The following is a 57,671-nucleotide window of genomic DNA, read 5'->3' as shown; positions in this document are numbered from 1 at the left end:
ATGCCTCGGCCCCGATAGTCGTAGTCCGTAATTGCGAGGCGCACCTTATCGAAAACCTCCATTACTTCCTTCTCGTTTCCGTGGGTCCGGGAACGGCCTTGCCTTCTTTATAAAGCTTGCCCACGGCCCGCTTAAAAGCTTTTTTCGTGAGACCCGTGAGCCGCTTGATCTCCTCGGGATCCGATTTGTCGCCGACGGGGAGTTTTCCCCCCATTTCATCCATAAGGCCCAAAAGCACGTCGGAATCCTGAAGCATTTGCACATGGGCGAAATCACGCAAAGACAAAGTGAGCTTGCCGTCGTCGAGGACATTGGCCACCCGCACCTCTACCGTGTCTCCGGCGTGGTAGATGCCCTTCATCTCTTGCTTGGGGATGCGGCCGTCGTAGGTGTCGTCTACGGCGACGAGAATGCCGCTTTTCCCCACGTGGTAGACCGTGCCCGTAACCCGATCCCCTTTTTTGTAGGGGCTGTTGGATTTCAATGCGTCTTTAATTTCCATGGACACGGCCAAGCGCTCGGACTTGTCCACGTACATGGTAAAGAGGTATTTTTCTCCCTCTGCGATGCGCTCCGTGGCTTCGGAGAAGGGCAGGAGGATATCTTTCGGCGCGTTAATGCCGACGAAATAGCCGATTTTCGATTTGGCCACCACTTTCAGCTTGGCCACTTCCCCCACCTGAATAAAGGGCGCCTCCAACATGCCGGCGATCTGTCCGTTGTTTTCACGGTACAAAAACACGTCCCGCATCTCTCCGTCTTTTCCCCGCATCTCGCCGTGAATGGGCACTTCCTTTTCGCCGTCGGTGGCCCAAAGGTATTTTCCCTTTTCCACGAGTTTTAACTGTTGTACTTTTCCTAATTTCATTTTTTCCCTTTCTCCAAGAGCTCCTTGGCCATGTGATCGTAAATGTCGTGAGCCCTGCCCTCTAAGGTGAAGCCCAATTCGTAAAAGGCGTAGCTGCCGCCTTCGCTCTTTAAGAGGGCGTCCAAGGCGTAGTAGCTGAAGGCGTCGTGGCGGCCCAAATTTTCCACGATGGCCCGCGCCTGGGTCTTGTGGGAGAGATCCGTGTAGCGGGTCAGGTAGATGCCGAATTTCTTCGCCTCGATCACTTCGCTGTCACGCATAAGCAAAATGGCGAGACCCAAAAAGGGCCGCTCCATTTGATCCAGGGCAAAGAGCCACTGCTCGAAATGACCCACGGCCTCCAGGGCCCGGTTCTTTTCAAAAAAACGGTCGATGTGTTCCAGAGCAAAGGCCTCCCGGCCGAAGTATTCCATGATGCCCACGTCCAAGGCGTCGGTATTCACCGGCGTCGGTGTAATTTCTTTATTCAGTACGGCCCATTCGTAGCTGCCGTCGTCGCCGATGTCCACCCGGGGATCTTCGACGATTTTTCCGTATAAGGTCTTCGGTTTTTTCTTAAATCCAAACATAATGCCTCCTGATTTTATTTTCCCACAGGCGCCCCTTAAAAGCAAACGGCGGACATGGAAAAAGCTCCGGCCGAAGCCGAAGCCTTACATAAACTGTGCGATGTAATTTAATTTGTCTGCGATCCACAGGCGAATGCCCGGGAGATGATCCACGATGGTGCTGCCCAAAGACGCGATGCGGCCCATGGCTTCTTGCAACTGACCTTGGGGATCGTAGATAAAGCCGTCGAGAAAGCCGAACTTGGCGAGCACAGCCAAGACAAGGGCGAGAAAAATCAAACGACGCACCCGCCGGCGCCGGCGCTTTCTGCGCTTCTTCTCTTTTTTTCGATCCGCGACATCCTGAACCATGCTTGTCATTTCCATGGACTCCCCTCCTTTTTCACCAGTATAGCAGACAATATCCAAGCCATGGCAAAGAGGCGGGAAAGCCTAAGCTATTTCGACACGTCGACGAAGCCTTCCCCTTCCACGGCGTGGATCAATTCGTCCACGGAAAATTTTGCCACGGCGTATTCGGAGCCGCAGGCGGGATAGACCACATCGTAGGCCTTTAAGCTTTCGTCCAGGTAGATTTTCACGCCGGGATTCACGCCGAAGGGCGTGACGCCGCCGACTTCGTGGCCGATTTCTTCGGCAACTTCTTCGGCGGAGAGCATTTTCGCCTTGGTTTGGAAGGCGGCCTTAAACTTTTTGTTGTCCACCCGCTTGTCCCCGGCCATGACGATTAAAATCGGTTCTTTTTCCGCGTTTCTGAAGGTGAGGGACTTGGCGATTTCCCCCGGTGTGACACCTAAAACGGCGGCAGCCATTTCAACGGTGGCGGTGGATTCTTCCGTTTCAATAAAGTGTTCCGTGAGGCCCTTTTTTTCTAAATCGGCGTACGCTTTTTCCTTGGACATGATTTCCCTCCTGTTACTTGTTTTTGTTCGCTTTGTAACGCTTGTTGGAATCCAAAATCGTCTTTCTGATTCTGAAGGACTGGGGTGTAATTTCAATGAGTTCGTCTTCTTCGATAAACTCGATGGCTTCTTCCAGACTCAAATCGCGAATCGGCGAGAGGCGCAGGGCTTCGTCGCTGCCCGAGGCCCGCACATTGGTCTGCTTCTTCGTCTTGGTGACGCTGACTTCCAGATCCAGCCCCTTGGGCGAGGAACCCACCACCATGCCGGCGTACACTTCTTCCCCCGGTTCCACGAAGAGATCCCCGCGGTCTTGGGCGTTGTGCAGGCCGTAGGCCGACGCGGTGCCCGTGTCGAAGGAGATAATAGAGCCGGTTTTGCGGCGGGGAATGTCGCCCTTGTAGGGAGCGTAGTCCTCGAACTGGGAGTTCATAATGCCGTTGCCCTTGGTGTCCGTAATAAATTCCTGACGATAGCCGATGAGGCCACGGGCGGGAATGCGGAAGACGAGGCGGGAATAGCCGCCGACCGGCTCTTGCATGGTTAAGAGCTCGCCTTTTCTGCGGCCCAGCTTTTCGATAATGGAGCCGATGAATTCCTGATTCACGTCGATGGTGACTTTTTCCATGGGCTCATAGCGCTTGCCGTCCACGGTTTTGTAGAGCACTTCCGGCTTGGAGACTTGGAATTCATAGCCTTCCCGGCGCAGGTTTTCGATTAAGACGGAAAGGTGCAATTCGCCGCGGCCGCTGACCTTAAAGGCATCGGTGCTGTCCGTGTCTTCCACCTTTAAGCTCACGTCCGTTTCAAGTTCACGGTACAGGCGGGTTCTGAGTTGCCGAGAGGTGACGAATTCCCCTTCTCTGCCCGCAAAGGGCGAGTCGTTGACGGAGAAAGTCATGGACAGGGTGGGCTCGGAGATCTTCACGAATTCCAGGGCTTCGCCCTTTTCCGGATCCGCAATGGTGTCGCCGATATTAATGTCTTCGATCCCCGTCACGGCCACGATGTTGCCGACGGAAGAGCCGTCTTTTTCTACGCGATCCAGGCCTTCGAATTCGTAGATCTTGTTAATCTTTACCGATTCACGTTTGTTCGGATCAGCGGCATTTAAAAGCACCATGCTGTCGCCTTTTTTGATGGTGCCGTTTTCGATTCGGCCGATGCCGATGCGGCCCACGTATTCGTTGTAGTCGATGGTGGAGATTAAAAGCTGCGCGGGCTTATCCACGTCCATCATCGGCGGCTCGATGTGTTTAATAATGGCTTCGAACAGGGGTTTCATGTTTTCACCTGTCCCATCGGCGGATTCCGAAGCCCAACCTTCCTTCGCCGACGCGTAGATAAAGGGCGAATCCAACACATCTTCGTCGGCGCCCAATTCGATAAACAGATCCAACACTTCGTTTTCCACTTCTTCCGGACGGGCGCCGGGGCGGTCCACTTTGTTAATGCAGACGATGACGTCCAGGCCAAGTTCGAAGGCTTTTTTCAAAACGAATTTCGTTTGGGGCATGGGGCCTTCGAAGGCGTCCACCAACAAGACCACGCCGGAGACCATTTTCAACACCCGTTCCACTTCGCCGCCGAAATCCGCGTGGCCCGGCGTGTCGATAATATTGATCTTCGTGTCCCCGTATTGAATCGCCGTGTTTTTCGACAGAATCGTAATGCCCCGTTCCTTTTCGATGTCTCCGGAGTCCATAACCCGCTCCGCTACCACTTGATTGTCACGGAACACGCCGGATTGCCTGAGTAGCACGTCGACTAAGGTGGTCTTTCCGTGGTCGACGTGGGCAATGATGGCTATATTTCGAATATCTCTCTGTTCCATAAACTTCCTTTCTCGGCAAAAGCCGCCATAAAAATAGGATCGGTTGCCCAATCCTTCAACTTATCTATTATACAGCATTTTTCCCTTTCACGAAAGGCGCTTACCCATGTTTTAAACCAAATCCATTAAACAGTGAATGGAATTGCCCTTGTATTCCACAGAGCGACAAATGGATTCCACGATGAAAAGGCCTCGGCCGCAGCAGCTGTCGGTGGTGCACTCAAAATCTTCCGCGGAATAGTAAAAGCCTTCCCCTTCGTCCCGCACGGCGATGCGCATCCGATCGGGCTCCATGTCGATGCGCAAAAAGACCTGCTTGTCCCGGTTCCATGCGTTCCCGTGATCGGCGCCGTTTACCATGAGCTCGTCGATGATCAGGCGAATATTATATTGTAGATCCCGATTGGGAATATATGCCGCGATGGCCTCCATGGTCTCGGCGATAAATCCGCGCAGAGCCTCCATGTCGCTGGCCACGGCCCCTTCATAGGTACGCACTTCTCTCATTTCTTTCACCCCTATGGTTTCTTTTTACCCAAGAAGGTTCCGAAAAAAACCGGGGCGAAGGGGATTTTCTCAGCTTTCCCTTATGCTTTTCTTTTCTTTTTTGAATTTTTCATTTCCTCTGTTACTTTTTCCATTCCCCGGGTATAATATAAGCAGTTGACAAGTTAACAATTGAAAGGAGTTCAACACATGGACAAATATGAATGCCAAGTATGTGGTTACATTTACGACCCCGCCGAAGGCGACCCGGACAACGGTGTAAAGCCCGGTACCGCTTTTGCTGATCTCCCCGCTGATTGGGAATGCCCCCTCTGCGGCGCCAGCAAAGACGACTTCGAAAAGGCTGAATAATCGCATATAAAGAGCGCGGCTTATGCCGCGCCTTTTTTATTGGCCATATACACAGAAAATCCATTGAGCCCGCGCCCAATGGATTTTTTTCAGTCTTTTTTTCTGTAATAGGCCGCCATGTCGTCGAGGATCTCCCACAGCACGTCCACGTTTTCTTTGGTGACGGCGCTGTATGGGACGATGAGGTCGTCGTAGGGCACGTTCAATGCTTTTTTAATGGTGGCAAAGGCTTTGTGCCGCTGATTTTTCGATAATTTGTCGGCCTTTGTGGCCACGACGAGGCCGGCAAAGTCGTTTTCCAATATCCAAGCGTACATTTCCTTGTCCTTGGCCGTGGGCTCGTGGCGCATGTCCACGAGGAGTATCAGCTCCGCCAAATTGTCGCGACTTTCCAGGTATTCATTAATGGTCTTGGCCCAGGCGTCCTGTTCTTTTTTCGACGCCACGGCGTAGCCGTAGCCCGGCAGATCCACGAGGCGCAGGGCGTCGTTGATGCGGTAGAAATTTATGGTGCGGGTCTTTCCCGGCTTGCCGCTGGTGCGGGCCAGGTTTTTTCTTCCCAACATGGCGTTGGTGAAGCTGCTCTTACCCACATTGGAGCGGCCGCAAAAAGCAAACTCCGGCAGATCCGCCGCCGGGTACTGCTCTTTTTTTACGGCGACTTTTTCAAGTTCACACTGACGTATCTTCACGTACCATCGCCTCTTTCAATACTTCATCCATGTGCTCCACGCCGATGACGTTGAGCTTTTTAATGGAGGGAGAATCCATGTCCTTTAAGTCCCTGAGATTGGCCTTGGGCACGAGGACGGTTTTCACGCCGGCCCGTTGCGCGGCGAGAAGCTTCTCCTTGAGCCCGCCGATGGGGAGCACGCGGCCGCGAAGGGTGACTTCGCCGGTCATGGCCACGAAGCGATTCACGGGAATTTTCGCCATGGCGGAGTACAGGGCCGTGGTCATGGCGATGCCCGCCGAGGGGCCGTCTTTCGGCGTGGCGCCGTCGGGGACGTGAATGTGGATGTCGTGTTTGTCCTTAAAGTCTTCAGGAAGGCCTAATTTTTCTTCCACGCTCCAAATATAGGTAAGGGCCGCCTGCGCCGATTCCCTCATGACATTGCCCAGCTGGCCGGTGAGTTGAATCTTGCCCTTGCCCGGCACGATGTTCACTTCGATGCCCAAAAGCACGCCGCCCACCGCCGTCCAGGCCAGGCCGTTGACGTAGCCGATGAGGTCTTCCTCTTCGATGTCCTTTTCCAGGGCCTTTTTCTCGCCCAGATATTTGTTCAGATTGCGATTGGTAATGTGGGCCTTTTTCTTGCCCGTTTCCAAAAATTCCAAATTCACCTTGCGCACGATTTTCGCCAGCTCCTTGTCCAACATGCGGACACCGGCTTCTTTCGTGTAGTTTTCGATCATGGTGTCGATGGCATTGTCGGAAATGGTCATGTCCTCGGCGCTGTATCCTACATCTTTTAAATGCTTGGGCCACAGATGGCGCTTGGCGATTTCCTTTTTCTCCTCGGGGGTGTAGCCGCCGATGGTGATGATTTCCATGCGGTCCAAAAGGGGCGCCGGAATGGTCTTGGTGGTGTTGGCCGTGGTGATGAAAAAGACTTTCGACAGGTCGAAGGGAATTTCCAAAAACCGATCGGTGAAGCTGTTGTTTTGCGCCGGATCCAGGACTTCCAAGAGACCCGAGGCCGGATCGCCCCGATAGTCGTTGCCCACTTTGTCGATTTCGTCGAGAAGGAAGAGGGGGTTGTTTTTCTTCGCCTCTTTCATCAGACTGATGACGCGGCCGGGCATGGCGCCCACATAGGTTCTGCGGTGGCCGCGAATTTCGTTTTCGTCGGTCATGCCGCCCAAGCTCATGCGCACATAGGGCTTGTTCAGCGCTTCCGCAACGGAGGCGGCGATGCTGGTTTTGCCCACGCCCGGCGGGCCGACGAGGCAAAGGATCGGCGACTTGGCATCCGGGGATTTCTTCCTCAGGGCGATAAATTCCAATATCCGCTCTTTAATGTCCTTTAAGCCGTAGTGGGCCTCGTCTAAAATCTTGCGGGCTTCTTTTAAACTGTGTTCCTCTTCCGCTTCGTCGCACCAGGGCAGGTCCAAAATCCAGTCCAGGTAATTGGTCTGGCCCGCGTACTCCGGCGAGGCGGCGTTCATGCGCTCCAGCTTCTTCAGCTCTTTCTCCGCTTTCTCCCGCACTTCCTCGGGAAGGGCCTTCTCTTCCAGGCGACGGCGGTATTCCGCCACTTCCTCTTCTTCTTCCCCGGTGAGTTCCTTCTGGATGACGCGCATCTGCTCTTTCAGGAAGTATTCCTTTTGATTTTCGTTAATGGAATGTTTCACCTTGTCGTCGATGGCGTTGGAAATGCGCAAGAGTTCGTTCTCCCGCATTAAAATGCTGTGCAGGCGGGTGAGCCGCTCCTTCACGTCCATGGCATCGAGGATGCTTTGGGCGTCTTCCGCCTTCATATTGACGTAGCCCGCCACGGTGTCGGCGAAGGCCTGGGGCGAGTCGTAGTTAATCACCGAATCCAAAAGGCCCGGGTAGATCTTGTTGTTTTTTTCGATGTACTCGTCCAAGTCGTCTTCCGTGAGGCGCAAAAGGGCCTCGAGCTCCGGCTCCATAGCCTCCTCGGCGTCGTCGTAGCGCACCACGTCGGCTTCCATCCACTTGCCGGAGGTATCCACCGACTGAATCACGCCCCGGGCCACGCCTTTCACGAGCACCCGCACGATGCCGCCGGGCAGGCGCAGGATCTGGTTGATTTTACAAATGGTGCCCGTCTCGTAAAGGTCTTCGGCTTCGGGCTCTTCCACTTCGGGATCTCTCTGTGTCACCACAAAGATATAGCCGTCGGATCCGTCCGCCCGCTCGATGGCCGCCACCGACGGCTTTCTCGCCGCGTCAAAATGGGTGATGACGTGGGGCAAAATGACCATATCCCTTAGGGCCAAAAGGGGAAAAGTTCCGTTTTCCGTTTTTATTGCCATAGTTTCTCCTTATATAAAAAGGCCCACCTGGGTGAGCCTTTCGCTTATTGATCCGACGAGATCTTTTTCAAGGGCTCGTCTCTTTCCATGATCGGGTCCTCGTCGCCTTCGACGCTGGCCTTGGTGACGACGACGCGTTTCACGTCGTCCATGGAAGGAATTTCGAACATGGTGTCCATCATGATCTCTTCGATGGTGCCTCTCAGGCCGCGGGCGCCGGATTTCTTCTTGATGGCTTTTTCCGCAATGGCGTCTAAAGCGTCGTCTTCGAATTCCAGTTCCACGCCGTCCATGGCGAAGAGGGCCTTGTACTGTTTCACGATGGCGTTTTTCGGTTGGGTCAAAATGTGAACCAACGCGTCTTTATCCAGCTCCTCCAAGGTGACGGTGACGGGCAAACGGCCGATAAATTCCGGGATCAAGCCGTACTTTAAGAGATCTTCCCCTTCCAGTTCTTCAAGAAGGTTGACCTCGTCGTGCTTGCTCCGTTTGATTTCCGTGCCGAAGCCGATGCCGCCTTTTCCTAAGCGGGCTTCGATGATTTTATCCAACGAATCGAAGGCACCGCCTAAGATAAAGAGGATATTGGACGTATCCACTTGAATAAATTCCTGATTCGGATGTTTTCTGCCTCCTTGGGGCGGAACATTGGCCTCCGTGCCTTCGATGAGTTTTAAAAGGGCCTGTTGCACCCCTTCGCCGCTCACGTCGCGGGTAATGGAGACATTTTCCGATTTGCGGGCGATCTTGTCGATTTCGTCCACATAGATGATGCCCCGCTCCGCCGCTTCGATGTCGTAATCCGCCGCCTGAATCAGCTTCAGAATAATATTTTCCACATCTTCGCCGACGTAGCCCGCCTCGGTAAGAGAGGTGGCATCGGCGATGGCAAAGGGCACATCCAGGATGCGGGCCATGGTTTGCGCCAAAAGGGTTTTGCCGCTGCCCGTGGGGCCCACCATTAAAATATTGCTCTTCTGAATTTCAACACTGTCGTCGCCTCCGCCGGCTTCTTGGGTGCGAATGCGCTTGTAGTGATTGTAAACAGCCACGGCCAGGGCGCGCTTGGCGCTTTCCTGGCGAATGACGTAGTCGTCTAAGGTCGCCTTAATTTCCGCCGGCGTGGGCAGATGGTCGGAAGCAACCGCCTCTTTCGGCGCCATTTCCTGTCTTAAAATATCTTCGCACAAGTGAATGCATTCGTCGCAAATATAGGCGTCGGGTCCTTGGACCAGTTTTTGTACCTGATCTTTGGACTTGCCGCAAAACGAGCAGCGCTGATCTTTTTTTTCTTCTGTCATGATGCTCCTAACTATTTACGTTTGACGATCACATCGTCGATGATACCGTAAGCTTTCGCCTCTTCCGCCGACATAAAGAAGTCGCGATCCGTATCTTTTTCCACCTTTTTCAGGGTTTGACCGGTTCGCTCGGCGATAATGGCGTTTAATTGCTTGCGGGTCTTTAAGATTTTTTCCGCGTGAATTTGAATGTCCGATGCCTGGCCTTGGGCGCCGCCCAGGGGTTGGTGGATCATAATGTCCGCATTGGGCAAGGCGTAGCGCTTGCCCTTTTCGCCGGCCAGGAGCAGAAACGCGCCCATGGATGCGGCGAGGCCCACGCAAATGGTGGAGACGTCTGGCTTAATGTATTGCATCGTGTCGTAGATGGCAAAGCCCGCGCTCACGGAACCGCCGGGGGAGTTAATATAGATTTGAATGTCCTTGTCCGGATCTTCCGATTCCAAAAACAAAAGTTGGGCGACGATTAAATCCGCCATTTGATCGTTTACTTCGCCGGTTAAAAAGATAATCCGGTCTTTTAAAAGTCGGGAATAAATATCGTAGCTTCTTTCGCCGCGATTGGTTTGTTCCACGACCATGGGTACCAGTGCCATACTTATGCCTCCTTTTCGAGGCTCGTGCAGCCTCTTATGCTTCTTCGCTTTCGTCTTTATTTAAGCCTTCCACTTCTTTCGCATTGTCTACGAGAAGTTCGACGGCTTTTTTGCGTTCTAAGTCAGACTTCATGAGGTCCTTGTTGGATTCCATCATGGTCTTGATCATTTCTTCCTGTTTGTCTTCGTCGCCTTTAAAGTAGCGTTCGGACATTTCTCTGGCGTAAGCTTCCACTTCGTCGTCGGAAATTTCGAATTTTTCCGCTTCAACGATGGCTTCCAGAACCAAGGATTTCAACACTTCTTTTTCCGCGTCGGGACGCATGGAGTCTTTGAAGTCATCTAAGCTTTGGCCCAGCATTTGCAGGTATTGTTCCAGTTGCAGGCCTTGGCTGCGCATGTTGTTGTCCATGCTGCGGATTTGTTCGTCGATGGCGTTGTTCACCATGACTTCCGGCACGTCCACTTTGGCATTTGCCGCAGCGGCTTCCAATGCGCGGTCCATGCGAATGTTTTTCGCATTGGCTTCAACTTCTTCGGTCTTTTGCTTCTTCAGATCCGCCTTGTATTCGTCCACGGTGTCGAATTCGGAAATGTCTTTAATGAATTCATCGTCCACTTCCGGTAATTCTTCCACGGCGATGGAATTTAAGGTAATGGTAAAGACAGCGTCTTTGCCCTTTAAGTCTTCGTTGAAGTAGTCTTCCGGGAATTTTACGTCGATGTCGAAGGTTTCGCCGATTTCATGGCCGACGATGCCTTCTTCAAAGCCCGGGATAAAGCTGCCGCTGCCCAATTCCAGTTCTTGGTCTTCGGCACTTCCGCCTTCAAAAGCGACGCCGTCGACTTTTCCTTCAAAGTCGATGTTGACTTTGTCGCCGTCTTCCGCGGCGCGGTCGTCGATATTAATGTGGCGCGCGTTTAAGTGGCGTTGCTTGTCGATTTCGTTGTCGATCATTTCATCGGAAACTTCGTCGGGTACGGCTTCGATTTCCAGGCCTTTGTAGTCGCCTAAAACCACTTCCGGCTTAATTTCAACGCTGACTTCGACGATTAAATCCTTGCTGCGATCGAAGTTTTCTTCGTCGATGTCGATTTCCGGTTGGTCGATGACCTCGAGTTCCAATTCTTCCAGGGCGTCTTGGTAGATCTTGGGAAGCACTTCGTTCAGCGCATCTTCAAAGAAAATACCGCTACCGTAGAATTGTTCGATGATTTTCTTCGGCGCGTGGCCCTTGCGGAATCCCGGCACGTTGAAGTAATTTTTGTTGCGTTTATAAACTTTCGACTCCGCTTCTTTGATTTCCTCGTGGGGAACCGTCAGGTCGAAATAAACTTTATTCTTTTCTTGCTTTTTGATCTCTGTCATCCTTATCCCTCCATAATTTATATCTAAAGCATTATACCATAAGGGCATTAAAATCAACAGTTTCGGGCAAAAAATCGCGACGAGCCGCCGAATTTCCCGCCCTTTGGCCCCTAGACTCTGCGTTCATAGACAAAATGGCAGTAGGGACAGGTGACTTTTACTTTGCCCGCGCCTCGAGGCAGGCGGGCGGTTTTATTACAGGACGGGCAGTGGATGTAGCGATAATGTCGCACATCCTTGAGCCGCCTCATAAGACGCCTCACCGGGCGAATGGCGTTTAAAAAGGCCCCGTTTTCTTTTCGGCGCTTGCCCCGCTCTCTGGAGTAGGCGCGAAAGAGCACCATGAAAAGGAGGACGAGGGCGCCTCGGGACCAATAACCATTGCCGTAGTGGCTCCCCGCCAGGCGCAAAAGAAAGGACGCCGCGAACAAAAGGGTGTTCAGCTCGTCCCAGCCGTAGCGATTGGCCATAAAGCGGCGAAAGGCGTTTTTCAATTCCCTCATACCAGATAGCTGCGGATCATTTCGGCGCTGTCGGTGTATTTCTTCCGCTCTTCATCGGTTAAATCCAGCTCGACGATTTCTTCGATGCCGTTCTTGCCGATGACGCAAGGCGTGGAGACGTACACGTCTTCGACGCCGTATTCGCTCTTGTGAAGGGCGGAGACTTGCAGGATCTTCTTTTCGTCGTAGAGCACGGCGTCTAAAATGGTGTTGACCGTGTTGGCGATGCCGTATTGGGTGGAGCCTTTGCCGAAGAAGGCGCGGTGGCCGCGATAGACCACGGATTTTTCAATTTCCGCCCGGTCCAATGTAATGTCATGTTCTTCAAGATACCGCTTCAGGGGAATGTCGTTGACCGTCACTTGGGAATAGGGCAAAAATTGGCTGTCCCCGTGTTCGCCCAGCATCATGCTGTGCACGTTGTTCGGGCTCACGTTAAATTCTCGTGCCAAAATGGTGCGGCTTCGTTCCGAATCCAGTGCCGTGCCGCTTCCGATGACGCGGGTGGAATCCAGGCCGGAAAGTTCCCACACGCGATAGGCGATGGCGTCGCAGGGATTGGTGACCACGACAAAAATGCCTTTAAAGCCCGCCGCCATGACCTTCGGAATGTAGTCCTTGACATCGGCGTAGTTGCCTGTGTATTCGTTTCGCCGTTGGCCGTCTTCGGGAATGCGCCCGGCGCAGACGACGATCATGTCGCTTGCCGCCACATCCTCGATGGTGCCGGCGATGAAGCGGGTGTTGTGGGGATAAAATCCCTGTGCGTCTTCCAAATCACTGACCACGCCGTCAAGGCGCTTGTCGTCAATGTCGTGTAATGTTATATGCGTAAATCCGCCGCGCAGAGCCCGCGTGTAGGCGACGATTTCGCCTACGTGGCCTGCGCCGATAATTCCCAGTTTAGCCATGGTCCACTTCCTTACTTAATCAATTCTCTCAATGCTTCAAATTCGTCCACGGACAAGGTAATGCCCTTGCTCATTTTCGAGTGATCCTCGTTCCAGGAGCGCAGATCGAATTTCGGATCAGCGCCGTTGTAGGATACGCGATTTAATTCTTTTTTCCAACCGTTGGGCGCTTCGGACAAGACGCCGAGGTGCTCCACGATTTCAAATCTAAATTCTGCCACAATTCCTCCTAACAGAAAAAAGCGCCGTGGGCGCTTTCATCTACTCAACCGCTGTGACTGTATAGCCTGCATCTTCCACTGCTTTTTTTAATAAGGCGCTGTCCAGCTTTTCGCCTTCCACGACGGCTTCTTGGGGATCCAAGGTTACCGACGCCTTCACGCCGTCAAGTTCGTTTAACGCTTTGTCGACACGTCCGACGCAATGATTGCAGCTCATGCCATCGATTTTTAAAATTTTCTTATCCATTTTTTGTGCCTCCTTGTCTCTATTATACCCATGTGCTTTTGTTTTTACAGAGGGAATTTCCACAAAGTCGATTGCCTCGGAGAATTCCTCTTTATTTTCGCTTTCCGCCTTATCTAATGAAAGGAAATTTAATCTCAGGGCGTTGGTCACGACAAAAACGGAGCTGAAGCTCATGGCCAGTGCCGCGATCATGGGGCTCAGCGTGAGGCCGAAGGGCTTGTAGAAAAGCCCCGCCGCCACGGGAATGCAGATCACATTGTAGAAAAAGGCCCAGAATAAATTTTCCTTGATGTTTCGGATCGTGGCCTTGGAAAGATCCATGGCGCTTACCACATCCATTAAATCGCTGTGCATTAAGACTACGTCGGCGCTTTCCATGGCGATGTCCGTGCCGGCGCCGATGGCGATGCCCACGTCGCTTCTCGCGAGAGCCGGAGCGTCGTTGATGCCGTCGCCGACCATGGCCACTTTCCCCGCTTCCTGATATTGACGCACATAGGCTTCTTTTTCATCGGGGAGCACGCCGGCGTGGACGCGGTCGACGGCCAAGTCCTTCGCGATAACTTTCGCTGTCTTTTCGTTGTCGCCGGTAAGCATGACCAGCTTTTTCCCGGCGGCGTGGAGTTTTTCAAGGGCCGTTTTCGAATTGGCCTTCACCAAATCCTTCGCCGCGATAAGGCCGATAAATTCATCGTCTTTCGCGAAAAACAGTGGCGTCTTCCCTTCAGCGAGAAGGGCGTCCAGTTGCGCGCGGATCACGGAAAGATCCGCGCCGACGGAGTCCATTAAGGCTTCGTTGCCGCCGTAATAGGTCTCGCCGTTTAAGGTGGCCTTTAAGCCTCTACCGGGAATGGCTTCGAAATGCTCGAGGCTTAATTTATTTTCCGTTCCGTATGTTTCTTCGTAGGCCCGAATCACGCCTTCCGCCAAGGGATGCTCCGAAGGCTTTTCCAAGGCGTAGGCCGTAGCGAATAGTTCTTCCGCCGAAATGCCGGCGGCCACCACGTCGGTGACGTAGGGCTTGCCCCGCGTAATGGTACCGGTCTTGTCGAAGATCACCGTTTCCACGTGGTGCAATACTTCCAGGCCTTCGGCGCTTTTGTAGAGCACACCGGCCTTGGCGCCTTTGCCCGTGCCTACCATAATGGCCACCGGCGTCGCGAGACCCAGTGCACAGGGGCAGCTGATGACCAGTACGGAGATGGCGAGTTTCAAGGCGAAGGCGGGTTCCGCTCCGAGAGCCAGCCAAATGCCGCCGGTAGCCAAGGCGATGGCGATGACAATGGGGACGAAGATCCCTGCCACTTTGTCGGCAATTTTCGAGATCGGCGCCTTCGTAGCGTTTGCGTCGTCCACGAGGGCGATGATTTTTGCGATGGTGGTGTCTTCGCCCACCCGCTTCGCCTCCATAATCAAGCGGCCCTGACCGTTTGTCGTAGCGGCCATGACGTCGCTGCCCGCGGTTTTTTCCACGGGAATGGGCTCGCCGCTAAGGGCGGATTCGTCCACGGAGGAAATGCCTTCCACCACGACGCCGTCCACGGGCACATTTTCCCCGGGCTTCAGCAAAATCCTGTCGCCGATTTCAATAGCTTCCACGGGAATCACTTTCTCTTCGCCGTCTTTTATGACCGTCGCCACTTCCGGTGTGAGATCCATAAGGGAGCGAATGGCGCCGGAGGTCTTGTGTTTCGCCTTGGCTTCTAAATATTTCCCCAAGTCGATTAAGACCACGATGGTGGCCGCCGATTCGAAGTAGAGTTCGTGGCCGTAGGCGGCGATGCGGGCCATGTCCCCGTGACCGAAGCCGTAGGCCAATTGGAAGATGACGTAGATCCCGTAGATGTAGGCCGCGCCGGAGCCCATGGCGATTAAAGCGTCCATGTTGGGATGTCTTCGCCACATGGATTTTCCGCCGTTTACATAGTAGTGACGATTCAAAAACAGAATCACCGTGGTGAACATAAATTGCACCAGAGCAAAGGTGAGTAGGTTTTCGCGACCTTCCAAAATAGAAGGCACCGGCGCACCCATCATGGAGCCCATGGAGATATAAAAGAGGGGGATTAAAAAGATCGCCGAGACGATGAGGCGGCGACGCTTTAATTCCAATTCTTCGGAAAAAGGATCCGCCTCAATGGTTTCGCTCTTTTTTTCCTCGCCTTCTAAAAAGCCTTTATAACCCGCTCGATCCACGGCTTCCAGCACCGCCGATTCGATGCCTTCCTCGCCCTCCACTTTCATGGAATTGGTGAGAAGATTCACGGCCACGTTTTTTACGCCGTCGACTTTTCCTACCTCTCGTTCCACGGCAGCGGAACAGGCGGAACAGGTCATGCCTTCCACGCGATATTTTCGTTCCATAGGGCCTCCTCTCTAGTAGTCGTTATTACTTACTGCTTATATCCTACCAATTGAGTGGGAATGTGTCAACCGACGGCGGGATGAAGCAGGGCGTCGATGGCTTTTTTCTCTTGCTCCGTGAGTTCCACCCGAGTCCAAATACCATCCGCCGTGGTAAAAAGATAGAGCTTCGGGAAGGTGCCCATAATTTTTTCGTAGGCTATCCCGTAAAGGCCCAGCTGCAAGCGGTAGGTGGCCATGGCGCCGGTGCGGACGCCTCGCGCCCCCGTCTTGTAATCCACGATGGCGATTCCCTCCGGCATCCTGCGCAATTGATCGTAAAAGCCTTCCAGGATCACGCCGTCGAATTCCGCGCGAAAGGGCACTTCCGTGCCGAGGATTTCGCCGCGGTCGAAAGTGGCATCGTAATTTTTAATGGCCACATCCAGTTCATCGGCCACGCCGTAGGCCTTCGCGCGGGCCAAAAGTTTTTTCCGAAGCGGCCCATGGGGATTGCGGGCCCGCTGGGCATAGTGGTGAAACAAAATCCCCAGCTGCAGGTAATCCTTCTCGCTTTTCGAACCCTCTTTGCCGCCGTCGAAAACGGCCCGCCCCTTTAAGAGGCGACTCGCGGAAACCACGGGCTTCGCCTGCGCCATAGCGATGGCTTGCGCCGTTGTTTTTTTCGGCGCCTCTTCTTTATGCACAGATGCGGCCATGGGCGCAGGCATTTCTTCTGCAAAGTCGATCTCAGGTAAATCGCTCTGGAGCCCCTCCCCTTCTTTCGATTTCAGAAGATAGACGTGGCTCTTGGCCCGAGTCATGGCCACGTAGAGGAGGCGCAGATTTTCCTCCCGCGCCTTTTCCGCCGAAGCGGCGCGGTTCATTTCGTAAATCGCCGGCGCCGCGGGATTTTTTATGCCCACGCCTCTTTCCTCGCTGTAATTCCACAAGCCGCCTTCGGGGCGGGGCTTGGCGAAGAGATGGCCCAAGTACACCGTATCGTATTCCAAACCTTTGGCCTTGTGCATGGTGAGGATCTCCACGGCACAGTCGCCGCTGAATGTTGCCGCTCCCACCTCTTCCGTGGCTTCCATTTCGCGGAGGCTGTGGAGAAATCCTTCCAAGTGCTCGCCCTCCTCGTCATATTCCTTTGCCATGGCGAGGAGCTGATCCACATTGGCCGCGGCCTGCTCTCCGCCTTCCTTGTAGGCGTAGGCGCGAAAGCCGCTTTCTTCCACAAGGGCCAGGAGAAATTCATAGGCGGAAGATACGGGGCCCATCTCGTCGAAAAACTTTTCCATGCGCGCCATACGCTCGCGAACACTTTCTCTACATGGCGATCCGTTCATTACGTGAAAGACATCTTCCTGATTCGTCCCGATAAAGGGCGTGCGCAAAAAGGCCGGGGAAAAATCGCCGGTGATCTTCGCTTCCACGGCCAGCATTAAATCCCGCACTTCACGGGCGCGGAAAAAGCCCTCGGCACAGCGGTTTACATAGGAAATGCCGTAGTCCCGAAACACGGATTCGTAAATCCCCATAAATTTCTTCCGCCACAAGAGCAGGGCGCGGGATTCCGACGGATGTTTTTGAATGTCTTCCGCGATCCACAGGGCTTCTTTTTTAATGGCCTCTTCCGCCGATTCCTCGCCGGTGAGATCCACGCCCTTCAGGGCCCATTCCCCTTCACCGTGACCCGTAATGGGCTCGTAATCGGGAATTTTTTCCGCAAAGAGATCCCCCACGGCGGCCACGAGATCCTTGTGGGATCGGTAATTGTTCAAAAGGGCCATGGCTTCCGTGCCCTCTTTTAAGGCCTCGCCGCGAAAATCGTCGCCCACAGCCACATCGGCGCCGCGAAAGCCGTAGATGGATTGCTTTCTGTCCCCGACGACGAAAAGTTTCCCTTCGCCCTTTAAGGCGCGCAGCATGCGAATCTGCAGAGGATTCGTGTCCTGAAATTCATCGACGAGAATGTGATCGTATCCGCAGGTAATCTTCCCCGATTCCAAAAGGGCCGTGGCCATTTCCAAGAGATCGCTGAAATCCACGACGCCCATGGCCCGCTTTTCTTCTCGGTAGACTTCGTCCAGCAAGTGAAGGGCGCGGCGAATCGCTTCGATAGAAGGGTGATTTTTCTCCTCTTCACGTAATAGGAGGCGATTTTTTAATGCTTCGTTCTGTTCTTTTATGTCTTCGTCCATTTTCAGCGAGGATCCGTCGGGCATGGCCAGAAGAAAGGCCCGCTGTTCTTCTTCACTTCTGTTTTTTAATGCCTCGAGATCTTCATCGTCCAAATACTTGGCCAGTTTCGACGCTTTGGTCTTCAATGCGCTGCGAAGGGCGGGCAGAAAGTCTACATACTCCTTCAGGGGGTCGACGCCCGTTACTTTTCGAGGGCGAAAATCCCCAAGGGCGCCGCGGGTGCGAAGGGCGTCGTAGCTTTTTAAGAGCTCGCTTTTAAAATTGTTCGCCGTGGTTCCCGATGTTTCGAGAAAGGAAATAAAATCCTCGTCGGAAAAAATTCCCTTCGCCACCTTTTCGTAGCTCTTCTCCAAAAGGGCGCCGGCCTCGCCTTCCGCCAGCTGAACCATGCCGCCGAAGGTGTCCGCTTCCACGGCGTAAATGGAGAGCAGGTAGCGGCAAAAGCCGTCGATGGTCTTGACAACCAAGCGGTCCGTCTCCTCTTCCGTGAGGCTCGCCGCCATGCGGGCGGCCATTTCCTCGGCGGCGCGATTGGTGAAGGTAATGGCCAAAACATTTTCGTCGGTATTAGACAAAATCTTCTTCACTCGCTCGGTGAGCACCTTGGTCTTCCCCGCGCCGGCGCCGGCGGTGAGAAAGACGGAGCGGTCGTAGGACATTACGGCTTCCTGTTGTTCTTTATCCAATAACATCCGCCGCCTCCTTTCTGCACAGATCCCCGTGGGGACAGTAGGTACACACATTTTCGTCCATAGGCGCCTCGTTGAAATCGCCGCTTTTAATGGCGGCGAGAACGTGACCCAAGGCGTCTTCCGCCTCGTTTAGAAACTCGTCGAAAGCCTCGCCGTCGTACTTTCTTTCGTTTCTCAGGCGACTGTACTTGCCGGCACGGGTCGTGTCCCGCGCCATAATGGACACATTCCCCTTTTCCACGGACACATACTCCAACGATGCCGGCCGATTGCCCATGTGCCGGCGAGCCAGGGCATAAAGGGCGAGCTGCATCACTTTGTAGGCCGCCACGTTTTCGTATGCGGGAAGCCCCCCGGACTTGTAATCGATTAAGATTTCGTCGCCGGCTTCATTTCTGTCCACCCGGTCGATGATGCCGTGAATCTCCACATCCTCAAAGGGATAGGTGAAGGATGTCTCAAAGGCCACGGGATGGAAGGCGCCGTTTTTCTTTTCATCGGCCAGGCGCTCTTCCTCCGCTTCAATGGCGGCGAGAAGGGCGCGGGCCATGGTCTTCTTCTCCCAAGCCCACAGGTAGTCGGGCTTGAGGGGGGCCAATTTTTCATCGTAGGCCGCCTCCACGAAATTTTCCAGGTCGTCTTTCGAAAGCTTCCCGGAAAAATAAAGCGCCAGCGCCTCGTGGTAAATGCTTCCCTTGGCCATGGCCGGGCGGCCGTCTTCTTCCTCCGGCGCGCTTTTTAAGACCCGATCGGCAAAGTAGCTGAAAGGGCAGCGCAAATAGCCGTCGATGGTCGAAGGCGAAAGACCCTTTTTCCTCAGTTCATCGGCTAAAACCTCCGCCGCTTCCTCGGAAAACACGCCCTCTTCCGCAATGAGGTCCCAATTTTTTTCGTAGACTTCCCCGGTTTTATCCAAATCTTCCACGGGAAAGTTCTTTTTTATTTCCGTAAATATCCGGGCCTCTTCCCCGTCCCCCACTTTGTAGAGCAGGGATTTTTTCGACGAGGCCAATAAGTACTTCAGCCGATCGGTCATCTCTTCGCCCTGAAAAAAATTCACGTAGAGCCCGACTTCCATGACGGATTTCGCGATGGCCCGATTCATTAAGCTGTCCTCTTTCTTGGCGGGAATAAATCCCCCATCGAGTGAGGACACGAAGAGAAGGTCGTAATCGCCGCCGTAGGCCTCGTCCAAAGACAAAATATCCACGCCGGGGGCGGCTTCTTTTTCCAAAAAACCGCAAAGGATGGATTCAAACTCGCGGCCGGTAATTCTGCCGTAATCGCCTTCTGCCTCGGCCAGGGCGTCGGCGATCATTTTTGCCAACCCCTCGCCGAACGCTTCCGCCGCTTCTTCCGTACGACGGGCGAAATCGCCCCAACTGCCTTCGTTATCATGCTTCCATGTCCTTAAAAGGGCTTTGTGTCGAATCAACAGCTCCTTTGTCTCGGGAAATAAGTAATAGGGCAGGGGGCTTTCGTCCATTTCAGAAAGATCCTTCACGCCCAAGGTCTCTATGGCCGCCGCCAACCCATGGGCATCTTCCACTTCCGCCAAATCTCCCCGCAAAAAGGCGCAGGCGGAAGGCCCGTCTTCTCCCCGCCGCCACAAGAGGCGCAATTGGTGAAGAGTGTCCTCGCCGAGGACGTAGGCGGAGCCCGCCGCCGGAATGTTCGCCAAGGCAAAATGCGCCTTCATCGCCGCCCGGTCCTCTTCTTTATTCATGGCCACGCCGATCTTCGCTCCGGGATTTTCCGCGAGAGCCGCCGCGGTTTTTTTCACTATGTGGCGAAATGCCCGCTCCCCGTTTACCGTTTGATACAGGGCCACAGCTTCCGGTTCTTTTTTCTCCCCGAAGGGGCTGACCACCACCACGTGAGCAGCGGCGTCTAATTTTTCCAAGAGCAGGCGATGGCGTTCCTTGTAATGAGTGAATCCCACAAAAATATACTTACGCTCGGAATCCACCTCCGCCGCCATGGCCTCTTTAAAAACTTCGCCTTCCGTCACGCAGTCCGCCGACTCCACGGCGGATTCGTAGGCGGAAAGGAGACCACGCACATCCCCCCGCCAGCTGTAAGGCAGGTCCTTTTCCTCGAGGCCCAAATACTTCACATCGTCGCACCACTGAAAGAGGCGGCGAATTTTTTCCATGTCCCTGAGCGGTGCGAATGCCCCATTTCCTTCTTCCAGGCACTTTCGAAAAACATAGGCCGCCCGCCACAGATTGCGGGGACGGGCCATGGCCAGCTCCTCCGTGAGGTCGTCGAAGGTGAAAAAGTTGACGCCTAAAAAGCCCACGCTCCGCGATAAAACTTCTTTGCTCCGCGCGATCCATTTCCGATTAGGCATAATAAAGGTGGCGCCCTTGAAATCTACTTCATCCGCCAAAGATTCCACGCCGCTTCCCATGGGCTTATAAATGATTTCCATGGCCTCTCCTTTCTTTTTTCGCAAGAAGCATGGCCCCCACCATGCCGCCGTCGTTTCCCAAGCGGGCGGGCCCCAAGGGGGCGCGAACATTGCCGTTGCCCCGGCGGAGCATGGCCGCCTTCAGGCGCGCCACAATGCTCGGGGCGTAGGTAATCATGCCGCCGCCGATTAAAATGACCGAAGGGTTCAACACATTTTCAAGGCCGATGAGGTAATCCGCCGCGCCGTCGATAAAAGCCTGCGCCGAGGCTTCATCTGATGCCAGAAAATCGTCGCCCCGTTCGTAGCCCGCCGCCTTCATGAGGGCGTGAAAAGCCCTTGCGCTGAAATAACTCTCGGCGCAGCCCCGCTGGCCGCAGGTGCAAAGAACGCCGCCTTTCTCTACGATGATGTGTCCGATCTCCATGGCGGATCCCCGGCTCCCTAGATACAATTCGCCGCCGGCATAAAAAGCGCCGCCGATGCCCGTGCCCATGCCCACGTAGAGGACGTGATCGTCCCGGCGATTTTCCATCTCTCCCACGAGGGCACAGTTAATGTCGTTTTCCAAAACGTCCAGGCGAATGTCTTTATCCGCCAGAGCCTCGCCCAGGGGATAGCCCTGCCAACCCGAAATATTTCCGCCTAAATCGGAAAGGGCCTTCTTCTCCCTGTCTACGGTCCCCGCCGTGGCGATGCCGAAAGCTTCGTAATCAATGGGCGCTACCATGCGGGCGATTTCATCTACTACTTTGTCGGGATCCTTCGGCGTCGGGGCGCGGTCTGTGCGAATCAGTTTTCCGCCGCGAAAAATCCCGAGCTTCATGGTAGTGCCGCCGATGTCCAAGCCTAAATCATACATGGAGGCTCTCCCTGATCCGCTGAAATTTTCCCTTGGGCTCGGAGGTAAACACCTTGCCGGACACTTCGGGGAAGTCCTCGGTTTCGGGAAAGACCAATTTGTAGGCGTGAAGCAATTGGTGGTGCAATTCGCCGAAGCGGCGGGAGGCGCGGCCGTACTTTCTGTCCCCGAGGACGGGATGACCGATGGATGCCAGCTGCTGGCGAATCTGATGGGTGCGCCCGGTAATGAGCTCCGCCTCAACCAGGGTGTAGTCCCCCGTGCTCTTCAAGGGCCGGTAGATGCCCACGGCGTCCTTCCCGTCGTCGCCTTCCACGACGCGGTTTTTCTCTCCGTCCTTTGTCAGACGATTTTCCACCTTCCGTTCTTCCTTCAACTCTCCTTCCACAATGGTCATGTAATACTTCTCCACTTCCCGGTTACGAAGCCATGCGTTGGCCGCACGAAGGCCCGCCGCCGTCTTCGCCCCCAAAATTAAACCGCTGGTGTTTCGGTCCAGTCGATTGCAAATGGAGGGGACGAAGGTCTTTTCCGCCCGGGGATTGTAGCTCTTCGTGTGGATCAAATAGGCCAACATATCGTCCACCATGTTCCGCTCGTAGGCCTTGCCCGTGCCGTGGCTCAACACGCCCACGGGCTTGTCCATAATAATGAAATCTTCCGATTCGAAGACGATGGCGGGAAACTTTCCCTTCACGGACTTCGGCGCCTTGGAAAACTTCGCCAGCGTCTCGTCGGAAAAATAAATTTCCACCGTATCTCCGAGGGCCAAGACATCTTCCTCCTTGGCCTTTTTACCGTTGACCGTAATGTTTTTCTTTCGAATGGATTTATAAATCAGCGACGCCTTGGCATTGGGAAGCAATTTTTTTAAATAGCGATCCAAGCGCATGCCTGCGTCGTTTGTGTCAATTTTATTAGAGATCACGAGAGCCTCTCTTTCTTTCACGTTCCTGTGATATAATAACCTTATTATAATTATATCGAAATCGACAGGAAAGGGAAAACAGCATGAAATCTAACGGAAGAGTTTCGAAAGTATTCGTAAACTTTTTGCGCTTTGTCGTCGTCATACTGGTGGTTCTCGTCCTACTGTTCATCATTAAGTGGCGCATGAACCACTTGTTTTCCATGATGACGCCGGAAGAGAGAAAAGACACCACCATTACCGAGGAAATTCGCTCCTCAAAGGAACAAATCGGCCAGATCTCCAGCGCCGCCAAAGATGCATCGGAAAAAACCACCTTACTTAAAATAGAAACGACGGATCCGGATTCCGTGGCCAAGCGCTTAAAGGAAGTGGGCCTCATTAACGACGCCACGGCCTTCAGCAATAAGGCCAAGCGCTCCGGCATGGCCCGCTACATTACGGCGGGAAGCTACGAAATTCCCGAAGGCGCCAGCCCCGAAACCATTTTGAAAATACTCACGGAAAACGGCTTGCAAAAAGCCACCCGCACCATCACCATCGAAATTCCCGAAGGCGCCAACGACGAAATGATCGCCGATGTGATCATGAAAGAAGATTTAGTGGCGGACAGAGCCACCTTCCTTCAAATGATTCGCGACGCCGGCGCCGTGCCCAAGATTAAACCGGGGGGCTACCAAATTCACGCGCCCCTTACGGCCACGGAACTTTTGAACATCTTAATGAGCCAAAGCGAACAGGAAAATCCTGCGCCCCAAGGGGAGCAACCGGCACAACCGGCCCAACAATAAACGTGAAAAAGCCGCCCGATGAGATCATCGAGCGGCTTTTTCGTGCAGTTATCATACTATTCGGAGATGACAATGAAATTGAATGGCTTCCGCTTTTCGGATGCTTTCTTCATTTAAGACAAATTTCCAACGGCTGTTACAAAGTAATCGACGCCTTTGATTAAAATGTCTTCGTCGACCATAAATTTGGGGTTATGATTCGGATAGATGACGCCGTCACATTCTTTTGAGGTGTTTAAGAAAGTAAAGCAGGCCGGCGCTTCTTGAGCGAAATAGGCGAAGTCTTCGCTTCCCATACTCGCTTTTTCCATACGCTTGACGCTATCTTCGCCAAAGGCTTCCTGACTGAGGTCGATTAGTTTTTGGGTAAGTTCCGTGTCGTTGATTAAGGCAGGGTAGCCGAACTTGTAATCAATTTCCGCTTTGCCGCCATAACTTTCCGCTGTGCTCTTGCAAATTTTTTCACAGCCCTCAGCGATTAATTTTCGTACCGATTCGTTTAAGCAGCGAACCGTCCCGTTAATGCTCACCTTATTCGGAACAATATTGTATTGGCTGCCTCCGTGAATTTGGCCGATGGTGAATACGGCAGAATCCAAAGCATTTACTCGACGAGCCATGAAGGCTTGCAGCGCGAGAACCGCCGATGCTGCCATAGGGATCGGATCGATGGTGTCGTGAGGGTAGGCGCCGTGTCCGCCTTGTCCGATAAAATCGATGGTAAATTCGTCGAGAGATGCCATCATCGGGCCCGGGACAAATCCCATTTGACCGATTTCAATTTCGCCGGAGAGAACGCCGACGTGTTGTCCAAGAATATAATCGACCTTCGGTTCATTTAAGCAACCCACGTCGATCATCGGTTTGGCGCCGCCGTCCTTTTCTTCGGAGGGTTGGAAAAGTAGCTTCACCTTGCCGGACCATTTATCCTTGTTTTCGTTTAAAACAATGCCCGTTGTCAACAAAATGGCCGTATGGCAATCGTGTCCGCAGGCGTGCATGTTGCCGTTTTCAGATTTAAAGGGCAGGTCTGTTTCCTCTTTAATCGGCAGTGCGTCCATATCCGCTCTCAAACCGACGGTTTTGCCGGGACTGCCACTATCGATGAGGGCGACGACGGCGGATCCGTCGACGATTTTTTCGTAGGAAATGCCATATTCGTCAAGTACAGAACAGACATACTTCACCGTTTTCTCTAAATCGAAGCCGATTTCGGGAATCTGATGGAGGTCTCTTCTGAATTTAATCAGATTTTCTTCTGCTTTTTTTCGATCGAATTCTAATTTTTTCATTACTTTTCCTCCTTTTTCCTCGTTTTAATTCCGAAGAAGATCGTCGCAAAGACTGCCGACGGAACAATGACGAAAGTCGGCAAACCGGCTTTGATCATGATGACCGTTAAGACAAGAGCAAAGATCCCGCTCTTTAAATCCTTAATCGCAAACATGGCATACATCGAACCGAAAATGGAAGGTGCGATAAAGTCAAAGGCTGCTAAAACCGAATCCGGCAAGACGGAGATAATATAACTTCCCGCGACTGCAGCCAGAACTGTGACGATTAAGTTCGTAATAATCGAACCTGCAATCCCCAATGTCGAGACTAATTCCGCCTTCTTCGTGCCGGGCTCAACCTTTACTGCCGCTTGAGCTAAGGCAGAACATGGTACACGCATGTTCCCTAAGTTCCCGGAAATGAAGCCCATAAAGGTTCCGGGAAGCCCCAAGACGGGGAAGTAGGAGATTGGTTCAATTATGTAGTATGAACCGAAAATTGCCGCGATAAGTGCCCAGCCTTTTAAAATGTTTGCCATTCCCGGAAAAGCACTATATCGAATGGAAATGTATAGAGCCGGCAAAAAGGAAAATAATACGCCAAGTAAGTTTAAAATTCGACCTAATTTAATAACCGGTTGTGTATACTGCGCGTCATATTCTTGATCGATGTTTAATTTATCAGTCATGTGAAACCTCCCTATGAGTGAGCGGAAAATGCTTCCTGCGATCATGCCGATGATCAAAGCGAAGCCCAGGTTAAATTCCATCAATGCAGGAACTTTTTCTCCCAGCTTGTTCAAAAGAATCATGGAAATCCCCGCAACTACTGCGGCGACCATATTTTCATTTGAGGTGATCGCGTTGCTGACAGCCAAGAAACCCATGGCACCGCACATGCCGGAAATCGAAATAATACTCGTGATTTTTGTGTCCCCTTTGGTTAGCTTAAAGGAGATGCTGTCCAATTTGTCCGTCAATAAACTTACTACTAACAACCAGCCGCAGCCATTTAATGCCATGACCCAGCAAGCGTTTGCGTAATTGACCAAATTATAATCGGGAGAATCCAAGGTCGTGCCCATGGCTTGTGCCGCCATTTCAGCCGCCGTGAGTTCAGTATGGGCCGCGCCGATGACAGAGAGTCTTTGCCATGCCAGAGGGCCGCCTATTTTAGATATAAGTCCAAGCATGACGACAAACACGCCTAATGCCGGTCCGATGGCGGAAATTGCGCCTGTTCGGAATGCTTTCTTTTGATCTTCGGGTGTTAAATTCACTAAGGGACTTACTTTTTTTACCTTGGTGCTATAGCTAATAGCTAATGCACCTACAATTGCCACCAACGGTAAAGATAATAGCCAGAGTACAGGATCATTTGCGTACGTTAAGTAAGAGTTCATAAAGCCCTCCTTTTCTTGTATTTGGTATCTCTTACACACTGACTGTATCACCCCCCCGATCTTGTCAACCCGAATTCCGAATTATTTATTGTTAATCGCACTTTTTTCGAGAATCTTTATTTTTAAATTGCTTATGGTGGATGAAATTTGTGTTTATTTATTTGGTTTGTTTAAAAATATTTAATTCCACAATCAGAACCACCGGCTTAGCCGGTGGTTTGTTTTGCCCCTATAAGGGGCTGTTACCGGCAGCACTTTCGTGCTCTGAATTTCTTCCTCTTGCAACAATTCCCCAGTTGGCGCTAAAGCGCCTGTTCTCATACTTTATTTGACCTGCTGACCCGTAAACGGATCGATGAATTCCTTCATGCTTATCTGATCCGCCATATAATCTTCTTCCAATTGGTTTTTGATGTATTCTTGGATTTTTTTCGCATTTTTTCCCGCAGTATCGACGTAGTACCCTCTACACCAGAAATGCCTATTTCCGTATTTGTACTTTAGGTTTGCGTGTCTATCAAATATGATTAAGCTACTTTTTCCTTTTAAGTATCCCATGATTTGAGATACGCTATATTTCGGTGGAATTTCCAGCAGCATATGTATATGATCCGGACAACATTCCGCTTCGATTATGTTTATTCCTTTTCTCTCGCATAGGTCTCTTAATGTTTTTCCTATGTCTTGTTTCAATTTCCCGTATATAACCTGCCGCCTATATTTTGGCGCAAACACAATGTGATACTTACAATTCCAACTTGTATGTGCTAAGCTGTTCTTATCCATATGGATACCTCCTTGATATTTTATTGCCGATAACACAATAATTTTATCATAGGAGGTTCTTTTTTTACTTGAAGCTAAAGCTTTTTATGCCTACCACCAGCATAGCTGGTGGTTTATTCATGCTAAAGCGCACAAAAAAACAGCTATGCGCGGTATTGCATAGCTGTTTCAAAAATTGAATTGATTTAATCGTATTGGACGATGCGCTTAGCCACGGCCATGGCGGCGACGCAGCCTTCCCCGCAGGCGTTAATGACCTGGCGGAAATTTTTGTCCACAATGTCGCCGGCGGCGTAGATGCCGTCCACGGCGGACATTTGATTTTCGTCCACTTTCACATAGCCCCTGTTTAATTCCAGAAGCCCTTCGAGAAATTCCGTTTGGGGTTTCACGCCCACGTAGATGAAAATTCCCATGGGGCGGTCGCCTTTTTTCACCGTGAAAGTTTCGTCGGTTTTATTGTTGTAGAGGGCGAGGCCGTCGGCCATGGCATCTCCCAAGACCTCCTTCAGCTCCGTGTTCCACATGACGGAAATATTTTCGTGGGCCAGGGCCTTCTCCGCCAAGAAGCGCTCGGCGCGGAAGCTGTCTCTGCGGTGAACGATAGTGACCTTCGCCCCTAAATTCGCCAGGTACAGGGCCTCTTCCACGGCGGAATTGCCGCCGCCGATGACGTAGACGTCGCCGTCTTGGTAGAAGGCGCCGTCGCAGGTGGCGCAGTAGCTGATGCCGCGGGAGACGAATTTGTCTTCCCCGGGAACGCCCAGGCGATTGGGCTTAGAGCCCGTGGCCAGGAGGACGTACTTGCCTTCGTAGCTGCCGCTTTCCGTCTTCACGATTTTCGTCTCGCCCGCTGACTCGACGGAAACCACCCGCTCGCGAATGGTGGCGGCACCGAAAGAGGCCGCTTGCTTTGCCATACGCATGCCGATATCCATGCCCGTGTCCTCGGCAAGCGCCCCGGGGAAGTTTTCAAGAGACATGGTGAGGCTCATTTGGCCGCCGTCCATCTCCGGTTCGAAGATCACCGTGTTCAAATGGGCGCGGCTCGCGTAAATGGCGGCAGTGAGCCCGGCCGGGCCGCCGCCGATAATCATAAGATCGTACATAATTCCCTCTTATCTCAATAATTCCAAAAGACGGCCCGTGGCTTTCCACTTCACCTGTCTTAATTCATCGATATTCTTCGCACCAACCAGGACCATGACGATTTTTACCTTGTTGATCAAATCATCTAAATACACCGAGGCGTAGTCCACGCCGCCGTGCACGATGTATCTTAAAATTTCGCCGCTAATGGCGCACATGTCGGCGCCGAGAATCAAACACTTCACCAGATCCAGGCCGTTTCGTATGCCGCCGGATGCGGTAATGTGGAGATCCTTCTTGCCTAGTGCCACGGCTTCGTGAAGGGCGTAGGCCGTGGGAATCCCCCAGCCGTAAAGCTCCGTCATGTCCGAATTAAAGTAGCGGAGATTTTCCACTTCAAAGAAATTCGTGCCGCCGTAGCCGGAAATGTCCACGTGGCGAATGCCCAAATCGTAGAGCCGCTCGACGACGGAGGCGTCCATGCCGAAACCCACTTCTTTCACCAGAACGGGCACGTCCAGGGCCTCATTTGCTGCGCGAATCCGCTCCGCCGTGCCGCGAAAATCTCGATCGCCCTCTTCCATGGCCAGCTCCTGCGCCGGATTTAAATGGATCTGAAGGGCGTCGGCCCGAATAATTTCCACGGCCTTCTTCGCCTCGTCCACGGAGAGATTGCCGTTCATGTTCCCGAGGACGATGCCCTCATCGCCGATAATCTCCCGCACGATCTCAAAACTTTCCACGGCTTCCTCGTCTTCCATGGCGATGGTTTCACTGCCCACGGCCATGGGCAGATCAAAGCGCTTGGCGAGCTGCGCCAAATCCGCATTGATGTTTTCCGCAAATTCCGTGCCGCCGGTAATGGCGTTGATCATGAGGGGAAAATGAATCTTCTTGCCCAAATACGTCGTGGATGTGTCGATTTCGTCGACGGAAAGTTCCGGCAGCGAAATATGGGGCAGATACATGTCGTTGAAAAGCGGATCCCCTCGGTAGTCCGTCTTCAGGTAATTTTCAACATGCTCTCTTTTTCTGTATTTTCTCACTTGCATCCCAGCCTTTACTTACTATGATGAATCTATCATACCATCAAATCCATGTGGCCTCAAAGAAATTTATACTATTTATCACCTAAAATTTTCCGAGGATGTGCGACGCTTTTCTCCCCATGAAAAAACCGCCCGAAGGCGGCTTTGGATTGGCGGTTTAGAAAAACTGATTCAGAAAATCTTTAGACAATGAAAAAGGCTATGAGTTTGAGTGCTCATAGCCTTTTATTTAATTTTTATAATTTTCTGCCTGTTCTAAAACCATATCAAAAATTTCTTCGCTCCATTGAGGAGGATATCCGTTTTTATAAAGCGGGAAAATGATCGGCTCATCTTATTTGAGCTTGCTCTGCTGAGTGCTTTTCTCAAAGAACTTATTGTTGATGAATACTCCGAAAAATCCGGCTAACAAGCACAGCACAACATTAACGGCAGCAGCTATCAAAATCACTTCATTTGTATAGGCGGCAACCATTTGTGCTGCTTGTTCTGGAGAAAAGGTAGATGACATATATTTTACTAAACCTTCGACGCCTAAAATTTTTGTTAAAAGAATACTGTGCATCGAATCGGTAAACATGACAACACTAAAAGCAATGGCGATGCGTTTGCTATTATCGTACTTTCCGATAATCAGCTCGCAGACAATCCCTGCAATCAGAGTAATCGGAATCATGATCCCATAACCTAAAATTGCATATACCAACCCAAGCACAGCCCAAAAGAGAAGCGCTGTGCCACGCTTTTGTACTTTTCGAGCCGCAATCACAAAGGTCGGTCCGATCACAAAAGCGGCAAACCCGGCTGAAATGTAGAGGGCAGCCATGCCTAAAAGTCCCGTCAGCATACTGATTCCAAAGGAGACAACACAGCCAATTACTGCCAATACGGCGATCTATACAATATTTTTTAGTTTTTCATCATAAAATTCCTTTCTGAACATTTAATTTTCGACAACATCAGGCACATTCATTTTTTTGTCGAAGATGTTGTTGTTAGTTCCAAACTTTAATTTGCGAATCTCCAGCTTTCCGCCTTGCTTCTCGATTCGATAAGATCTCGATAAAGACCTCCTTGCAGCATCAATTCATCATGTGTACCGCACTGCTCAATCCCTGCTTTGTTCAGTACCAAAATCCGGTTTGCATTACGGATCGTCTTCAAGCGGTGCGCGATCATGATGACGGTTTTGTTTTGAGTAAGGGCTTCAATAGCTGCTTTCAGCTTGTCTTCGTTTTCCGGATCAACATTTGCAGTAGCTTCATCAAAGATGATAATCGGTGCATCTTTCAGCATTGCCCTGGCAATGGAAATGCGCTGTTTTTCTCCGCCGGAAAGACTTGTTCCACCTTCTCCGATCATGCTCTGATAGCCATCGGGCAAGGCAGAAATAAAGTCATGGCACTGAGCCTTTTTTGCCGCCGCAATCACATCATCGCGGGTGGCATTTGGGCATCCGAATTTAATGTTGTTTTCAATCGTATCGGCAAAAAGATAGACATCTTGGAAGACCATCGAAATATGATTCATGAGATTTTCGAGGGAGTAATCTTTTATGTTCTTTCCTCCAAGGCGAATCTCTCCTGAATTGACATCCCAAAAGCGAGAGATCAAATTGCAAAAAGTTGTTTTCCCTGAACCAGACGGCCCTACGATAGCCGTCATTGATCTTTCGGGGATATAGCAAGACACATTATTTAAGATTGGCTTTTCGCCATAGGCAAAGGAAACATTTTTAAATTCAATATCGTGTTGCTGAAGTGCATCATTGATATGACCTTCCGGCATATCTTGCATTTGATTGACGTAATCATAAGAATCCATCGCGTTGTCAATGGTTCTAAGCATGGCCATAGCACTACCAGAAGCCAATAAACTGTTAAAAATCACAAAACTGGCAACCAGCGTCATGATGGTATAATCCAAAGCAAGCTCTCCCGAAAAGTAGCATGAAAGTGCTGTGGCAATCATAACCGAAATCGTGATCGCAATGATGATTTTCAGCAGTACCGTGTAAGGTGTAACGGCCTTTTCAAGGCTCAACATCGATTTTTTTGTTTCTTCAAAACTTTGATCCAACTTGTTGTTATTTGGCCCGCCCAAGTTATAGGACTTGATGATCTGCATACCTTGCAAGGTTGCCAGTACTTCTTTCGTGAGATCGTTTTGTACAACAGAAACTCGATCCGAACTCTTTTTAGATCTTTGCTGCATTAAAGCGGCCGCCGCCAAGAAAATCAAAGACCCAGCGATAGCAATGAGTGCAATTTTCCAATGCAGCATAAAAAGGGACAGGATAAATACCACGGTAACAAGCAGACCGCCGAATACCATAATAAAAAGTGTGGGCACCCAAGTTTCGAGACTGTCCAACTTTGTCGTCGCAATGGCCGTTAAATTTCCTAAGCTAAAATCATTGAAAAAGCCCATTGGCACTTTTTTGATTTTTCCTCCCATAGCGATACGTTTATTTGCGGCTGTAAAATAGCCGGCATGCGTTTGCTTAAGCATGGAATTTTTCTTAGAAATAATGATGCCCAGTAAGGAAAGCAATAAGAATGCGCTGCACATACCAATCGTCTGCCACGTAATTTCCTGCTTTATAATCGCCGCAATGACCAAATAGATGGCCATAAATTGAAAAACGTTAAAAATCGCGCCCAAAAAACTCCAGATCACCGAGGAGCGAATCATTCCTTGCTCACGCTCTGCAAATTTCCATAACTTCTTAAATGTATTAATCATTTTCTTCACCTCGCATGGCCGCACTCCACAATTCTTGGTAAACCGGAGAATCTTTTAATAGTTTATCGTGTGTTCCGTGATTTTCAACATATCCATCATGGATAACAAATATTTGATCCACATCTGCAATGGTTTTCAGTCGATGGGCGATAATAATGAGCGTTTTGCCTTTTACCAATGTGGCGATGGCATCTTGCAAAATAGCTTCATTTTCTGGATCGATATAGGAAGTGGCTTCATCCAAAATGACAATCGGTGCATCTTTGAGCATGGCGCGTGCAATAGAGATGCGTTGGCGCTCACCGCCGGAGAGATGCCCGCCACCTTCTCCGGCAACCGTTTCATAGCCTTGTGAGAGCTTCATAATGAAATCGTGGCAGCCCGATTTTTTAGCGATTTCTATAATTTCCTCATCCGTTGCATTTTTTTTGCCGATGCGAATATTATCTTTGATGGAAATATCAAACAAATAATTGTCTTGAGATACATAAGAAATAGCATCCGAAAGCTGTTCTAAAGGCATATCCTTGAGAGCTATGCCACCAATTGTTATGGTGCCACTATCGGTATCCCAAAATCCGGCGAGGAGCTTTGCAACGGTCGATTTCCCTGAGCCAGAATACCCGACGAGTGCATTGACACTACCTTCATTGATGTACAGATTGACATCCTTGATAACCTGTTTGTTGTCATCGTAAGAGAAATTCACGTGATCGAAAGTGATGTCATAGCGTGAAATGTTTTGTGTACCGGTTGCGTGGGATAACTCTTTTGAGTTGAGAACTTTTTCAATCTCACCGGCAATGGTTTTGATGCGCCCCATATCGTCCTCATAAGACATCACCTGCATGATATTTGAGATTGTGCCAAACGATAAAATAATCAACATCAAAAGATGAGCGCCGCTTAGGCTACCTTGCATACAGAAGAAAAGGCCAAACGGAATGATGGTTAAAATACCCATCGGTGCAAGCGACATGCTCACCGCATAATCGTTGTTGTTCAAGCCCATCCACTTGCAGTAATAATCTGCTTTGGCATAAACATTATCGCTGTATTTTTTATAGGATGTATCGCCTTGATTAAAAGACTTAATGACTTCGATGCCGTTGATATATTCCACAATTGAGTTGTTCATGTCTTGACCAATTTTGACTGCTTTGGGAAACATTTTAGGCATGCGCTTCATCGGGCCGGCCATAAAAAACATGCCGATCACAAGAGGAACCAGTGCCAAGAGCGAAACGCGCCAATCGAGTACAAACATGTAAACAAGAAGTAAAACCGGGCCAACAATATTAGCGGTCATTTCAGGAATCAGGTGAGCCAGGGTTGTCTCCATGCTATCAACTTGATTCACGATGACATCTTTTAGCTTTCCTGTGCTTAAATTCAAAATGTTTCCTAACGGCATTTTGAAAAGTTTGTCCATGATATCTCGCCTGATTTCACACAAAGCACCATAGGTCGCCGTATGAGAAATCGTGGTGGAAATACCCATAAAAACTTCTTTTGCGCACAGCAGCGCGAGAATACTGAGGACTCCTTTAGTATAAAAAGCAAAATCTGTATTCCCTGCAATGAGGGCAATGATCATTTTGCTCAAGAGCACATAGGTAAAAAGTCCTGCCAGTACACCCAAAACGGCAAAAAGAACCGAGAAAAAGTAGCCGGTCTTATTTTTGGCGATGTACTTTTTCAATAAGTTCATATCAAAAAACCTCCTTAGTAAATGAATGAAATGCGAAAATTGATGGAAGATTTTAGAGTCCGGAAACTTCCGCTTACTGAGAAGTCGAACGAGTAAAATAACCTTCAAGCATGGATACCAAGTGCTGTCTGTTCTTTAGAAAATTTTCACGCGTATCTAAAATTTCACAGGATAACAAGCTTGCATTGATGAGATTCGTTACAAATTCATAGTCATCATCAGTAAGCAATCCGCAGTCGTACCCATTCATAAAATGCTTAAAGTAAGTAATCGAATCCCTCTTGAGTTTTTCATATAATGCGTTAAGCTGTTCATTTTTCTTAATCTCACCAAGAAACATGACATAGATAGGCGTAAAAGGATTATTCGCCAACATTTTATCGACGACAACTTCAGCCAAGATATGTGGTGTAAGCTTGTTCCCCATATGTTGAACCGTGTTTGTTACCGTCGCTTCACGCATCCTGCTTCCTCTGTCCATAATGTCGTAGAGGATTTCTGTCGTATTTTTGTAGTAGTAGTATAATCCGCCGGCTGATAAACCGGATTTTTCACGAACATCATCCATCGTCGTATTGTTAAAGCCCTTAGAAGAAAAGAGTGCCATAGCAGCCTTTTGAATGTCTTCTTTACGCATTTCCGGATCTAATCGTTCTCTGACCATCATTTTCCTCTCCTTGACCATCATTTTCCTCTCCTTACCGAGATTAATCTCGGTAAGGAGAAATTACCATAGACTAACTTATTTGTCAAGAATTTTATGCGGTAATGGCAATTCACCTAATGTTGCATAAAAAAAGAACCCTGCCAGACAGAACAAGATTCTTGTAACGCGTAATGCTTCTTAGTTTAATTTTAGGATGAACATCGCTGTGAGCTTTTTGATTTTCGTACCCCTTAGTATTAGGTTCGTACCCTAAGCGGCGATGCCGTTAAAATGTATCAAATATGGTGTTTTGTTCTCATATACAACTCCGTCATATGGTTCGATTAGCTCAGTCAATAGTCTTACACCGCTTGAAGGTGTATAAAATTCACCGTCTTCCTTTGTTCCTGATGCTGCATATATTTGTAAAAAATATTCGTAGACTCTTCCGATCAAATCTTCTTCATGGAATCTATCTCCATTTATTTTATTTATCTCATCGATTAGACTTTTAATTTTACTTGCCGGAGCTCCTAAATTAGCGTACAAATTTTGAGGCAAAGTTCCTTTGAGGGAAGGATTATCCTCCTCTATATCTTTCATTGCTGTATCTATTTTTATTGCTATATCATCTGCCGATGCATTTTTAACTATGTAACTCCATCTGGATGTTTCATTTAGATAATAACCATTGTCAGCATGATAAGTGGCCGGCATCTCTCTTAGCATGAATAAATCAGGATGTTCTTCTTCAATTTGTTTTCTTCTTGTTTCAAACTTATCTCCTGCAAACTTTAAGAAAACTAATCCTATTACAGCGTCTCTATTTTTTTCAGTACTTCCATATCCTCTTAATGATACTCTGCAATTCCATAGAACTGATTCTAAGGATAATTCCTCAGTTTTATCTTTATTTTTTGCCATTTCACATCTCCTTTAATTAATTATCCAGCACTGATATTCCAAAATCTCCAGTACATCACATTTAAACTACCTACAAATTTTGCCCGGTACTTCTATGCCTATACTCTCATCCCATCCTGCTTTGTCATGACATGTAGAGTTATATTTATGGCATTTTGTAGGCCCGGTTTATTCTTTCTTCATATTTTATTTTTTCCATAATTTATCATTGGAAAGACATCATCCATCTCAGGTAATGCATCTACTATGTACAGTCCTTCGACAGTATTATACCAAATTTTATAACTCTATCTTTGTAGGATGAAAGAAGGTTTTGAGTTCGGGAGATAAGCATTAAAAAACCGCCCGAAGGCGGCTTTCTTATTTGTCTTCCACATCCACAATGTGGGTTTGTTTGAAGCGAATCATTTTTTGGATTTCGCCGATGACCAAGGGGATCAGGGCACAGACGAGAACGATGGCCCAGTCGACCATGTTCAGGTCCGTCATGTGGAACAGATTTTCCAGGAAGGGAATGTAGAGGACCACGAGGACCAGCGCCAGGGAAAACAGCACGGCTTGGTTCAGGCGCTTGTTCGTGAAGAAGCCCATTTTAAAGAGGGTGTCGTCGATGCTTCTCGAGGAGAAGGAGCGGAACAGTTCGCTGAAGACCAAGGTGGAGAAGGCCATGGTCCATGAATAGACGAGGCCGTCGCCGTCCATGCCGTGAGTGGTGAGGGCGTAGCAGTACACGCCAAGGGTCGCCGCCGTAATGGCGAGGGACTGGATGATGATGGTGATGGTGATGTTTCTGTCCAAAATCGGTTCTTTGGGATCTCGCGGCGGTTCGTACATGGTTTCTTCTTCGCCTTTTTCCACCCCGAGGGCCAGTGCCGGGAAGGAGTCGGTGACTAAGTTGAGCCACAGAAGCTGAATGGGCAAGAAGGGTGTGGGCAGATTCATGATGATGGAGAGGAAGACCACGAGGACTTCGCCGATGTTGCAGCTTAAGAGAAAGGTGACGAATTTTTTAATATTGGCGTAGATAATTCGTCCTTCCTCTACGGCGTTGACGATGGTGGCGAAGTTGTCGTCGGTTAAGATGACATCTGCCGTATTTTTCGCCACGTCGGTGCCGGTAATGCCCATGGCGATGCCGATGTCGGCTTTTTTAATGGCCGGGGCGTCGTTGACGCCGTCGCCGGTCATTGCGGCGATTTCGCCGTTTTCTTTCAGGGCCGTTACGATTTGTACCTTGTTTTCAGGGGATACGCGGGCAAAGACGCGGGTGGTCTTGACGATTTCGCGAATTTCTTCCGGGGTCTTGTCGTTGAGCTCTTCCCCCATCATGGCCTTATCTCCTTCACGCAAAATGCCCAGCTCTTCGGCAATGGCTTTGGCGGTAAGGAGGTAGTCGCCGGTAATCATCACGGGAACGATGCCGGCGTTTCGGCATTCTTTAATGGCGGCCTTCACTTCCGGTCGCGCCGGATCGATCATGCCGGTGAGGCCCACGAAGACCATGTCTTTTTCGTTTTCTTCCGTGGAGGGATCCGCGGGCATGGCGTCGTAGTTTCTAAAGGCAAAGGCCAATACGCGCAGGGCTTCTTGGGCAAAGGCGTTGTTTTGCTCCAAGATCGCCTTTCGGTCGGCATCGGTGAGCTCCACGATCTCTCCGTCTTTAAACAGATACTTGCAGTTTTTCAAGACCACATCCGGCGCGCCCTTGGTAAAGGACGACACTTTGTTGTCGAAAAAGTTTTCGTGGAAGGTGGACATCATCTTCCGATCGGAATCGAAGGGAATTTCACCGATACGGGGAAATTCTTCTTCCAGGGCTTCTTCCTTCACGCCGAGCTTGCCCGCCAGGGTAATGAGGGCGCCTTCCGTGGGGTCGCCTAAAATGCTGTACGTTCCGTTTTCTTCGATTAAGTCCGCATCGTTGGTTAAGGTGGCGATGGAAGAGAGGGTTTTTAATCCCTTGACATCGTCCACAGAGAGCTTGGCACCCTCATAGGACAGTTCCCCTTCCGGCGCGTAGCCCGTGCCGGAAACGTCCATGACTTTTCCGTCCAAATAAACTTTCGTGACGGTCATTTCGTTTTGAGTCAGCGTGCCCGTCTTGTCCGAGCAAATGTAGGTGGTGGTCCCCAAGGTTTCCACAGCCAGAAGCCGCTTCACAATGGCGTGGCGCTTGGCCATATTGCCCATGCCCATGGAAAGGACGATGGTGACGATGGCGGGTAAGCCTTCGGGGATGGCGGCGACGGCCAAGGAAACCGAGGTCATAAACATGCGCAGGGTGTCGTGGCCGTAAAGTTTGCCCACGATAAAGACCACGGCACAGACGGCGACGACCAAAATCCCCAAGGTCTTGGAGAGGCCCGCCAGCTTCTTTTGCAGGGGCGTCTGTTCCTCTTCCATGGTGGAGAGGGTGGTGGCGATTTTACCGATCTCCGTGTCTTCTCCCGTGGCGGTGACGATGCCCTTGCCCCGTCCGTAGGTGACGATGGAGGCGGAGTAGGCGTAGTTTTCTCTATCGCCGATGCCCGCATCTTCTTCCAAGGTGACCGTGGCATCTTTTTCAACGGAGACGGACTCCCCGGTGAGGGAGGATTCGTCGATTTTTAAATTGGTGCTTTCAATCAGGCGCATGTCCGCCGGCACGATGTCGCCGGTTTCCAATACGACCAAATCTCCGGGCACGACGCGCACGGAGTCGATTTCCACGGGGCGCCCGCCGCGGATCACCTTCACCGTGGGAGAGCTCATTTTCTTTAAGGCGGCAATGGCTTCTTCCGCCTTGCCTTCCTGTACGATGCTCAACACGGCGTTCACGATGACGATGGCGAGAATAATGACGGAGTCCACCATTTCGCCCACGGCGCCGGAGATAATCGCGGCGATTAAAAGTATGATGATCATGGGATCGAGGAATTGTTCCGCCAGTTTTTTAGCGAAAGACTTGCCTTCCTCTTCCTGCAATTCATTGGTCCCGTATTTGTCCAGACGCTTTTCGGCATCTTCCGGGGCGAGCCCCTTCTTGTCGTCGGCCGACAGTTCGTCGAGAACCTCTCGGGCACTCATTTTGTACCAATCCATAAAAACCTCCTCTTATAAAAAAAGACTCCTGTCCCACGGACAAAAGTCTCACAGCCTGTGTAGGATCCTTGGCCGGGCATACGCCGGATTGACGACCAAGAATAATAGTTACTCCCCTTTGTTTCGAAGAGTAGTATACCAAATCGAAAGGGCTTCGGTCAATGAAAATCGTTGAAATAAAGTGGGCGCGAAGGCCGTTTCTCCTCTTTTCGCGGGCTCCGTTTTTTCGTGGCTTTTCCCTTCTCGACATAATATAATATACATAAGATAAAATATAACAGTTACACCGAAAGGATGATGACTCGTGAAAAAAACCCGCATGGCGTGGCTCTTTCTGCTCGCCGTAATGCTCGCCATTCCCACCGAAGGTTTTGGCCAAGTCCCGGTCCGACTCTTCATTCGGGGAAGCTATGTCGAAGGCGACGTGGCCCCGCGCATCGTGGAGAACCGCACCCTGGTCCCCCTGCGCCTGATCAGCGAAGCTTTGGGTTACGATGTGGCGTGGAACGACGCCGATCGAAGCATTCGCATCACGCAAGATGACCGCGCCCTGGATCTGAAAGTGGGGAGCGATGCGGCCACCGTTTCCCGGGCCGGCGCGACGCAGACCGTCACCCTGGATGTGCCGCCGCGCATCGTCGAAAATCGCACCCTCGTGCCCCTGCGCTTTATTTCCGAAAACTTCGGCGAAAAAGTTGACTGGGACGATGCCAATCGCACCGTCGTCATCGGCGAAGGCTACAGCCCGATGAAGAATCCCGGGGAAATGACCCTCCGCTTCAGAGACCGCAGCGTCACCGTCAAGACCAAATCCGTGAACGGCCAAACCATGATTCCCGCCGCCGATTTCGCCAAGGCCATGGGGTGGAACTACTCGAATAAACCTAACGACTACGAGGAACAAATCCCCGTGCTTCACGATCCCGTAAACGGCGTGGAAATTTGGAACTACGGCGAATACTTTACATGCGACGGCATCGACTTTAAGCCAATGGATGGAAAGGCCCGAGGTGCAGCTTCGAAGAAGATCGACGGCCGCGACTACCTCTCCCTTCGCCATCTGGCCGACGTCCTCCACGCCGACCTGAAAGAATCGGAAGGCGAAATCCTTTTAACGGACAAAAATGAAGCCACCTACAAACTCTTTTACAAACCCCTTTTAGACGGCGGCGAACGCTACGGCTACGAGGCGGCAAAAGTGAACTCCATTCAATTTAAAAACCACCACTACTATATTATGCCCCTGAACAAAACACCGGAAGAATACAACCGCCTGGGCATCTTCGACAAAGAAATGACGCCCATAGGCATGTGCAATTTCTACATGAATGTGGACAAAAACATCGTGGAAGCCGCCTCTCAAGGCTAGGGCGGAAGAATCACTTTTCGCAGCGATTTAACGGACGCGACAAAGGGAGAGAGAATCATCCGATTCCCTCTCCCTTTTTTGCATGTGAACTACCTTTATGCGTCCTTTAGAAAGAACCGTATCTTAATATTTAGTAATAGGCAGGAAAATCTTTTCGAATGATTCATGAACATGTTGGTTTGAATTGAAAAGATAAACCCCGGATTCTATCCGAGGTTTGTCAGTAGATTGGAAATGATCTTTTACAATACAATTGTTTGTTAATTCGCCTTGTCAGCTACTTAATTGCCTCCTACAATTTGAATTTTATCACTTACATGTGCTTCAATCTTCCACTCGATCGGTTTCTTCTCCGGCTTCTTTTCAGGTTTCTTGTCCTTCTCAGTCGTTACAGAGTCACCGTCGGGTTTAGAAGAGCCACCGTTATTGAATGGATTGCCGGTGTCGGTAGGACCATCGGTGTTAAAGGGATCTTTAGGTTTACTAAATCGATCGAAACTGGAAAATACAAAGCACGCAATGCCACAAGGCTTACCATCGACTATTGCCACCTTATATGCATAACCATAAACGACGGCACTGGGCGACCTCATATTTCTATCATGGCCCGGGGATTTTTTCCAGATTGTGAAGGCATCCCGAATCGGCTTGTCGGAAGCGTAGGTCCAGCCGATTAAATTTTCGCCGAGGTAATTTTCGCGAAGCAGATTCGCCGGGGATTTATGGTCGAAGGTGCCGTCTGTGGCCAGTTGTTGGATTTCTTCATCTGCACGCTTCTGAGCGATACGATCCAACTCCTGTGTCCGAGCCACTTCGCCAAGGCCTAAGCTTTTTCTGTAATTTGCATAAGCCACGGTGTAATAATGGGCAAGGCTGTCGTCGGTGGCGGAATCGACGGTCCGCGGTTGGGGTTTAACCGGCTTTTCTTGTGAGCCGCCTCGTCCATAGTCATTTCCTTTATTGCCTCTGTCGGAATTCCGCCCTTTGTTCCCTTCCGGCGTCTTCGAAGGGTCTTTTTGAATCAATACTTCGCGATTTACCCAATCGACCTTGTAGCCCAGGGCCTCGGATACGAAACGCAGGGGCACGTACGTGCGATTGCCGGCAAGCACCGTCGGCGTGTCCAATACGCCTCTTTGGGTTTTGTCGCCGTAGATCTCGTATTGATCCGATCCGATGGCAAAGTAGATCGTCTTTGAATCCGATTTAATGAGGACAGCCCCCTTTGGATGGTCGGCCTGTCTTTCGACAAATTCGACTTTGTTGCCCAGATTTTCCGCTACAAAGCGAATGGGCACCATGGTTCTGCTCGTCCGTTTGTTAATATAGGCTCTGCCCATTTCTTTCGGAATTTGTTGAACTTTGCCGTTGATTTTGATGGTAACCTTGCTTACTCCGGCATCCGGCGGCAAACTGCCGGTTCCATTTGCCGCAACGGTTGTGGGGATCAACAACGCCAAAAGCAGAAACGCAACGACAACTGTTTTAAATGTCCGTCTTCTCATTACGTACCTCCTTGGTGTAAAATTTTATGTATTTCTATGATTTAATTGTATCATTTACTTTCTTTTTAAACAATTAAAGGCTTTAGAAAAAGATTTTTTCCCGACAAATTCGTTCCCACTAAAAAAGACCCCGAATCAACGGGGCCTTTTCGCAACGAGAAAGGAGCGCTTCTCCTTCCCTGCAGTATTTAATTAGTCGATCTTTTCGATTTTTTCCTTGAAGCCCATGTAGGGACGGAGCACTTCCGGAATAAAGATGGATCCGTCTTCTTGGTAGTGGTTTTCCAAGAAGGCGATGAGCATTCTCGGCGGTGCGACCACGGTGTTGTTCAAGGTATGGGCCAGGTAGAGCTTGCCGTCTTCGCCGCGGATGCGGATGTTTAAGCGGCGGGCTTGGGCGTCGCCTAAATTGGAGCAGCTGCCCACTTCGAAGTATTTTTGTTGACGGGGCGACCAGGCTTCCACGTCGCAGCTCTTGACCTTGAGATCGGCCAAGTCGCCGGAGCAGCATTCCAGGGTACGCACGGGAATGTCCATGGTGCGGAAAAATTCCACGGTGTTTTGCCAGAGTTCGTTGTAGAAATCTTTGCTGTCTTCGGGCTTGCAGATGATGATCATTTCTTGCTTTTCGAATTGGTGAATCCGATAGACGCCCCGCTCTTCGATGCCGTGGGCGCCCACTTCTTTTCTGAAGCAGGGGGAATAGCTGGTGAGCTTATGAGGCAAGGTGGCTTCTTCCGTAATGGAGTCGATGTACTTGCCGATCATGGAGTGTTCGCTGGTGCCGATAAGGTACAAATCTTCCCCTTCGATTTTGTACATCATGTTTTCCATTTCAGCGAAGCTCATGACGCCGCTGACCACGTCGCCGCGAATCATAAAGGGCGGAATGTGGTAGATATAGCCTTTGTCGATCATAAAGTCCCGGGCGTAGGATAAAATGGCGGAGTGCAGGCGGGCGATGTCGCCGCGCAGATAGTAGAAGCCGCTGCCCGAGGTTTTTCTCGAGCTGTCCAAGTCGATTCCCGACACGGATTCCATAATGTCCACGTGGTAGGGCACTTCGTAATCGGGGACCACCGGTTCGCCGAAGCGTTCCAATTCCACATTTTCCGTGTCGTCTTTGCCGATGGGCACGGTGTCGTCGATGATTTGAGGAATGACCAGCATGATTTCCCGAATGCGCTCGGATTTTTTGCCTTCTTCCAGTTCCAATTCTTCGATGCGATCGTTAATGGCCTTGACTTCGGCCTTTACTTTTTCCGCTTCGTCTTTTTTTCCGTCTTTCATCAGGCCGCCGATGGATTTCGACAGGGCGTTGCGCTTGGCGCGCAGCTCATCGCCTTCGGTTTTGGCTGCCCGATTGGCTACATCCAGCTCGAGGACTTCGTCGACGAGGGGAAGTTTGTCTTCTTGGAATTTCTTTTTAATATTTTCTTTTACCAAGTCGGGGTTTTCACGAATCATACGAATGTCTAACATAATTACCTCCATTAAAAAAGCCGCCTCATCCCCTATGGGACGAGACGGACCCGCGTTGCCACCCAAATTAACCGTTTCCGGTTCACTTCATTGCCGGGCTCAAAGGCGGATTCAAAGATTGCTCCCGCCTGCTCACACCAACCGCAGGCTCTCTTTCGGGTTACATCTTCTACTGCTCCTTATCGTCGCCCTATATCGTTGATGGTAGTATATCACAGCTGTGGAAAAAAAGGTAGTTAACTAATTTTCCCATAAAAAAAGACGTCCTTGCGGAGAACGTCTTTTTTTAGATCCGATTTTTATTCGGGTTGTGCAGCGCCGGTGGGGCATACAGCTGCGCAGGAACCGCAGTCGATGCAAGCACTTTCGTCGATGGAGTAAACGCCACCTTCAGAGATGCAGTCAACGGGACATTCGGGTTTGCAAGCGCCACAAGCGATGCATGCGTCAGTAATTTTATGTGCCATAAGTAAACCTCCTAGATTCTGTCAGGTATGTGCAGCGTGCTAATACCTAAACACATTATGTTTTCTTTCTGAAGTCATTATATCATTATCACAGAGGATTTCAAGGCCTAATTGAAAAAAATACAATCTTTTCCGACGATTTTTCACATATCATAGTAAATCAGTTTGAATTTTGCAGTGTAAAGGGAAGAAAAAAGGATGCCGAAGCATCCTCTTTATCATTTACTATTAGTGGCTGTGGCTGTGATCGTGTTCATGATCACAACTTGCCGTCCCACATTGGGAGCAGCCGCAGCATCCGCCTTCTTCATGGGACTTGCGCATGGAGCGGACAGCGCCGAAGATAGCCAAGCAGACGACAGCCAGTACAATAATGGTTCCCATAGTATCTCCTTAATTTAATTGTTCGCGACCGATGGGTACGTCCTTGACTCGGGGTTTTCTCACAATGGCCCAAATAATTCCTGCCAAGAGGACGAAGGCCACGCCGGTCCATACAGTGAAGGATCCGCCGGTCAACAGTGATCCGATTTGGAAGACGATGAGGGCGATGGCATAAGCGAAGCCCGTTTGAAAAGTCAGGGCGAACAGGGTCCAGAATTTCGATTGCATTTCCTCGCGAATGGCGCCGGTGGCGGCGAAGCAAGGAACGTTTAATTGGTTAAAGAGCATAAATGCCAATGCGCCGAGGAAGGTAAATTGGGTGGCGACGTAGGCGTTTAAGCTGGCACCTTCGGCGACACCGTTGATGATGCCGTAGGTAGAGACCACGGCTTCTTTGGCTACGAGGCCGGTGATGCTGGCCACGGTGGCTTGCCATGTGCCGAAGCCCAAAGGAATGAAGATGGGGGCAATGATTTTGCCCAGTGCAGCGAGAATGCTGTCTTGGTTTTCCGCAAATTCTACGAATTCGCCGTGGACGGAAATGTTTTGCAAGAACCAAATGATGATACTTGCGACGAGAATGATGGTCCCGGCCTTTTTCACGAAGGCTTTGCAGCGGCTCCATACGCTCTTAAAGACATTTTCTGCCGAGGGAATGTGGTATTCCGGAAGTTCCATAACGAAGGGTGCCGGATCGCCTTGGAAGATCGAAGTCTTCTTGAGCATTAAGCCCGCAATAATAACGGCGATGATGCCGGAGAAGTAGGCGATGGGCAAGAAGTACCAGAAGCCGAAAGAGGCGACGAAGAGGCCGATAAGGTTCACTTTTGCCCCGCAAGGCATAAAGCTTGCCACGACGACGGTCATGCGGCGGTCGTTTTCGTTTTCGATGGTACGTGTGGCCATGACGCCGGGAACGGAGCAGCCGGTACCGATAAGAATCGGAATGAAGCTCTTGCCCGAGAGACCGAATTTTCTAAAGATTCTGTCTAAGATAAAGGCGATACGGGACATGTAGCCCACATCTTCCATAATGGCGAGGAAGAAGTACAGGGTGGCGATCAAAGGCAAAAAGCCCAAGACGGCGCTGACCCCGGCGACGATCCCGTCCATAACGAGGGATTCAAGCCACGGTGCCGTATCCATTGACGAGACGACATTGCTGATGGCGTCGGCGACATAGGTGCCCAGCAGGGTGTCGTTGACCCAGTCGGTAACGGGGCCGCCGACAAGTCTGGCACTGATGTAGTAGACGCCGGTCATAATGATGACGAAGATGGGCAGTGCCAGGATGCGGTTGGTGACCACAGCGTCGATTTTGTCGCTGGTGCTCATGCCCCGCTTGCCTTGCTTGTAATTGCCTTCGACGATGCCTGCAATGGCATTGTAGCGCATTTCCGTCATAATGCCTTCGCCGTCGTCTTCGTAATACTCTTCCAGCTCGGAAATCACTGCGGCGATCTGTTTTTCTTGATCGGCGCTCAGATTCAATTCGAGCTTTTGGTCCCCTTCGATAAGCTTCAAGGCATAGAAGCGCTTGGCGTCCAATGCGCCCACGGAGGGGGCGATGTCGTAAATAGACTTCGCCGCATCTTCCAAGTGCTCGTCGTAATAGACGTGGTTCTCCGCGGCGGTGCCGTGGACTTTTTTCGCCATTTCCATGAGCCCGTCGAGATTTTCTTTCTTCAATGCGGAAATTTCCACTACCGGCGCACCCAATGCCTTTTCCAGGCCGGAGCGGTCGATGACGTCGCCCTTGTTGCGAACTACGTCCATGCGGTTCACGGCGACGACCACGGGGATGCCTAAATCCAACAATTGGGTGGTTAAGTAGAGATTTCGCTCTAAATTCACCCCGTCGATAATATTAATGATAACTTCCGGTTTTTCGTTTAATAAATACTTCCGGCTGACCACTTCCTCCAGTGTGTAGGGGCTCAGGCTGTAAATACCGGGAAGGTCAGTAATGGTAATGCTTGTATCCTTTTTGTACTGCCCTTCTTTTTTTTCGACGGTAACGCCCGGCCAGTTCCCGACAAATTGGTGGGAGCCGGTCAAGGCATTAAATAGGGTCGTCTTCCCGCTGTTCGGGTTGCCCGCTAATGCAATTCTCACGCCTCTTCCCCCTTCGGTCCTTGAGTTTCTTCCACTTCAACAAGCTCCGCATCGGCCTTTCTAAGGCTCAATTCATAACCGCGCACGGTTAATTGAATGGGGTCCCCCAAGGGAGCAAATTTTCTTACGAACAACACGGTGTTTTTCGTAATGCCCATGTCCATAATGCGGCGCTTCAAGGGGCCCTGCCCGTTGATTTTCTTCACTACGTAGTACTTGTCTACCGACGCTTCATTTAAATTCATCCTACACCTCACATTGTCACTCGAATACATTCAGCCAAATCTTTGCCCAAGCCGACGCGCACGCCCTTGATGACGACGATCACCGAGCCCTGCACGTCCGACACGACGCGGCAATTGGCGCCTTCCACAAAGCCCATGTTCTGCAAATGGGTAATTTGGCTCTTGTCCAATTTTTGATCCCGCACCCTTAGCACCTTCAGATCCACGTTTTTCGGCGCAACGATTAAATTCATATGCATCTCCTTATAATAACGGTTATCAGTCAAGAACCAAAAGAAAAAGGCACTTGCCTTCCAATGAAAATTTATCTCATCAATGAATTATAACACCGGTTCCATTCCTTTTCAAGGGAATAAGAAAGATTCTCAATGGAAATTACCGCTAAAACGGCGGCACAAAAGCCCTTTCGCCGCAGAATCTGCTTTCCTCCCTTTTCTATACTGCTGTGTCCGCTATCGACTTCATCCCTCTTTTTTCACTTATCATTTTAAAACGAAAGAAGCCCGGCATCTGCCGGACTCCTAAATTTAATCATCTTTTCTTTCTATGGACCTTATACTTGCGAGCATTCCTTCGATGGCTTCATCGATGGCCCGGCTATATTGTCTGTCTTTTGCAAACTCGGCAAATACATAGTTTCCATTTCGATAATCCAATAGTCGGTCTTCGATATTCTCCGATGGCTCTGAAGTCTTTTTTATCGTAAACAACGTCGCCGGTGTCTCTGAATACTGGCCCATAAATTCCTTCCAAGAAACAATGTACTGTCCGTGGAGATCCACCATGTCAAATTCTTCTGGTACGATCGCTTTTAAACCCACTTTGCTCAGTTCGGTATAGGAGTCTTCCGACTCCTCTTCTCCCCTATTTCCGGCAATGATGACGACGCGGTTCTTGCCGTCCCATTCAACTTTTGCCCCGAAAGCCTCTTGCACAAAACGCGCAGGGACATAGATCCGGTTCTTTTCAGAGAAAGGTGCGACATCCATGGTTTTTGTTTCTTTTTGCACTCGATAGTTCTTGTCGCCAAGTGTCATGGCTACCTGAATCCCATCTTTTTTGATTAGGACAGATTGCTTGTCCGAATCCACACTTACGGAATAGGAAAGAGATTGCTCCAACAGCTCGAGAGGTAAAAAGGTTCGCCCCTTCCGAACCGGAGCCGTTTCTTCAACACCGTACTGACTCGCATTTTGATTAAGCCCGTTAATGTACACGGTAATTTCCTTCGGTCCCTGCGCATAAGATGAAAAAGGCGCGAGCATCAAACATAAGATCATAACTAAAGTGATTTTTCTTTTCTTTGCCATAAAATCTCCTCCTCTTTTATTCAAAGCTGCATTACAACAATGATCCGACGTCGCCCTTAACGCTGGCCCTTTACTATCTGAATTTTAGTATATAGTATATTCTATTTTTTCAAGGGCGTGTCATTCGCTTGTTTGCTATTTCAGTTATGGAAGTAAAGAACCTATTCTTATCAAATAAAAAACACGCGGATCTCCGCGCGCTTTTACGAAAATGTGAAGTACAGAAAGACGATGAGGCCCAGAAGGATTCGGTAGGTACCGAAGATTCTGAAATCCCGCTTTCTGATGTAGTCCATGAATTTTTGAATGACCACCACGGCCACGACGAAGCTCACCACGGCGCCCAGGGCGATTAAAAACCATTGGTAGGCGCTGAAGGCCAGGCCGTTTTTCACGATTTTTAATAAGGTGGCACCGAACATGGTGGGAATGGCGAGGAAGAATGAAAATTCCGCCGCTGCTCCGCGGCTCGCGCCGAGAAGCAGGGCCCCTAAGATGGTGGCGGCGCTTCGGCTCGTGCCGGGCACCATGGCCAAGCATTGAAAGAGGCCGATGGCAAAGGCCATGGCGTAGGGAATATTTTCCACTCTTCCCACTTTCGCCTTCACATGCTTCTCTTCGTTTCGATTTTCGATGACGAGAATGAGGATCCCGTAGATCAGCAAGGTGGCGGCCACCACTTGAGGCTTAAAGAGATGCTCGTCGATAAAGTCGTCGAACAAAAAGCCTAAAACCGCCGAAGGGATCACCCCGACGATGACCTTGAGCCACAGCACGAGGGTGTCTTTTTCCGCCACGACTTTTCCCTCTTCCCGCTGAAAGGGCCAGAGCTTTGAAAAGTACAGAACCACCACGGCCAAAATGGCGCCCAGCTGAATGCAGACGTCGAAGGCGTTTTGAAAGCTCTGCGGCTGAAGGCCGATAAATTCGTGGGCCAGAATCAAGTGGCCCGTGCTGGAGATGGGAAGAAATTCCGTCACTCCTTCCACGATCCCCAGTAAAATAACTTTTATTATATCCATAGTTCCTCCGATTATGCTTGCAGGTTCACAAATTTCGTGTATTCGCCTTTAAACAAGAGTTCCACCGTGCCCGTGGGGCCGTTTCGGTGCTTGGCGATAATCAGCTCGCCCAAGCCCTGTTTTTCCGTGTCGGGATTGTAGTATTCGTCCCGATACAGGAACATGACGATGTCCGCATCCTGCTCAATGGCCCCGGATTCCCGAAGGTCCGATAAGATGGGCCGGTGATCGGCGCGCATTTCCGGCGCACGGGAAAGTTGCGACAGGGCGATAACCGGCACATCCAGTTCCTTTGCGATCCCCTTGAGTTGACGGGAGATGGCGGAGATTTCCTGTTGTCTGCTTTCGGCGCGACCGCCCACTTCCATAAGCTGCAAATAGTCGATGACCACGAGATCCAATCCTTTTTCCGCCTTCAGTCGGCGGCATTTGGCCTTGACCTCGAGGGGCGTAATCCCCGCCGTGTCGTCGATGTAGATGGCCATTTCGTTCATATAGGTCATGGTCTCGATGACCTTGGACCATTCCTCCGTGGTTAAGTCCCCGGAAATAATTTTCATGAGATCCACGTGGCTCAGCGACGATAAGATCCGCTGGGACAATTGATTGCGGCTCATTTCCAAGGAGAACATGGCCACGGTGGCGTTGGCCTTTAAGGCGGCGTTGGTGGCGATGTTGACCATAAGGGCGGTCTTTCCCATGGAGGGACGGGCGGCGAGAAGGACCAAGTCCGCCTTCTGCATGCCGGAGGTCTTTCGGTCCAAGTCGATAAAGCCCGTGGTCAGTCCCGTGAGGCCGCCTTTGTTTTCCGAACGCTTCTGCATCACTTCGAAGGTGGTGACCATGACATTTTCCATGTTCATGAGGCCGCCGCGCTGATTATCCTGGGTAATGTCGAAAATGGATTTCTCCGCCTTTTCGATAATGGCCCCGACCTCGTCGTCGTCCCGGTAGCTGTCCTCTACGATTTCGCTCCCCGCGCGAATCAAGGCCCGCAGAGTGGATTTTTCTTTAATGATGTTGGCGTAGGCTTCCGTATTGCTCACGGCGCCGGCGCCTGAGGTGAGCCTGCCTAAATAAGTATAGCCGCCGACGGCCTCCAGCTGTCCGTTTTTTTTCAGAAAATCGGACAGGGTGATCATGTCGGCGGGCTCATTTTTGTTGTAGAGGCGCAAAATCCCTTCGAAGATGGCCTTGTGGCTATCGTAGTAAAAGTCCTCGGCGTGAATGATTTCCACTGCCGTGGTAATGGCGCTTTTGTCCAAAAGCATGGCGCCTAAAACCGACGCCTCGGCCTGTTCGTCGTAGGGCGGCATCCGCCCCTCTACCCTCTCGGCCATTATTCCGCGTCGATGACCACATCCACGTCGGCGGTAATGTCGCCGTGGAGTTTGACGGTGACTTTGTGTTTGCCCGTGGTCTTAATGTTTTCCGAGAGGACGATTTTTTTCTTATCGATCTTCACACCGAAAATCGCGTTCATGCGATCGGCGATGTCTTTTGCTGTAATGGCGCCGAAAAGTTTGCCGTTGGCGCCGCCCTTGGCCTTTAAGTCCACGACTTTCGATTCGAGCTCTTTCTTTTGGGCTTCGGCTTCTTCCACGCGGGCCGCTTCGTCGGCGGCTTCTTTCGCCTTCATTTCCTTCCAGTTTTTCATGTTTTCAGGCGTGGCTTCGATGGCGGCCTTGTTCGGCAAGAGGAAATTTCTCGCGTAACCGCTCTTCGCTTCTACCAAGTCCCCTTCTTTTCCTAATTTGTCCACGTTCTTTAATAAGATCACTTTCATTGTTCTTTCTCTCCTTTATCTTTTTCTAAATAATCGGCAATGGCGTCGGTTAATTGTTTTTCCACGGCGTCCATGTCGTCGCTCTTTACTTGGGCACCGGCCATGTTCAAGTGGCCGCCGCCTAATTGTTCCAAAATAAGCTGCACGCTGATGTCGCCGAAGCTTCGAGCGGAAATGTGGATCACTTCTTTCTTCTTGGTCAAGACGAAGGAAGCCTTGATGCCGTGAATGCCCAAGAGCTCGTCTGCCGCCTGGGCACTAACGAGTACGGAATTGGGCATGTCCTCTTCCAATCTTGAAATGGCGATGTTGTCGAAGATGATCCTGGCATTGTGCACCACTTCCGCCCTAGAGACGATGGTGTCGTAGTCGTCTTCGAAGAAGTAGCGTACCTGACTCATGTCGGCGCCGGCCCGCTTCAGGACCGATGCGGCCTCGAAGGTGCGCACGCCGGTTTTAAAGGTAAAGTTTTTCGTATCCACTACCACGCCGCTCATCAGGGCGTTGGCTTCGAAATTGGTAAGCTCCGTGTCGTCATACATATAGGTGAGCATTTCCGTAATAAGCTCGCAGGTGGACGAGGCGTAGGGCTCCACGTAGGAAAGCACGGGATCCGCCACAAACTCGCTGCCTCTGCGGTGATGGTCGATGACCACCACATTGGAGGTGCGCTCCAAAAGAGGCGGGTATTCCGTAAAAGAAGGCTTGTGATTGTCCACGAGGATCACCAAATCCCCTTGGCGAATGGCCTCCTCGGCATATTCCCCGGAAACAATTCGCTTGAAGAGCTCCGGCTCTTCCCGCTTCATGACCTTGATCAAAACCTCGATGGAAGGATTCACATCGTCCAAAACGATGTAGCCCTCTTTGTTTTGATTGAGCACGGCGCGCATGACGCCCACGGCGGCGCCGATGGCATCCATGTCCGCGTTCTTGTGCCCCATGACGAAGACCCGATTGGACTTGTCGATGAGTTGCCTGAGGGCGATGCCCAAGACACGGGCCTTCACCTTGTTTCGCTTTTCAACGGCTTTGGACTTGCCGCCGAAATAGGTGTAGGTTTCGTCATTTTTTAAGACCACTTGGTCTCCGCCCCGGCCCAAGGCCACGTCCAGGCAGGTGTCCGCCTCTTTGTAGGCTTCGATAAAGGACAGCCCCGGGCGGCTGACGCCGGCGGAAATGGTGACGCTCACCGTGTTTTCCACGTCGATCTCCCGAATCTTGTCCAGAATGTCGAACTTCTGCTCTACAATGGGCAGAATGTCCACCTTCCGCAGGACCACCAGGTACATGTCCTCTTGAAATTTGCGCACCAAGGCGTTTTGGGAGCGGAAGTATTCGTTAATGCGATGGTCGATTTCCGCGATTAACAGCGGTTTTTTCGATGTAGGCGCCCCGTCCACCACTTCATCGAAATTGTCCACTTCCACGACGAGCACCACGCCGCCTTCGTCTTCGTAGAGGCGTTCCATGTGCCGGTACTGACTGTGGTCCACGAAATAGAAAAGGGAAAGCACATCTTCCTTGCCGTTTTTCTGAAAATCCACCACGCTGTTGTAGGCCCGGTAAGGCTGCTCTTTGATCTCAACTTCCGTGCCGTTTTCAACGGCCTTTAAGCCTGTCTCCTCGTCGGCCAAATCCTCGATGTAGGCGGGCAGGGATTTTCCCTTTAAAATCTCCGCGTCGAAGAGCTCGCCGAAAAGGCTGTTGTGCCAGACGATGGTTCCCTCCCGATCCGTGACCACCAGAGGAAAGGGCATGGAGAAAATCGTGCGCTCCGTGATCTTTTCGAAATCCTTGTGCAAATTGTTGAATTGGTCGTTAACAATGCCATTGTATTTTTTCACGCTGCGGTAAGCATAGGATGCCGTAAGCACCCAGGCGATGACGCCGATGGTTCCCAAAACCGGATTATAGGGAAAGACCGCCACCGTGAGAAAAGCGATGACAATTAAATAGAAGTAAAAGTTTTTCAGTGTAAATGACTCGTTCATGGCCTACGCTCCCTCTATGCTCCGCACGTCGATGAATTGATCGATAAGCCCCAGAGCCGCAAGGCCCATTTGACCCACGGGCACCACCAAGACAAAGAACATGATGAGCCCACGTAAAAACGGCGAAGGCACGAAGCGGAGCAGGTAAAAGTTTACGATGCTCATGCCCTGGCAGGCCAAGAGGCTCACCACGACCACCAGCCCGTTTAAAATATAGGGCTCGATGCCCAAAGCCATGAAGTAATTCATGGCCAAGGCCGTCCCCAAAAGGCCCACGGAAATCAAGACCGGCACCCGAGGCAGGTGCATAAGAAAGAAGGGACCCGGACAGATCACCTTTTCGCCGCCGATGCGCATGTTGCGCCCGCTGATGCGATAGGACAAATACACGACGACCAGGCCCGAAAGCAGGAAGAACGCAGGCAAAAGATCCATGGCCCGATTCATGGTCGTCTTAAAGGTCATGGCCAGGCGCGCCTGTTCCGTTTCCGTAAGAGAGGCCCTTTGCAGAATCTCTCCCTGAACGGCGCTGAAGTTTTTCATGAGCTCGCCGGATTCGATGGCCTGATAGGTTCCCGTGCGGTACATGATAAATCCCAAGCTCACGAGAAAAAGCAAGGTTCCCAAAGCCATGGTCGTGTCCACGGAACGATCCGTGCGCATACAGTAATCTAAAATTAAAATCAAGGGGCCCATCACCGTTAAGATGGTGAGACCCAACAGGGGATCCGTCAACAGGCCGATTAAGGCGCAGGCGCCGACGAAGACCCCGGAAATGGGAAGCACGCCCTGAAAGCGCATCTCCGATAAAAACATGGCCGGTATAAAGGCAAATAAAATAGGCACAAAGAGCCCGCCCATGACCAGCAATACAGAATATAAAAGAAGCTTGAGCACGCGCAAGCCCTGAATTTTCCGATACAATCTATCACCTCATATCACGCTATTTTACCATATTTTCGCTGATTACGCCATTCACGGCCATTCTCCTCTTTCGAGCATAAAAATAGGCCTCAAGGCTCTCGAGCACTTGAAACCTATTTTTTTCGATTGGAGGTCTTCGAAGTCTATTTATTGTGATCCAAATTGTAGAGAACTTGTGCTACCTGGGCACGGGTAAATCCGGATTTCGGTCTAAACGAACCGTCTTCCATTCCTTTGACAATGCCCTTTTTCGCCATGGCACCAACAGCCTCCTTCGCCCAAGGAGCAATGGTTCCGCCATCAGTAAAGACCTTGCTTTCTTTTTCGGAAAGTTTTTTGTTCGTTACTTGTAAGAACTTATTCATCATGACGGCCATTTCTTCTCGCGTAATCGGCCGATTCGGATCAAATTTTCCATTGCCGACGCCTTGAACAATGCCCTTTTCTGCGGCCCAGTTGACGTAAGCGGCGTAATAGCCTCCATTGACATCCTTAAACACATTCTTCGTAAACTTGCTTTGGTCGATTGCGGCCATACGTCCCAGAACGGTAACGAAGTCCGCACGGGTAATGGACCTTTCGGGAGCAAAGCGATTGCCGCCTACGCCTTTAAAGTATCCTTTGCTGACGACATAGTTAATAGGCTCTTTTGCCCAGTGGTTGACAGTGTCGCTAAAGTTTGCTTCGGGAGCTTTCGGTGACTCCGTATTCTTTTGGCTCTTTCCGGGTTCCGTATGTTTTCCTTCAGGCTTCGACGGTGCCGGAGAGAAATGCCGCCTGCCTCCGGAATGACCCGGCTTCACATCAGGTTTTTTCGTATCCGGCTTCACATCAGGTTTCGGCGTATCCGGTTTTTCTTCAGGCTTCGGCGTTTTCTTTTGTACCAAAGCCCCTTTTGCCTGTTGCAGTTTCGTCAATGCCAGTTCCACATCCTCTTTGGTTGCGGTGCTCTTTTCAGAAACAGCCTTCGCATCTTTCAGTGCCGCTATGAAGTCACTCTTGCCCTTTTCTTCATATCGACTTAGATCCAAAGCATCGCATTCGGCGATTAATTGATTCAGTGCCTTCTTGTCCACTCGAGGCGCAGGTTGTGCCGAGGTTTTCCCTCCGCCATCGACGACAAGGTCTGCCGATGCCTTGCCCGGCATTCCCTTTGCCCCAACGGTCACTGTCAATCTAAAGGTCTTATTCACATCATTCATATCCACGGGAATATCAAATGCTGCAGGCTTCGTTTGAGTAACACCGTCGACGGTCACCTCTGTCGTCTTCGACGGCACGAGGGTTTCACCTTTATAGGCCATGTCGGTAACGTAGATTCCTTCGCTTGCATCTTGCAGTTCTACTCTGAAGAAAGCCTTATTATCTTTGACGATCAATTGGGCGGGATGTTTAAAGACCGTCCCCATCATGGCGTCGTCATCACTATTCGTCATCTTCCAAGAAAATTCTACATTGTAAATAGCCTCTTGATCGGCAGGCACTTCCACTTGTTCCCAGCGAGCGATTAACGTTTTGTTGCCATTAACAGGCATTGAAAAGTCGAATTTTTCATTGCCGTCGAACCAGCCTTTGAAAACATAGGTAACCTCACCTTCCTTGACTTTTGAAACATTTTCTTCAAAGCCGGCGGGGGCGTAAATCACCATGCCTTTATCGACGGTGACGGCAGCTGGTGAGGTTCCCTTGTCGCTCATGAAAGTCACCGTCACTTGTTCCTTCGGTGCTTGCTTTTCTACAAGCCCCTCTTTTGCCGCCTTCAAATCGTTTAAGGCATCGGCGACATCTTCCTTCGTTGCCGCATCGTCACTTACTACAGTTTTCGCTTCGTTTAATTTCTTCTCAAATTCCGTTTTACTGTCATCGGTATACTTGCTGAGATCCATCCCTTCACATTCGCGAATAAGATCTTTCAGCTCCGTCTTATCTGCTTTCTCCGGTGCTTCACCTTCTGCCACCATGCCCTTCATGGCGGCATCTAAAGCCTTGGTCAGATCGAGCGCCTTATACCCGGCTTTAATGCCTTTTTCTTTTGCTTCTCGAATCCACTTCTTCGCATCCTTGATTTTGACATCTAGATTATCTTTGCTTTCTTGCGTGTACTTGCCGTTCATCATGGCGGAAGCTTTTTCGACTTTGGCTTCTAAGGCCGAGGTGTCGTAGCGTAGATTATCGTCGATGGATTTAATAGCGTCGTAAGCCGCTTTAATTTCATCGTAGGTTTTCGCATCTTTTAATGCCTTTTCCCCTTGGGTAATAACAGTTTCGTATTTTTCCAAGGACTCTACCGTGTACTTACCTGTTTCACCTTTGAATTCGTTGAGATTGGCCTTTAATTGTGTTAAATGCACGCGGTAAATTTCATCGGCAAATTTGACGGCGCTACCCGCTTTATCCAAGTCGCTGTAAACGTCTTTGACCTCTTGAATGGTCGCGTCGCCGTTTTTGATCACTGCATTTGCCTTTTCAAGATTTGTCTTTAGGCCGTTAATTAAATCTTGATTGACGCCCTGTGCGGCCTTCGCCAACATCTCATAAAGTTTGACGGCATCGATTAATTGCCCCTTGTCCACTTTGTAGGTGTTTTCGTTAAAGCCGTCGGTCGCCGATTGCCAATCGATGGCGATGCGCGCTGCCGGAGAGTGTTCTTGAGGTCCGAGGGATGTCTTGTAAGATACCTTAACGGGAACAAATTGTTGATTTTCCGCCACTTCGATTTTTACACGAGTCGGTGACTCATACTTGTTGGAGCCCACTGTTACATCACGTTTTGCTAAGACTTGGGCTTTTTTCATTTCACCATTTACAGCATAGGAAAGATCCGTAATGGCACCGGTCACTTGATTGCCCTCACCTGCAGTCATGTCGACCCACTGCATTTCCAAATACCATTTGCCGTTCTCTTTGGTAAGCTTTCCTTGATTCCAAAGGGCACTGTTGGCCATGGATGGCTCATCTTTATTTTCTTTATACAACTGAATGTTGACGGTCTTCGTCGCTTCAATCTGCACGTTCGGATCCGCTCGATCGGGTGAAGCTTGGAATTCTTCCACGGCGGCTTGTAAGGCCTTTAAAGCAGCATCGACTTTTTCTTGGCTGTCTGCCTTCAAGCCTTTTTCCGCCGTTTGAATAGCAATGGCCAGCTTTTCATTGACTTCTTCTTCTTTCTTCGTTGCATCTAAAAGCTTTTTCGCCTTGTCGATTTCAGCTTGTAAGGCTTCGGTTTTAAAGACATCCTTCGATGCTTCGTAAGTTTTTACAGCGGCATTTAACTTTGCGACCGCTTCATCGATTTTATCTTGTTCCGTAAAGTCTTTTGCCTTTTCCGCTTCGGCGATAGCCGCACGCAACGTGTCCTTTGCCTCTTTCGACTTGTTCTTTTCCAGCGCCTTTTCAGCCTTTTCAATGGCCTCTTCTAAGGCCGCCTTACTTAAATCGCCGACTTCTTTCAGTTTTAATGCCTTGATCCCGGCATCCACACGGTAGACCCAGCTATCGTAAACCGATGTATCCAGATTGGTGCCGTTTTGCGTCGTGTCACTTGGATCTTTCTCATAAGTAGACTTCGGCGCCTTAATGTCGGCGAGGTAGGCTTTCGCCCCTTTCGAGTTGGAGTTACCCTTATAATCAATTTTCGGGCCGCCAGGATAAGGTTGATAGCTGATGTCCGGCTCTTTGTAGCCGTCGATTGTTTCTTTAAGCGCCTTGACGCCGGCATCTTGATATTTGCCCGATTGAATCTTTTCTTCCCCGTCTTTTATGAGCTTTTCCAAGGGTGCCGGATCTAAACGTAATCCGTCATAGAGAGAAGTAAGGGTTTGGGAATACGTGCGAATATCCTCGCGGGAAATAGCGGCCGTGGTTTTTCCTTTTATTTCTTTCCATTCTTTTTCCGCCTTTTCCACCGTCGATTGGATGAAATGGGTGTCCGCCTTATACTTTTCAAGATTTTGCGATTCGCCGTCCACTGCATTTATAAAGCTAACCCAAGGCAAAATCGAAAGGGAGAGATCCTCTAATTCTTTTATGCACGTTTTGATCTTTTCGGGATCTTTCGTATCCATTGTTTCTGCGCGGCCAAGTGCCTCTTTTATGGCGTCGTTAATTTTAACTTTCTTTGTAACAACTTTTTCTTCGGAGCCGCCGCGATCGACGTGGTCGAAGACGTCGATTTCTTCGGGAAGAATTTTAGAAACCATGCCGTGATTGGTTTTTAAATCACTGATGCGGTTTTGCAACGCCAGTTGCAATTCTTTTAATTCTTCTTTCGTCGTCTTCACTTTTCCGCCTTTTACGTGAAGGTAAATGGTGTCGCCGGTTTTTTGCGTTTGCTTGTCGCTATGGCCAATGACCACGTCGGTGTTAACTGCAATTTTCTCTTTGGAATCGATGTCATACTTTAAGACAAATGCCATGGGAACATCCGCTTTTTCAGCAGCTACTCCATCCACATCCGCCTTTTCGGATACTAAACCATATTCCACTTTCTTCGTAATATCCGCCGGTATATACGTTCCCTTCGGAGCGTAATTAATATTTTCAAGGTAAGACTTTACTTTCTTGCCGTCCATTTCAGGACTAGCGTAGAAAGTAAGGGTCTTTTGTACCGGATCATACGTCGCTTTTTCCGATACCAAGCTTTCCATATGGGTCTTGCCGGCGCCATTTTGGTTTTGATACTCGATTGTAACATCATAAGGTTCTGTAGACGGCTTGTCTTCCTCGCCGCCGATTAATTGTTGGTTGGCGGTATCTAAGTTGAATCTGATGGAATTTTTGTCTTGTACGCCCATCCTATTCCCATCATAGTATTTTACATTCGTATATATCTTGCCAAAGTCGGTACCCGGATCAATAAGCTCAACTTCTTCCACGACCGGCTGGCGATCAATTGTTTCCGATGTTTTAAGCACCTTGCCCGGTTTCACGGAAAAATTGCTA

General features: G+C 50.3%; 48 protein-coding genes and 1 other annotated feature (2 of these 49 cut by a window edge). Of the genes, 3 read left to right on the top strand and 45 right to left on the bottom strand.

Going from position 1 to position 57,671, the window contains the following annotated elements:
* From rlmD to OCV31_RS04785, 7 genes are all read right to left on the bottom strand, one after another.
* Positions 1 to 62, bottom strand: the start of a protein-coding gene (rlmD, locus tag OCV31_RS04815) for a 23S rRNA (uracil(1939)-C(5))-methyltransferase RlmD (protein ID WP_148473099.1). It extends 1,489 nt beyond the left edge of the window; 62 of the gene's 1,551 nt are visible here — the first part of the coding sequence; its start codon is at positions 60 to 62; the stop codon falls past the left edge of the window.
* Positions 62 to 868, bottom strand: coding sequence for a CvfB family protein (locus tag OCV31_RS04810; RefSeq protein WP_148473097.1), 807 nt, complete (start codon positions 866 to 868; stop codon positions 62 to 64). The genes rlmD and OCV31_RS04810 overlap by 1 nt, the downstream gene beginning before the upstream one ends.
* Entirely contained in the window at positions 865 to 1,437 is a 573-nt protein-coding gene (locus OCV31_RS04805) for a hypothetical protein (protein WP_148473095.1), read from the bottom strand. The genes OCV31_RS04810 and OCV31_RS04805 overlap by 4 nt, the downstream gene beginning before the upstream one ends.
* Positions 1,438 to 1,521: 84 nt before the next feature.
* Complete coding sequence (locus OCV31_RS04800) at positions 1,522 to 1,803, bottom strand: hypothetical protein (protein WP_148473093.1); 282 nt, start codon at positions 1,801 to 1,803, stop codon at positions 1,522 to 1,524.
* A 71-nt stretch (positions 1,804 to 1,874) separates the two neighbouring features.
* Positions 1,875 to 2,339: a YbaK/EbsC family protein gene (locus OCV31_RS04795; RefSeq protein ID WP_148473091.1), complete on the bottom strand. Its 465-nt coding sequence runs from the start codon at positions 2,337 to 2,339 to the stop codon at positions 1,875 to 1,877.
* Between the two features lie 13 nt (positions 2,340 to 2,352).
* Positions 2,353 to 4,173, bottom strand: coding sequence for a translational GTPase TypA (gene typA / locus OCV31_RS04790; RefSeq protein ID WP_148473089.1), 1,821 nt, complete (start codon positions 4,171 to 4,173; stop codon positions 2,353 to 2,355).
* 111 nt (positions 4,174 to 4,284) lie between these two features.
* Complete coding sequence (locus OCV31_RS04785) at positions 4,285 to 4,680, bottom strand: ATP-binding protein (RefSeq protein WP_108831106.1); 396 nt, start codon at positions 4,678 to 4,680, stop codon at positions 4,285 to 4,287.
* Positions 4,681 to 4,869: 189 nt separating this feature from the next.
* Here OCV31_RS04785 and rd point away from each other — a divergent pair, with 189 nt between their 5' ends.
* A complete protein-coding gene (rd, locus tag OCV31_RS04780; RefSeq protein WP_108831105.1) occupies positions 4,870 to 5,031 on the top strand; it encodes a rubredoxin in 162 nt (53 codons plus the stop codon).
* Between the two features lie 89 nt (positions 5,032 to 5,120).
* Here rd and yihA read toward each other — a convergent pair whose 3' ends face one another.
* The 13 genes from yihA to OCV31_RS04715 form a co-directional block, all read right to left on the bottom strand.
* A complete protein-coding gene (yihA, locus tag OCV31_RS04775) occupies positions 5,121 to 5,723 on the bottom strand; it encodes a ribosome biogenesis GTP-binding protein YihA/YsxC (protein ID WP_148473087.1) in 603 nt (200 codons plus the stop codon).
* Positions 5,704 to 8,034 carry an endopeptidase La gene (gene lon, locus OCV31_RS04770; RefSeq protein WP_148473085.1) on the bottom strand — a complete coding sequence of 777 codons (2,331 nt, stop codon included), beginning with the start codon at positions 8,032 to 8,034 and terminating at the stop codon, positions 5,704 to 5,706. The genes yihA and lon overlap by 20 nt, the downstream gene beginning before the upstream one ends.
* Before the next feature lie 44 nt (positions 8,035 to 8,078).
* Positions 8,079 to 9,335, bottom strand: coding sequence for an ATP-dependent Clp protease ATP-binding subunit ClpX (gene clpX / locus OCV31_RS04765; protein WP_148473083.1), 1,257 nt, complete (start codon positions 9,333 to 9,335; stop codon positions 8,079 to 8,081).
* 11 nt (positions 9,336 to 9,346) lie between these two features.
* On the bottom strand, positions 9,347 to 9,931 hold the full coding sequence (gene clpP / locus OCV31_RS04760) for an ATP-dependent Clp endopeptidase proteolytic subunit ClpP (RefSeq protein ID WP_108831101.1): 585 nt from the start codon (positions 9,929 to 9,931) through the stop codon (positions 9,347 to 9,349).
* A 34-nt stretch (positions 9,932 to 9,965) separates the two neighbouring features.
* Entirely contained in the window at positions 9,966 to 11,300 is a 1,335-nt protein-coding gene (tig, locus tag OCV31_RS04755) for a trigger factor (protein ID WP_148473081.1), read from the bottom strand.
* A 110-nt stretch (positions 11,301 to 11,410) separates the two neighbouring features.
* Positions 11,411 to 11,803, bottom strand: coding sequence for a hypothetical protein (locus OCV31_RS04750; protein WP_267303809.1), 393 nt, complete (start codon positions 11,801 to 11,803; stop codon positions 11,411 to 11,413).
* Positions 11,800 to 12,714 carry a lactate/malate family dehydrogenase gene (locus tag OCV31_RS04745; protein ID WP_148473077.1) on the bottom strand — a complete coding sequence of 305 codons (915 nt, stop codon included), beginning with the start codon at positions 12,712 to 12,714 and terminating at the stop codon, positions 11,800 to 11,802. The genes OCV31_RS04750 and OCV31_RS04745 overlap by 4 nt, the downstream gene beginning before the upstream one ends.
* 11 nt (positions 12,715 to 12,725) lie before the next feature.
* Complete coding sequence (locus tag OCV31_RS04740) at positions 12,726 to 12,935, bottom strand: YdbC family protein (RefSeq protein ID WP_148473075.1); 210 nt, start codon at positions 12,933 to 12,935, stop codon at positions 12,726 to 12,728.
* Between the two features lie 40 nt (positions 12,936 to 12,975).
* The gene (locus OCV31_RS04735) at positions 12,976 to 15,546 is read right to left on the bottom strand and encodes a heavy metal translocating P-type ATPase (protein WP_148473073.1); all 2,571 of its coding nucleotides are present in this window, start codon (positions 15,544 to 15,546) and stop codon (positions 12,976 to 12,978) included.
* Between the two features lie 65 nt (positions 15,547 to 15,611).
* On the bottom strand, positions 15,612 to 18,425 hold the full coding sequence (locus OCV31_RS04730) for a UvrD-helicase domain-containing protein (protein ID WP_267303808.1): 2,814 nt from the start codon (positions 18,423 to 18,425) through the stop codon (positions 15,612 to 15,614).
* Positions 18,412 to 20,859, bottom strand: coding sequence for a PD-(D/E)XK nuclease family protein (locus OCV31_RS04725; protein ID WP_267303807.1), 2,448 nt, complete (start codon positions 20,857 to 20,859; stop codon positions 18,412 to 18,414). Before OCV31_RS04725 ends, OCV31_RS04730 begins: the two co-directional genes overlap by 14 nt.
* A complete protein-coding gene (locus tag OCV31_RS04720) occupies positions 20,843 to 21,700 on the bottom strand; it encodes an ROK family protein (protein ID WP_148473067.1) in 858 nt (285 codons plus the stop codon). Before OCV31_RS04720 ends, OCV31_RS04725 begins: the two co-directional genes overlap by 17 nt.
* Positions 21,693 to 22,628 carry an RluA family pseudouridine synthase gene (locus OCV31_RS04715; protein WP_148473065.1) on the bottom strand — a complete coding sequence of 312 codons (936 nt, stop codon included), beginning with the start codon at positions 22,626 to 22,628 and terminating at the stop codon, positions 21,693 to 21,695. Before OCV31_RS04715 ends, OCV31_RS04720 begins: the two co-directional genes overlap by 8 nt.
* A gap of 83 nt (positions 22,629 to 22,711) precedes the next feature.
* Between OCV31_RS04715 and OCV31_RS04710 the strand changes: the two genes are divergently transcribed.
* The gene (locus OCV31_RS04710) at positions 22,712 to 23,419 is read left to right on the top strand and encodes an endolytic transglycosylase MltG (RefSeq protein WP_148473063.1); all 708 of its coding nucleotides are present in this window, start codon (positions 22,712 to 22,714) and stop codon (positions 23,417 to 23,419) included.
* A gap of 113 nt (positions 23,420 to 23,532) precedes the next feature.
* Here the strand turns inward: OCV31_RS04710 and OCV31_RS04705 are convergent, their stop codons facing one another.
* From OCV31_RS04705 to OCV31_RS04655, 11 genes are all read right to left on the bottom strand, one after another.
* Positions 23,533 to 24,711, bottom strand: a complete 1,179-nt coding sequence (locus tag OCV31_RS04705; RefSeq protein ID WP_148473061.1) for a M20 metallopeptidase family protein — start codon at positions 24,709 to 24,711, stop codon at positions 23,533 to 23,535.
* Positions 24,711 to 26,096 (bottom strand): DUF5058 family protein, encoded by a 1,386-nt coding sequence (locus tag OCV31_RS04700; RefSeq protein WP_267303806.1) that lies wholly within the window; start codon positions 26,094 to 26,096, stop codon positions 24,711 to 24,713. Before OCV31_RS04700 ends, OCV31_RS04705 begins: the two co-directional genes overlap by 1 nt.
* Positions 26,097 to 26,420: 324 nt before the next feature.
* Positions 26,421 to 26,882, bottom strand: coding sequence for an IS200/IS605 family transposase (gene tnpA / locus OCV31_RS04695; RefSeq protein ID WP_068454118.1), 462 nt, complete (start codon positions 26,880 to 26,882; stop codon positions 26,421 to 26,423).
* Positions 26,883 to 27,067: 185 nt separating this feature from the next.
* Entirely contained in the window at positions 27,068 to 27,991 is a 924-nt protein-coding gene (gene trxB / locus OCV31_RS04690) for a thioredoxin-disulfide reductase (protein ID WP_148473059.1), read from the bottom strand.
* A gap of 9 nt (positions 27,992 to 28,000) precedes the next feature.
* The gene (gene fni, locus OCV31_RS04685) at positions 28,001 to 29,017 is read right to left on the bottom strand and encodes a type 2 isopentenyl-diphosphate Delta-isomerase (protein WP_148473057.1); all 1,017 of its coding nucleotides are present in this window, start codon (positions 29,015 to 29,017) and stop codon (positions 28,001 to 28,003) included.
* 337 nt (positions 29,018 to 29,354) lie between these two features.
* The gene (locus tag OCV31_RS04680) at positions 29,355 to 29,906 is read right to left on the bottom strand and encodes an MptD family putative ECF transporter S component (RefSeq protein WP_267303805.1); all 552 of its coding nucleotides are present in this window, start codon (positions 29,904 to 29,906) and stop codon (positions 29,355 to 29,357) included.
* Positions 29,907 to 30,028: 122 nt separating this feature from the next.
* Positions 30,029 to 31,765 carry an ABC transporter ATP-binding protein gene (locus tag OCV31_RS04675; protein ID WP_148473055.1) on the bottom strand — a complete coding sequence of 579 codons (1,737 nt, stop codon included), beginning with the start codon at positions 31,763 to 31,765 and terminating at the stop codon, positions 30,029 to 30,031.
* The gene (locus OCV31_RS04670; RefSeq protein ID WP_148473053.1) at positions 31,758 to 33,476 is read right to left on the bottom strand and encodes an ABC transporter ATP-binding protein; all 1,719 of its coding nucleotides are present in this window, start codon (positions 33,474 to 33,476) and stop codon (positions 31,758 to 31,760) included. The genes OCV31_RS04675 and OCV31_RS04670 overlap by 8 nt, the downstream gene beginning before the upstream one ends.
* 73 nt (positions 33,477 to 33,549) lie before the next feature.
* Complete coding sequence (locus OCV31_RS04665) at positions 33,550 to 34,143, bottom strand: TetR/AcrR family transcriptional regulator (RefSeq protein WP_148473052.1); 594 nt, start codon at positions 34,141 to 34,143, stop codon at positions 33,550 to 33,552.
* A 249-nt stretch (positions 34,144 to 34,392) separates the two neighbouring features.
* A complete protein-coding gene (locus OCV31_RS04660) occupies positions 34,393 to 35,046 on the bottom strand; it encodes a type I restriction-modification system subunit M N-terminal domain-containing protein (RefSeq protein ID WP_148473050.1) in 654 nt (217 codons plus the stop codon).
* 360 nt (positions 35,047 to 35,406) lie between these two features.
* Entirely contained in the window at positions 35,407 to 38,127 is a 2,721-nt protein-coding gene (locus OCV31_RS04655) for a cation-translocating P-type ATPase (protein ID WP_148473048.1), read from the bottom strand.
* Between the two features lie 304 nt (positions 38,128 to 38,431).
* Between OCV31_RS04655 and OCV31_RS04650 the strand changes: the two genes are divergently transcribed.
* Positions 38,432 to 39,496: a copper amine oxidase N-terminal domain-containing protein gene (locus OCV31_RS04650; RefSeq protein ID WP_148473046.1), complete on the top strand. Its 1,065-nt coding sequence runs from the start codon at positions 38,432 to 38,434 to the stop codon at positions 39,494 to 39,496.
* A 281-nt stretch (positions 39,497 to 39,777) separates the two neighbouring features.
* On the opposite strand, the gene OCV31_RS04645 is transcribed toward OCV31_RS04650, so the two are convergent.
* The 14 genes from OCV31_RS04645 to OCV31_RS04580 form a co-directional block, all read right to left on the bottom strand.
* Complete coding sequence (locus OCV31_RS04645; RefSeq protein WP_148473044.1) at positions 39,778 to 41,001, bottom strand: stalk domain-containing protein; 1,224 nt, start codon at positions 40,999 to 41,001, stop codon at positions 39,778 to 39,780.
* 192 nt (positions 41,002 to 41,193) lie between these two features.
* Entirely contained in the window at positions 41,194 to 42,483 is a 1,290-nt protein-coding gene (serS, locus tag OCV31_RS04640; protein WP_148473042.1) for a serine--tRNA ligase, read from the bottom strand.
* Positions 42,484 to 42,515: 32 nt separating this feature from the next.
* Positions 42,516 to 42,678: a binding site (T-box leader), on the bottom strand.
* Positions 42,679 to 42,782: 104 nt separating this feature from the next.
* Positions 42,783 to 42,950: a DUF362 domain-containing protein gene (locus OCV31_RS04635; RefSeq protein WP_148473040.1), complete on the bottom strand. Its 168-nt coding sequence runs from the start codon at positions 42,948 to 42,950 to the stop codon at positions 42,783 to 42,785.
* 228 nt (positions 42,951 to 43,178) lie between these two features.
* Complete coding sequence (locus tag OCV31_RS04630) at positions 43,179 to 43,334, bottom strand: FeoB-associated Cys-rich membrane protein (protein ID WP_148473038.1); 156 nt, start codon at positions 43,332 to 43,334, stop codon at positions 43,179 to 43,181.
* Between the two features lie 9 nt (positions 43,335 to 43,343).
* Entirely contained in the window at positions 43,344 to 45,449 is a 2,106-nt protein-coding gene (feoB, locus tag OCV31_RS04625) for a ferrous iron transport protein B (RefSeq protein ID WP_148473036.1), read from the bottom strand.
* Positions 45,446 to 45,694 carry a FeoA family protein gene (locus OCV31_RS04620; protein ID WP_148473034.1) on the bottom strand — a complete coding sequence of 83 codons (249 nt, stop codon included), beginning with the start codon at positions 45,692 to 45,694 and terminating at the stop codon, positions 45,446 to 45,448. Before OCV31_RS04620 ends, feoB begins: the two co-directional genes overlap by 4 nt.
* A gap of 8 nt (positions 45,695 to 45,702) precedes the next feature.
* On the bottom strand, positions 45,703 to 45,927 hold the full coding sequence (locus OCV31_RS04615) for a FeoA family protein (protein ID WP_148473032.1): 225 nt from the start codon (positions 45,925 to 45,927) through the stop codon (positions 45,703 to 45,705).
* A gap of 294 nt (positions 45,928 to 46,221) precedes the next feature.
* The gene (locus OCV31_RS04610) at positions 46,222 to 47,004 is read right to left on the bottom strand and encodes a copper amine oxidase N-terminal domain-containing protein (protein WP_148473030.1); all 783 of its coding nucleotides are present in this window, start codon (positions 47,002 to 47,004) and stop codon (positions 46,222 to 46,224) included.
* A 203-nt stretch (positions 47,005 to 47,207) separates the two neighbouring features.
* Positions 47,208 to 48,026 carry an undecaprenyl-diphosphate phosphatase gene (locus OCV31_RS04605; RefSeq protein WP_148473028.1) on the bottom strand — a complete coding sequence of 273 codons (819 nt, stop codon included), beginning with the start codon at positions 48,024 to 48,026 and terminating at the stop codon, positions 47,208 to 47,210.
* Between the two features lie 11 nt (positions 48,027 to 48,037).
* On the bottom strand, positions 48,038 to 49,366 hold the full coding sequence (dnaB, locus tag OCV31_RS04600; protein ID WP_108831073.1) for a replicative DNA helicase: 1,329 nt from the start codon (positions 49,364 to 49,366) through the stop codon (positions 48,038 to 48,040).
* Complete coding sequence (gene rplI, locus OCV31_RS04595) at positions 49,366 to 49,812, bottom strand: 50S ribosomal protein L9 (protein WP_148473026.1); 447 nt, start codon at positions 49,810 to 49,812, stop codon at positions 49,366 to 49,368. The genes dnaB and rplI overlap by 1 nt, the downstream gene beginning before the upstream one ends.
* Entirely contained in the window at positions 49,809 to 51,806 is a 1,998-nt protein-coding gene (locus OCV31_RS04590) for a DHH family phosphoesterase (protein ID WP_148473023.1), read from the bottom strand. The genes rplI and OCV31_RS04590 overlap by 4 nt, the downstream gene beginning before the upstream one ends.
* Before the next feature lie 3 nt (positions 51,807 to 51,809).
* Positions 51,810 to 52,730, bottom strand: coding sequence for a DUF2232 domain-containing protein (locus OCV31_RS04585; RefSeq protein WP_148473021.1), 921 nt, complete (start codon positions 52,728 to 52,730; stop codon positions 51,810 to 51,812).
* A 143-nt stretch (positions 52,731 to 52,873) separates the two neighbouring features.
* A protein-coding gene (locus OCV31_RS04580; RefSeq protein ID WP_148473019.1) for an S-layer homology domain-containing protein crosses the window boundary here: on the bottom strand, positions 52,874 to 57,671 show its 3' portion. Its footprint extends 1,739 nt past the window's final position; 4,798 of the gene's 6,537 nt are visible here — the last part of the coding sequence; its start codon lies beyond the right edge, outside the window; its stop codon occupies positions 52,874 to 52,876.

The organism is Aedoeadaptatus acetigenes (assembly GCF_025566985.1).
Lineage (GTDB): Bacteria > Bacillota > Clostridia > Tissierellales > Peptoniphilaceae > Aedoeadaptatus > Aedoeadaptatus acetigenes.
This window is presented reverse-complemented; position numbering and strand designations above follow the sequence as displayed.

What these genes read in the sequence shown, in the direction of transcription:
- OCV31_RS04810 (WP_148473097.1), bottom strand. Translation starts at nt 868, where the DNA reads ATGAAATTAGGAAAAGTACAACAGTTAAAACTCGTGGAAAAGGGAAAA.
- OCV31_RS04805 (WP_148473095.1), bottom strand. Translation starts at nt 1,437, where the DNA reads ATGTTTGGATTTAAGAAAAAACCGAAGACCTTATACGGAAAAATCGTC.
- OCV31_RS04800 (WP_148473093.1), bottom strand. Translation starts at nt 1,803, where the DNA reads ATGGAAATGACAAGCATGGTTCAGGATGTCGCGGATCGAAAAAAAGAG.
- OCV31_RS04795 (WP_148473091.1), bottom strand. Translation starts at nt 2,339, where the DNA reads ATGTCCAAGGAAAAAGCGTACGCCGATTTAGAAAAAAAGGGCCTCACG.
- typA (WP_148473089.1), bottom strand. Translation starts at nt 4,173, where the DNA reads ATGGAACAGAGAGATATTCGAAATATAGCCATCATTGCCCACGTCGAC.
- OCV31_RS04785 (WP_108831106.1), bottom strand. Translation starts at nt 4,680, where the DNA reads ATGAGAGAAGTGCGTACCTATGAAGGGGCCGTGGCCAGCGACATGGAG.
- rd (WP_108831105.1), top strand. Translation starts at nt 4,870, where the DNA reads ATGGACAAATATGAATGCCAAGTATGTGGTTACATTTACGACCCCGCC.
- lon (WP_148473085.1), bottom strand. Translation starts at nt 8,034, where the DNA reads ATGGCAATAAAAACGGAAAACGGAACTTTTCCCCTTTTGGCCCTAAGG.
- clpX (WP_148473083.1), bottom strand. Translation starts at nt 9,335, where the DNA reads ATGACAGAAGAAAAAAAAGATCAGCGCTGCTCGTTTTGCGGCAAGTCC.
- clpP (WP_108831101.1), bottom strand. Translation starts at nt 9,931, where the DNA reads ATGGCACTGGTACCCATGGTCGTGGAACAAACCAATCGCGGCGAAAGA.
- tig (WP_148473081.1), bottom strand. Translation starts at nt 11,300, where the DNA reads ATGACAGAGATCAAAAAGCAAGAAAAGAATAAAGTTTATTTCGACCTG.
- OCV31_RS04750 (WP_267303809.1), bottom strand. Translation starts at nt 11,803, where the DNA reads ATGAGGGAATTGAAAAACGCCTTTCGCCGCTTTATGGCCAATCGCTAC.
- OCV31_RS04745 (WP_148473077.1), bottom strand. Translation starts at nt 12,714, where the DNA reads ATGGCTAAACTGGGAATTATCGGCGCAGGCCACGTAGGCGAAATCGTC.
- OCV31_RS04735 (WP_148473073.1), bottom strand. Translation starts at nt 15,546, where the DNA reads ATGGAACGAAAATATCGCGTGGAAGGCATGACCTGTTCCGCCTGTTCC.
- OCV31_RS04730 (WP_267303808.1), bottom strand. Translation starts at nt 18,425, where the DNA reads ATGTTATTGGATAAAGAACAACAGGAAGCCGTAATGTCCTACGACCGC.
- OCV31_RS04725 (WP_267303807.1), bottom strand. Translation starts at nt 20,859, where the DNA reads ATGGAAATCATTTATAAGCCCATGGGAAGCGGCGTGGAATCTTTGGCG.
- OCV31_RS04720 (WP_148473067.1), bottom strand. Translation starts at nt 21,700, where the DNA reads ATGTATGATTTAGGCTTGGACATCGGCGGCACTACCATGAAGCTCGGG.
- OCV31_RS04710 (WP_148473063.1), top strand. Translation starts at nt 22,712, where the DNA reads ATGAAATCTAACGGAAGAGTTTCGAAAGTATTCGTAAACTTTTTGCGC.
- OCV31_RS04705 (WP_148473061.1), bottom strand. Translation starts at nt 24,711, where the DNA reads ATGAAAAAATTAGAATTCGATCGAAAAAAAGCAGAAGAAAATCTGATT.
- OCV31_RS04700 (WP_267303806.1), bottom strand. Translation starts at nt 26,096, where the DNA reads ATGAACTCTTACTTAACGTACGCAAATGATCCTGTACTCTGGCTATTA.
- tnpA (WP_068454118.1), bottom strand. Translation starts at nt 26,882, where the DNA reads ATGGATAAGAACAGCTTAGCACATACAAGTTGGAATTGTAAGTATCAC.
- trxB (WP_148473059.1), bottom strand. Translation starts at nt 27,991, where the DNA reads ATGTACGATCTTATGATTATCGGCGGCGGCCCGGCCGGGCTCACTGCC.
- OCV31_RS04675 (WP_148473055.1), bottom strand. Translation starts at nt 31,765, where the DNA reads ATGATTAATACATTTAAGAAGTTATGGAAATTTGCAGAGCGTGAGCAA.
- OCV31_RS04670 (WP_148473053.1), bottom strand. Translation starts at nt 33,476, where the DNA reads ATGAACTTATTGAAAAAGTACATCGCCAAAAATAAGACCGGCTACTTT.
- OCV31_RS04665 (WP_148473052.1), bottom strand. Translation starts at nt 34,143, where the DNA reads ATGATGGTCAGAGAACGATTAGATCCGGAAATGCGTAAAGAAGACATT.
- OCV31_RS04660 (WP_148473050.1), bottom strand. Translation starts at nt 35,046, where the DNA reads ATGGCAAAAAATAAAGATAAAACTGAGGAATTATCCTTAGAATCAGTT.
- OCV31_RS04655 (WP_148473048.1), bottom strand. Translation starts at nt 38,127, where the DNA reads ATGGATTGGTACAAAATGAGTGCCCGAGAGGTTCTCGACGAACTGTCG.
- OCV31_RS04645 (WP_148473044.1), bottom strand. Translation starts at nt 41,001, where the DNA reads ATGAGAAGACGGACATTTAAAACAGTTGTCGTTGCGTTTCTGCTTTTG.
- serS (WP_148473042.1), bottom strand. Translation starts at nt 42,483, where the DNA reads ATGTTAGACATTCGTATGATTCGTGAAAACCCCGACTTGGTAAAAGAA.
- OCV31_RS04635 (WP_148473040.1), bottom strand. Translation starts at nt 42,950, where the DNA reads ATGGCACATAAAATTACTGACGCATGCATCGCTTGTGGCGCTTGCAAA.
- OCV31_RS04630 (WP_148473038.1), bottom strand. Translation starts at nt 43,334, where the DNA reads ATGGGAACCATTATTGTACTGGCTGTCGTCTGCTTGGCTATCTTCGGC.
- OCV31_RS04620 (WP_148473034.1), bottom strand. Translation starts at nt 45,694, where the DNA reads ATGAATTTAAATGAAGCGTCGGTAGACAAGTACTACGTAGTGAAGAAA.
- OCV31_RS04615 (WP_148473032.1), bottom strand. Translation starts at nt 45,927, where the DNA reads ATGAATTTAATCGTTGCGCCGAAAAACGTGGATCTGAAGGTGCTAAGG.
- OCV31_RS04610 (WP_148473030.1), bottom strand. Translation starts at nt 47,004, where the DNA reads ATGGCAAAGAAAAGAAAAATCACTTTAGTTATGATCTTATGTTTGATG.
- OCV31_RS04605 (WP_148473028.1), bottom strand. Translation starts at nt 48,026, where the DNA reads ATGGATATAATAAAAGTTATTTTACTGGGGATCGTGGAAGGAGTGACG.
- dnaB (WP_108831073.1), bottom strand. Translation starts at nt 49,366, where the DNA reads ATGGCCGAGAGGGTAGAGGGGCGGATGCCGCCCTACGACGAACAGGCC.
- rplI (WP_148473026.1), bottom strand. Translation starts at nt 49,812, where the DNA reads ATGAAAGTGATCTTATTAAAGAACGTGGACAAATTAGGAAAAGAAGGG.
- OCV31_RS04590 (WP_148473023.1), bottom strand. Translation starts at nt 51,806, where the DNA reads ATGAACGAGTCATTTACACTGAAAAACTTTTACTTCTATTTAATTGTC.